The organism is Bradyrhizobium sp. UFLA06-24 (assembly GCF_054967145.1).
Map to the genome: position 1 here is coordinate 1 of NZ_JADFUE010000046.1, position 50,363 is coordinate 50,363.

The 50,363-nt window shown below is 61.5% G+C and carries 36 protein-coding genes and 7 pseudogenes; 24 read left to right on the top strand and 19 right to left on the bottom strand.

Annotated elements, in window-relative coordinates:
* Window positions 1-543: 543 nt before the first annotated feature.
* Window positions 544-1,764 carry an ABC transporter substrate-binding protein gene (locus IF809_RS28075; RefSeq protein ID WP_462839143.1) on the bottom strand — a complete coding sequence of 407 codons (1,221 nt, stop codon included), beginning with the start codon at window positions 1,762-1,764 and terminating at the stop codon, window positions 544-546.
* 2,386 nt (window positions 1,765-4,150) lie between these two features.
* On the opposite strand from IF809_RS28075, the pseudogene IF809_RS28080 reads away from it, so the two are divergent.
* A pseudogene (locus IF809_RS28080) lies at window positions 4,151-4,555 on the top strand (hypothetical protein).
* A 251-nt stretch (window positions 4,556-4,806) separates the two neighbouring features.
* A complete protein-coding gene (locus tag IF809_RS28085; protein ID WP_462839144.1) occupies window positions 4,807-7,878 on the top strand; it encodes an EAL domain-containing protein in 3,072 nt (1,023 codons plus the stop codon).
* Window positions 7,879-8,861: 983 nt separating this feature from the next.
* On the opposite strand, the pseudogene IF809_RS28090 reads toward IF809_RS28085, so the two are convergent.
* Window positions 8,862-8,966 (bottom strand): annotated as a pseudogene (locus IF809_RS28090) (PEP-CTERM sorting domain-containing protein); the annotation flags it as partial.
* Window positions 8,967-10,726: 1,760 nt separating this feature from the next.
* On the opposite strand from IF809_RS28090, the gene IF809_RS28095 reads away from it, so the two are divergent.
* Window positions 10,727-10,954, top strand: coding sequence for a hypothetical protein (locus tag IF809_RS28095; protein ID WP_462839145.1), 228 nt, complete (start codon window positions 10,727-10,729; stop codon window positions 10,952-10,954).
* Window positions 10,955-11,590: 636 nt separating this feature from the next.
* On the opposite strand, the pseudogene IF809_RS28100 reads toward IF809_RS28095, so the two are convergent.
* Window positions 11,591-13,196: pseudogene (locus tag IF809_RS28100) on the bottom strand (long-chain-fatty-acid--CoA ligase).
* Between IF809_RS28100 and IF809_RS28105 the strand changes: the two are divergent.
* A complete protein-coding gene (locus IF809_RS28105) occupies window positions 13,114-13,296 on the top strand; it encodes a hypothetical protein (RefSeq protein WP_462839172.1) in 183 nt (60 codons plus the stop codon). The pseudogene IF809_RS28100 and the gene IF809_RS28105 overlap by 83 nt on opposite strands.
* Before the next feature lie 280 nt (window positions 13,297-13,576).
* On the opposite strand, the gene IF809_RS28110 is transcribed toward IF809_RS28105, so the two are convergent.
* The 5 genes from IF809_RS28110 to IF809_RS28130 are packed head-to-tail and all read right to left on the bottom strand — an operon-like array spanning window position 13,577 to window position 18,130.
* A complete protein-coding gene (locus IF809_RS28110; RefSeq protein WP_462839146.1) occupies window positions 13,577-14,287 on the bottom strand; it encodes an ABC transporter ATP-binding protein in 711 nt (236 codons plus the stop codon).
* A complete protein-coding gene (locus IF809_RS28115; protein WP_462839147.1) occupies window positions 14,284-15,036 on the bottom strand; it encodes an ABC transporter ATP-binding protein in 753 nt (250 codons plus the stop codon). The genes IF809_RS28110 and IF809_RS28115 overlap by 4 nt, the downstream gene beginning before the upstream one ends.
* Window positions 15,033-15,992, bottom strand: a complete 960-nt coding sequence (locus tag IF809_RS28120) for a branched-chain amino acid ABC transporter permease (RefSeq protein WP_462839148.1) — start codon at window positions 15,990-15,992, stop codon at window positions 15,033-15,035. Before IF809_RS28120 ends, IF809_RS28115 begins: the two co-directional genes overlap by 4 nt.
* A complete protein-coding gene (locus IF809_RS28125; protein WP_462839149.1) occupies window positions 15,989-16,888 on the bottom strand; it encodes a branched-chain amino acid ABC transporter permease in 900 nt (299 codons plus the stop codon). The genes IF809_RS28120 and IF809_RS28125 overlap by 4 nt, the downstream gene beginning before the upstream one ends.
* 6 nt (window positions 16,889-16,894) lie before the next feature.
* Window positions 16,895-18,130: an ABC transporter substrate-binding protein gene (locus IF809_RS28130; RefSeq protein ID WP_453996273.1), complete on the bottom strand. Its 1,236-nt coding sequence runs from the start codon at window positions 18,128-18,130 to the stop codon at window positions 16,895-16,897.
* Between the two features lie 390 nt (window positions 18,131-18,520).
* Between IF809_RS28130 and IF809_RS28135 the strand changes: the two genes are divergently transcribed.
* The 9 genes and pseudogenes from IF809_RS28135 to IF809_RS28175 all read left to right on the top strand — a co-directional run.
* Window positions 18,521-19,480, top strand: a complete 960-nt coding sequence (locus tag IF809_RS28135; RefSeq protein WP_453982587.1) for an N-acyl homoserine lactonase family protein — start codon at window positions 18,521-18,523, stop codon at window positions 19,478-19,480.
* Window positions 19,481-19,588: 108 nt separating this feature from the next.
* A complete protein-coding gene (locus tag IF809_RS28140) occupies window positions 19,589-20,527 on the top strand; it encodes an ABC transporter ATP-binding protein (RefSeq protein WP_462839150.1) in 939 nt (312 codons plus the stop codon).
* Complete coding sequence (locus tag IF809_RS28145) at window positions 20,524-21,225, top strand: ABC transporter permease (RefSeq protein WP_462839151.1); 702 nt, start codon at window positions 20,524-20,526, stop codon at window positions 21,223-21,225. Before IF809_RS28140 ends, IF809_RS28145 begins: the two co-directional genes overlap by 4 nt.
* Window positions 21,222-22,826 (top strand): Gldg family protein, encoded by a 1,605-nt coding sequence (locus IF809_RS28150; RefSeq protein ID WP_462839152.1) that lies wholly within the window; start codon window positions 21,222-21,224, stop codon window positions 22,824-22,826. The genes IF809_RS28145 and IF809_RS28150 overlap by 4 nt, the downstream gene beginning before the upstream one ends.
* 35 nt (window positions 22,827-22,861) lie before the next feature.
* A complete protein-coding gene (locus tag IF809_RS28155; RefSeq protein ID WP_462839153.1) occupies window positions 22,862-23,878 on the top strand; it encodes a hypothetical protein in 1,017 nt (338 codons plus the stop codon).
* The gene (locus IF809_RS28160; RefSeq protein WP_462839154.1) at window positions 23,875-24,972 is read left to right on the top strand and encodes a HupE/UreJ family protein; all 1,098 of its coding nucleotides are present in this window, start codon (window positions 23,875-23,877) and stop codon (window positions 24,970-24,972) included. Before IF809_RS28155 ends, IF809_RS28160 begins: the two co-directional genes overlap by 4 nt.
* Window positions 24,973-25,412: 440 nt before the next feature.
* On the top strand, window positions 25,413-27,020 hold the full coding sequence (locus IF809_RS28165) for a flavin-containing monooxygenase (protein ID WP_462839155.1): 1,608 nt from the start codon (window positions 25,413-25,415) through the stop codon (window positions 27,018-27,020).
* Between the two features lie 426 nt (window positions 27,021-27,446).
* A complete protein-coding gene (locus tag IF809_RS28170; protein WP_462839156.1) occupies window positions 27,447-28,208 on the top strand; it encodes a molybdate ABC transporter substrate-binding protein in 762 nt (253 codons plus the stop codon).
* 138 nt (window positions 28,209-28,346) lie between these two features.
* Window positions 28,347-28,726 (top strand): annotated as a pseudogene (locus IF809_RS28175) (IS5 family transposase); the annotation flags it as partial.
* Window positions 28,727-29,296: 570 nt separating this feature from the next.
* On the opposite strand, the pseudogene IF809_RS28180 reads toward IF809_RS28175, so the two are convergent.
* A pseudogene (locus IF809_RS28180) lies at window positions 29,297-29,533 on the bottom strand (hypothetical protein).
* 374 nt (window positions 29,534-29,907) lie between these two features.
* Between IF809_RS28180 and IF809_RS28185 the strand changes: the two are divergent.
* The 4 genes from IF809_RS28185 (at window position 29,908) to IF809_RS28200 (ending at window position 33,928) form a co-directional block, all read left to right on the top strand.
* Window positions 29,908-30,315, top strand: a complete 408-nt coding sequence (locus IF809_RS28185; RefSeq protein WP_462839157.1) for a hypothetical protein — start codon at window positions 29,908-29,910, stop codon at window positions 30,313-30,315.
* 154 nt (window positions 30,316-30,469) lie between these two features.
* Window positions 30,470-31,933, top strand: a complete 1,464-nt coding sequence (locus tag IF809_RS28190) for a GH1 family beta-glucosidase (RefSeq protein WP_462839158.1) — start codon at window positions 30,470-30,472, stop codon at window positions 31,931-31,933.
* Window positions 31,934-32,050: 117 nt separating this feature from the next.
* Window positions 32,051-33,283 carry an acetyl-CoA C-acetyltransferase gene (locus tag IF809_RS28195; protein ID WP_462839159.1) on the top strand — a complete coding sequence of 411 codons (1,233 nt, stop codon included), beginning with the start codon at window positions 32,051-32,053 and terminating at the stop codon, window positions 33,281-33,283.
* A gap of 342 nt (window positions 33,284-33,625) precedes the next feature.
* On the top strand, window positions 33,626-33,928 hold the full coding sequence (locus IF809_RS28200) for an HU family DNA-binding protein (protein ID WP_128964917.1): 303 nt from the start codon (window positions 33,626-33,628) through the stop codon (window positions 33,926-33,928).
* A 71-nt stretch (window positions 33,929-33,999) separates the two neighbouring features.
* On the opposite strand, the gene IF809_RS28205 is transcribed toward IF809_RS28200, so the two are convergent.
* From IF809_RS28205 to IF809_RS28240, 8 genes and pseudogenes are all read right to left on the bottom strand, one after another.
* Window positions 34,000-34,155, bottom strand: a complete 156-nt coding sequence (locus tag IF809_RS28205) for a hypothetical protein (RefSeq protein WP_462839160.1) — start codon at window positions 34,153-34,155, stop codon at window positions 34,000-34,002.
* A gap of 5 nt (window positions 34,156-34,160) precedes the next feature.
* The gene (gene lon, locus IF809_RS28210) at window positions 34,161-36,554 is read right to left on the bottom strand and encodes an endopeptidase La (protein WP_462839161.1); all 2,394 of its coding nucleotides are present in this window, start codon (window positions 36,552-36,554) and stop codon (window positions 34,161-34,163) included.
* 8 nt (window positions 36,555-36,562) lie between these two features.
* Window positions 36,563-36,943: an Hsp20/alpha crystallin family protein gene (locus IF809_RS28215; RefSeq protein ID WP_453996297.1), complete on the bottom strand. Its 381-nt coding sequence runs from the start codon at window positions 36,941-36,943 to the stop codon at window positions 36,563-36,565.
* A 184-nt stretch (window positions 36,944-37,127) separates the two neighbouring features.
* Window positions 37,128-37,700 (bottom strand): YciE/YciF ferroxidase family protein, encoded by a 573-nt coding sequence (locus IF809_RS28220; RefSeq protein WP_462839162.1) that lies wholly within the window; start codon window positions 37,698-37,700, stop codon window positions 37,128-37,130.
* A gap of 102 nt (window positions 37,701-37,802) precedes the next feature.
* Window positions 37,803-38,009, bottom strand: a complete 207-nt coding sequence (locus IF809_RS28225; RefSeq protein ID WP_462839163.1) for a hypothetical protein — start codon at window positions 38,007-38,009, stop codon at window positions 37,803-37,805.
* Window positions 38,010-38,097: 88 nt separating this feature from the next.
* On the bottom strand, window positions 38,098-39,285 hold the full coding sequence (locus tag IF809_RS28230) for a carboxylate-amine ligase (RefSeq protein ID WP_462839164.1): 1,188 nt from the start codon (window positions 39,283-39,285) through the stop codon (window positions 38,098-38,100).
* A gap of 3 nt (window positions 39,286-39,288) precedes the next feature.
* On the bottom strand, window positions 39,289-40,107 hold the full coding sequence (locus IF809_RS28235) for a gamma-glutamyl-gamma-aminobutyrate hydrolase family protein (protein WP_462839171.1): 819 nt from the start codon (window positions 40,105-40,107) through the stop codon (window positions 39,289-39,291).
* Window positions 40,108-40,113: 6 nt separating this feature from the next.
* Window positions 40,114-40,236 (bottom strand): annotated as a pseudogene (locus IF809_RS28240) (DUF3606 domain-containing protein); the annotation flags it as partial.
* A gap of 145 nt (window positions 40,237-40,381) precedes the next feature.
* On the opposite strand from IF809_RS28240, the gene IF809_RS28245 reads away from it, so the two are divergent.
* The 6 genes from IF809_RS28245 (at window position 40,382) to IF809_RS28270 (ending at window position 46,389) form a co-directional block, all read left to right on the top strand.
* Entirely contained in the window at window positions 40,382-41,008 is a 627-nt protein-coding gene (locus IF809_RS28245; protein ID WP_462839165.1) for a MarC family protein, read from the top strand.
* Between the two features lie 171 nt (window positions 41,009-41,179).
* Window positions 41,180-41,833 (top strand): L-fuculose-phosphate aldolase, encoded by a 654-nt coding sequence (locus tag IF809_RS28250; RefSeq protein WP_462839166.1) that lies wholly within the window; start codon window positions 41,180-41,182, stop codon window positions 41,831-41,833.
* Between the two features lie 7 nt (window positions 41,834-41,840).
* Window positions 41,841-43,628 carry a chloride channel protein gene (locus IF809_RS28255; protein ID WP_128964926.1) on the top strand — a complete coding sequence of 596 codons (1,788 nt, stop codon included), beginning with the start codon at window positions 41,841-41,843 and terminating at the stop codon, window positions 43,626-43,628.
* Window positions 43,629-43,777: 149 nt separating this feature from the next.
* On the top strand, window positions 43,778-45,073 hold the full coding sequence (locus IF809_RS28260; RefSeq protein ID WP_462839167.1) for an alpha/beta hydrolase: 1,296 nt from the start codon (window positions 43,778-43,780) through the stop codon (window positions 45,071-45,073).
* Between the two features lie 239 nt (window positions 45,074-45,312).
* The gene (locus tag IF809_RS28265) at window positions 45,313-45,693 is read left to right on the top strand and encodes a hypothetical protein (protein WP_462839168.1); all 381 of its coding nucleotides are present in this window, start codon (window positions 45,313-45,315) and stop codon (window positions 45,691-45,693) included.
* A 522-nt stretch (window positions 45,694-46,215) separates the two neighbouring features.
* A complete protein-coding gene (locus IF809_RS28270; protein ID WP_453982604.1) occupies window positions 46,216-46,389 on the top strand; it encodes a hypothetical protein in 174 nt (57 codons plus the stop codon).
* A gap of 80 nt (window positions 46,390-46,469) precedes the next feature.
* On the opposite strand, the pseudogene IF809_RS28275 reads toward IF809_RS28270, so the two are convergent.
* Both IF809_RS28275 and cax read right to left on the bottom strand, forming a co-directional pair.
* Window positions 46,470-46,545, bottom strand: a pseudogene (locus IF809_RS28275) (carbonate dehydratase); the annotation flags it as partial.
* Window positions 46,546-46,740: 195 nt separating this feature from the next.
* A complete protein-coding gene (gene cax, locus IF809_RS28280; protein WP_462839169.1) occupies window positions 46,741-47,844 on the bottom strand; it encodes a calcium/proton exchanger in 1,104 nt (367 codons plus the stop codon).
* Between the two features lie 1,637 nt (window positions 47,845-49,481).
* Here cax and IF809_RS28285 point away from each other — a divergent pair.
* The gene (locus IF809_RS28285; protein ID WP_462839170.1) at window positions 49,482-50,246 is read left to right on the top strand and encodes an outer membrane protein; all 765 of its coding nucleotides are present in this window, start codon (window positions 49,482-49,484) and stop codon (window positions 50,244-50,246) included.
* Window positions 50,247-50,363: the final 117 nt, after the last annotated feature.

Below are 50,363 nucleotides of genomic sequence, written 5' to 3' on the forward strand. Positions count from 1 at the left end.
TCCAGAAGATGACTCTTCTAACGGTGCTCTCATGACTCCGCACAAACAATCCAAAGGGCCTCGGCGCCACGCTTACAAGCAAACAAGCTCAAGGTGCGAGATGTTCATCCTTTCAAATTGAGAAAGGCCGCAACAACTATCGCTTCGTGGTGCGAGGAAAATCAGGCGAGCGGGATGCGATCGTTAGGTCGGTTGCCGTCAAGCGGTTAGACAAACTCTCGACAAAACGACGGGCCGAAGATCCCGCAGGTATACTATTCGCCATGCCAGACGGATCAAAGATAAACACCCTCGTTGACCAACTCAAACGTAGCGGTCCGAGATGCTGGAATCGAACGAAGCACCTTTGGCGAGAAGTATACGGTGTACAGCTTGCGACACTTCTACGCCGTGAATGCGCTGCGGAATGGAGTGGGGTGTTCGAGGTCGCTCGCAACATGGGCACGTCGGTCGAAATCATTCAGGAGTATTACGGTAAGCAGGCAACGGCAGCCACCTTTGCAACGAGGCTGGCGGATTAAACTATTAAGCCGCCGCCTTGTCTCATGAGACCTTGTCTCCGCTGAGGATAGGTCCGAACCGTTCCCATCGATGCCCGGTAAATCGCATCATTTGTAGCTGCTTGATCGGTGCAAAATCAGTGGGACTGGTCTTGATGCGAATGCCGGGAATAAGAAGACCAACCTCAAAATCGAGGTTTGCGGCCTGACGCATTACGTTCTCACGTGTGAGATCGTCACCGCATTGACGGAGCGTCTGCTCGAGGCCTTTCGCCAGCATAAAGCCGCTTCTAGTGAAGCTGTCGTCTTGGTCGCCGTCTGGATACCATTGAGTCATAAAGCTTCGCCACTCCCTCACGCCCGGATCATCCTTCAATTCCGGATCGTCGACGTCTTTGGTGGCCGCAGCGGACAGTATGCCCTGACTGTATTCAAGTCCTGCTGGCTTTAAGACTGCGCCGATCGAGTTTGAGACACTGGGAAGAATGTGGATCGGATTCCATTTCAGCTCACCGATCTTTCGGATCGCCTGCGCCGAAAATTTCGGAGTAGTAAAGTTGATGAATATGTCAGGGTTGGCGTCCCTGATCCGTACGACCTGCGACTCTACCGTTGGGGCCGAGATGTCGTACGACACCTCAGCTTTGATTAAAGAGTGAGCCTGCTCGCCAAGTCCGTCGTGCAAACCGGTGAGATAGTCCTTGCCGTAGTCATCATTTTGATAGAGCACACCTATGGTTTTGCCGGGATAGTTCTTCAAGATGTAGGAGGCGTAGATGCGTGCTTCGGCTTGATAGCTAACTCCGAAACCCATCGTCCAAGGGAATCTCTTTGGATCATTCCATTTGGTTGCATTAGTCGCAACAAACAGCTGAGGTGCTTTTCTAGAATTCATATATTGCTGAATTGCGCTGTTCGTGGCCGTACCAAGAGCGCTGAAGATCAGCAGTACCTCGTCGCTTTCTACAAGTTTGCGGGCCTGCTCAACCGTTTTGGCTGGATTGTAAGCGTCGTCGTAGGAGATGAAATTTATCTTGCGGCCGTTGATGCCGCCCTCGGCGTTGACTTTCTTGAAGTACGCCGCTTCGGTCCGGCCATATACGCCAAACGCCGATGCTGGTCCGCTATAGGGCACAATGTTGCCGATTTTGATCTCGTTATCACTTGCGCCAGGATCGTACTTCTTTTGAGCATGTGCGACGCTGCCACCGAAACTGAGAGAAATACAAAATGCAAAAAGGACAGATCGAACTGCGAAGGACATGCGGTTCTCCCGACGCAATGTGTGAAGTATCTGTACCCCAAGAATGCGCTATGCCGGCAAGATAGTACTGTCCGCAGCTAGATGTCGAGATCAGCGGTATTGAAAGCTCCATCTACGTCAATGCGACTGACCTGCTTTCGGGGTTCATGCATCACGGGCTGGCTTAACGCATGAGCGGCAACTAACAACTAGAGCGCCCGTCCAAGCGCCACCAGCGTTTCCGAACCTCTCCAATTCGATCGATTGGGGTGGAGGCAATTGGTGGTTTGATCGCTGGTTTGTCCATTCGCTGCTCAGGTCAGCTAGAGGGCGGCGCATGAGCCTCTCTTTGGAACCGCGACGAGCCCTCGCATTTGTCGTAACGCAAGGAGGGTCCCACCATGAGAGTTCGGCTTGGACTGTTCGCATTGGTGTTAAGCGCAGTCAGCACCTTCGTCTACGCTCAAAGCAGCGGGGGCGGAAGCTCGAGCGGCGGTGCTTCATCTAGCGGAGGAGCCGGTTCAGGTGGTACTGCGGCCGGATCGATGTCGAGCAGCGGCACGGTGAATGGCACCGGCGGATCGCCAGGGCCCAACACGAGCAACGCCCTAAGTCATGGAACGACAGGAAGTCGGCTCGGCAATCCTTCAAACGGGCAGACAAGTTCTGGCTCGTCATCGGCTGCCAGTGGCTTTGTCAACGATAGTACAATGAACAATGCGGTCCAGGATTTGGGGAATTCAAAAACCGGCATCATGCCTGGCCACTGATTAGCTTCAGCTTGCGATTTTTATGCAGTGCATGCGCTGCGATGGCCTAGGGGTCTTCGAGGTCGCCCGCGACATGGACGTCTCAAGCGGGTGAGTTTCTAACCCTCGACACTAGCAGTGATTACTGCGGGAGCGTCTTCAGAGTTGATCTTAGGACGGATCGTCAGACGGAATTTTGAACGGTTCAATGAGCTACGCTCCTACGGGGTCTCTGGCTCCGTTCTTATACGACGTATGTTTCCAACGGGTAGATGGGTGGGCGCGGGATTGCTCAACGTAAAGTGAAGCACCCATTACATATCTTGGCGCTCTGAGAACGAATAGATCGTGTTGGAAATCGGGACGAGCAAAGAATGGTGGCAGGGGAGTGCCTTCGCACGTCTCATAGCAAAGATGGCAGTCGTCGTATTTGTCCCTTGCACTTACGTACCGCACTTTCATGAAACCATCTGAAAGGTCCCGCAATGTTCGAGCTGAGCCCGATATTTCAGCGCGAACTGCCCCAGGTCCAGCGGTTGCAAGGTGGAAGTGAGGATCATATCTCGCATCAAAAGTCGAGCTGCCACGTGAAACCGATCTATGCCACGAAAACGCATTATCGTGGCGGTGGTTCAGATCTCAGAGGAGACAAGAGCCCGCATTCACGATCACAAGGTAAGGCTTCGATTTGGGAAGGATCGTTACCTGCCTCTGAGGCGAACCGCAGCGCAAAGGATCGTCAAGACGGCGAGACCGACGAACACAAATAGGCTGCACCTAGTGGAGTGACCCGACATATTCCTATCCAGCAGCGCTCAAGGCGGGCAAAGATGTCCCGCAGCTTCTGATCAGCGTGGCCCAATCATTTCCTCGTCAGAGCACGAGGCAAAGAATCGGCTTCCCCGTCGGCGAAGTATCTTGGTGCCGCTAGAATATCGTTCGGCTGTCTCATAACCATACGGTCCGACCGGTTTTAGCGGGTCTGCTGCTCGGATGAGGCTTTGATCAGTTGTGCCCCTCTGGCCGACCTTTTTGCGCCAGGCGATGCGCTCGTTGAGAGCACGAAGCTCCGGGTGCGTGAACTGTGCGCCCGAAAAGTCGGTGCGGCTAACAGGAACAGGGCTCAGCCTCCCTAGGACTGGGCCTTGATACATTTCTGCAAGAGCGGCACCCCCGAACCAGCAGCCGCAGACTAGAACGACCATTCCGGTAAAACTATTAAACTATTCCGGCTGAGAGCAGAACGATTTCGCCGCGTCCAAGCTCTTTTTAGTCGATTCACGGGCCAACTCTCCCAGCGGGAGCCGGCCGAGTACGGCGGCTGCAAGGTGATGAAACTAGAATCTTGCGCTCGCTTCTAATCTCCGCCCTTGTTGCAGCTGGAGCTGCCGCAGGCGAAGGTCGGGCTCGAAGCAAAAACGGGTGCCGCGAATCCCAGCATCCCAATCAACAGCAGAACGTACCTCATGCTCGTCTTTTCCTTTTCAAATGGCTTGGCACCGGCTGATCAGCCGGCTATGCCCGCGATCCTCGGTTGCCTTCACCGGGAAGGAAGCGCAAGATCAAGGGCTCTTTCAACCGCAACCTTTTCATGACCAATCCGAAGTCTAAGCTGGCTCTTCAGATCGGCTCCCTACGGCGTGGCGCGGGGGCCTTGCATGAATTTCCAGGTTACGGTGCTGAAGATTTTGGTGGCCTACCCCGACGGCTTCGCCGCCATGGACGATCTGAAGCGCGACATGGCGATCCTGGCGACCAGCGGGCGCGATTGGGCCGAACGCACGAAGCGATTTGCCGCGCGGGTTCCGGATCTCGACATCTTCTCGCAAGGTCTCGTCGAGCGCGGACAGGGCGGCTGGAAGATTACCGACAAGGGACGGGCCTTATTGGAATTCAGGGAGGCGCGCCCCGCCGTTCAAGAACGGATCGCCCCGAGCCCTGTCGAGTAGCCGCGCACGTCGGCGCCCCCGCTGCGACAGCCGCCTGACCGAGCTATGCGCCGAAGTGAACGCCGCCAACGCCGCCGGGCGGCTCGCGAGCGGGTCCGGGCGACCGCATCCTGAATTCTATAGAGGACGCTCAGGATGACCTCCTGCTCCGCCGCGCGCCAGCGGTCGCCAGACATGGCAGATGTGGGCCGTAGAAAAGCCCGACCGACACCTTGAAAGGGGGGCAGCGTTCGCGAGCGTTAAGCCTTGAGTCACCAAACCATCACCTCGCGGCCGAAGGCTTCACCACTTTTACGTGTCGTTCGACACTCGGCCTCTAGCTTGTTGATCGGCTGGGGGTTTCTTCGATGGACATACTCTCGCGAATGCGCGCCACCTTCTCTGTGGGCAGCACGACCGATCCGCTCGGTCGTTCGCTGCTCGTGGAGCAATTCCGCGTGCTGCGGAAGCAGGTGCCGGTTCTCTACGCGGTCCTGCTGATCGACAGCATCAGCGTCGGACTGGTGCTGCCCGCTAGTGTTTCGCCTTGGCTTCGGTTTGCGGTCCCGGCCGGACTTCTCGCGATTTGCCTGGTGCGGTTGGTGCAGTGGGTCCGCCTGGACGGCGCCGAATTCACTCCCGAGGACGCCTACCGCCAATTGGTCAGAACCCGCCTCGTCGCGATCGTCCTCAACACGGGCTTCGTGCTCTGGATTCTCGCGCTGTTCGGGGGCGTGGATCCCGGCCTTCGCGCCCCGGTGGCACTGCTTGTGTTCATGGGCTGCGTCGGCACGGCGTATTGCCTCGGCAGTTTTCCGCCGGCCTCCCTGCTGACCATGGTGATCGCGGGTCCTCCGATCGCAACCGCGCTGCTGCTCTCCGGGGATGGAATGATGATCTCGCTCGGGGTCAATCTGCTGCTGCTGCTCGTCCTGCTCGGACGGATGATCAGCACCAACTTCCGCTCCTTCGTCCAATTGGTCGAGACGCACAGCCGATTGACCCAGGAAGGCGAGCGAGCACGCGTCGCGGAGCAGACCGCAACAGCCGTGGCGGAACGCTTCGACAGAGCGCTCAACAACATGTCCCAGGGACTCTGCTTCTTCGACGAGGACCAGCGGCTGATCGTATGCAACCGGCAGTATCTCGAGGTCTACGATCTCGACCCCGAGCTCGTCCGGCCGGGCATGAAACTGAACGACATCGTCGATCTCCGATATGCCGTAGGCAGCGCACCCAAGATGTCCAAGCAGGACTATCTGGTCTGGCGCAACAGTTCTCCCGTGATCGCCGAAGGTTCGGACACCACGGTCGAACTGAACAATGGGCGCATGGTGCGCATCCGGCATCGGCCCATGCCGGGCAAGGGGTGGGTGGCCACTCACGAGGACATCACGGAGCGGCACCGCACCGAGACGGCGCTTGCGGACGCAAAGATAGCTGCGGAGCAGGCGGAAGCAAGCGCGAGAGCCGCTCACACCCACCTCACCGAGGCGCTCGACGTCGTTCCCGAGGCGCTCGCCATCTTCGATAAGGACGATCGGCTGGTTCTTTGGAATCGGCGGTACGCGGAGCTCTATGCTGTCAGCCGCAGCGCGCTTACCGCCGGTATGCCGTTCGAAAGGATCATCCGGGCCGGCTTGGACGCGGGGCAGTATCCCGATGCCATAGGCCGGGAGGAGGAGTGGCTCACCGAGCGGCTGGCCCGGCATGCACTTCCCCAACACTCCCACGAGCAGCATCTGCCCGGCGATCGATGGGTTCGGGTCGAGGAACGGCGCACCGAAGACGGCGGGAGCATCGGCGTCCGGATCGACATCACCGATCTGAAGCGCCGCGAAGCGTCCTTTCGACTGCTCTTGGAGGAGAATCCGCTTCCGATGTGGGTTGCGGAAGCGAATACGCGGCGACTGATCGCCGTGAACGGCGCGATGTGCCGCCACTATGGCTATCCGCGAGAAGCTCTTCTGGACATGTCCGAGCCGCAGCTCGAGTGCGGGCGTCAACCCGATGCCGAGGCGCGTGACTGCGAACTCCACATCACGTCCAGCGGCGAGGTGATCCACGTGGTGATCGAGTGCCGACCGCTCGTCTACGCCGACCGGCCGGCGCACGTTTGCGTCGCCTTCGACGTGACGGACAGGAATCGGACGCAAGAAAAGATCAGCTATCTGGCCTCCCACGACGCTCTGACGGAATTGCCCAACAGGACGGCGCTCGATCGGCACCTGGAATCTGCGATCGAACGCGCGCAGATCACGGGTGCCCCATTCGCCGTGCTCTGCATCGATCTCGATCATTTCAAGGAGATCAACGACCTGTTCGGCCACGCCATCGGGGATGCCGTGCTGCGCGAGACCTCAAGACGCCTCGAGGAAGCCGCACAAGGGGCATACGTCGCGCGGGTCGGCGGCGACGAATTCATCGCCATCATCGATCAACAGCCCTTGCCCGCGGCGGCAGAACTGCTGGCCACGCGCATGCGTGTCCAGTTCGAAAGGGCCATCGAGGTCGACGGACACGCGCTGCAGATCGATTTGTGCGTGGGTGTCGCGCTCTATCCGCGAGATGCCGAGGACCCGGTCTCGCTGCTCGCCAACGCCGATGCCGCCCTCTATCGTGCGAAGCACGAGGGCAGAGGGGCCATCCGCCTGTTCACGAGCGCCATGGACCAGCAGTTGCGGGACCGCCGCGCGCTGGAGCACGATCTGCGTGTCGCCGTCGAGCGGGACGAACTCTTTCTGGAATATCAACCGCAGCAGCACCGCGATGGCACGCTGAAAGCCTACGAGGCGCTGGTACGCTGGCGCCATCCGGTTCGCGGCATCGTTCCGCCCGGAGAGTTCATTCCGGTGGCGGAGCAGAGCGGGGCGATCGCGCAGATCGACGACTGGGTGCTGATGGAAGCCTGCAGGGAAGCGACTTCCTGGGACCAGCCTCTCAGGGTGGCCGTCAACGTCTCGGCCGCGCAGTTCCGCCGAGAGAACCTCGATGCGCATGTGCGCAAGGCGCTTCGAGAGAGCGGGCTGCCGGCCTCGCGACTCGAACTCGAAATCACGGAGGGCGTGCTGATCGAGGACATCAAGCGCGCCAAGAGGACAATGCAGTCGCTCAAGGCGCTTGGCGTTCACATCGCTCTGGACGACTTCGGAACTGGATATTCTTCGCTGTCGTACCTGGAGGCCTTCCCCCTGGACCGGATCAAAATCGATCGGTCGTTCGTGATGGCGCTGGGCCAAAGCGAGCGGTCGCTTGCCATCGTGCGGGCCGTGATCGGCCTTGCCCACGGGCTCGGCGTGCCGGTGCTCGCGGAGGGGATCGAGACCGATGCCCAGATGTCCCTACTGCTACAGGAGGGCTGCGACGAATTGCAGGGCTACCTCATCGGACGTCCACGGCGGCTTGCGGCAGCCGACCAGCCCGCAGCCCTTGAATCACCTATGCGAGAAGCTTCCTAGGTGTCGCAGGCGGCAGACCGGTATAGCAACGCCGGCTGCTCGCACTCCGTGTGTCTCCTGGCAGGCGCGTGGGCGTGTGTCGCGGCTCCGAATATTGACCCCTTTCGGGTTCCAACATTCACCCCGGCTCACGACCCCAATTTGAAATGAATCCAAGCGCTTCTCATATCAAGCGCGGTCAATGTGGGGGCCCGATCGGGTCGAAAGCCGCGCCGATCCACACTGGCGGCGCTGAAGCTATTGACGGCGCCGACGGTTGGTCCGGCATCAGCATCGCCGGCACAAAGGCCGCCTGAGGTTCTTCGCTCGTCCGCCTCCCAAACGATCGTCGCCAAATCAACACGAGCGAGCGCGATATGCCGTATTGCCGTGCTGTCGACGAGACTGCACGCGGTGCCTGCAAAGAGGCTCTTCAAGTCATGGGTGTTCGGGACGAGGCCGGTCTCGATGCAAAGCAACGTCTGAGATACAGATCGCTTGCGAATACTGACAAAACCATTGCCGGATGCGCAACAATACTGATGAGCCTTTCATCCGCCCGCGCCCCAGGCTGCGGCGCTTCGGACCGGATCAACATATCATACCGTTTATCGAGGCCCGCCGCGTGCGCGTAAATCTTGAGTGGCTCAAGATTCGCGATCTGCTTCGGCTTCATTTCCGATCGCGGCCTGCTTCGGCGTTGCCACCACTCGGTGCGTTCGGCTCTGGCTTGACGTAGACCTTGCCAAGGCCCTCGCAATGCGGACACTCGCCGCGCACGAAATTGTTGCTGCCGCGGCATTCCGGGCAATCCTGTTCGCCTTCATCGCCGTCCCTCATGCGCATGGACGCGGTGGTGGGTGTCAGATTTTATCTGGTGACGCCTGACAAGGGATTATTGCCACACTTTATTACGCCCCTCCCGCATCGGTTGAGTGGTTGAGTCGATCTGCGGCGCAACAAGAAAAGACCGCCCGAAGGCGGTCTCCGATTATGGGCTGTGATCAGGCTGCGGCTAGAACTGCGGTCCTTCGCCGATATCCCATGAAGCCAAGGCCGACGAAGCCAAGGATCATCATCGCCCACGTGGACGGTTCCGGAACAGCACCGGTGATTGGCGTCATCGTGCCTGTAAAATTCCCGGCGCCTGTAAAAGTTAGCGAAGTGACAAAGGCAACTGGATTGTTCGGATCGACACCGGGATTGATGCCGAGCACTTCAAACTCATTGACGCCGCTGCCGCCAAAGTTAAACAACTGACCGCCAGCAAGATTCGTATCAAACACCCAATTGGTGCCGTTCCACAGAAGGAGCTCGTATAGACCTAAGTTCCCTGTCGGCAGCGTTACGCTGGCAAAATTTGGATTACCAAGGCCGGTTTGAAAAATGTAACCGATCGCGCTCTGGGGGTCGATATTGTACGTTACTCCCGGAGCAACCGTCAGGTTAAACCCGTACGTTACCTGACCATTCTGAACAGTGGTGGTCGGAAGGTTGATCGGGCCAACTGAGTTAGGCAAGATCTCAAAATTCGAATAGACGCGAGACATTGCGGCCACATTGCTGTTGTTCAACACGGTTGTGGAGCCGTCCCTGGTTTGAAGCGCACTTATTTCGATTGTGTACTGCGTGTTGGCAGCGAGAGCGACTCCGTGGATGAAATCCGCAGCGGTCACGGTGTAAGAGGTGACGTTAGGTCCAACGTTCCGAGAGGTCACTTGGCCAAAATCGATTACCTGATGGTTCGAATTAAAGGTCTCCAGATTGTTCTGATAAATGTTGATCCTATATCCGTCGACGGTCGTTCCCGGCGGGGGAGTCCAGCTGAACGTTGGAGCTTGGGCTGTGCCCGAAAGGGTTACGCTCTGCACGAACGGAATCTCGCCCGAACCTGCCAACGTCTGCTGAACAGTCGCTCTATCTGTACCGTTGGCAAAGTGAAGCGTGAACGGGTTGACGAGAGTAGCAGGATTTATAGTTGCAATATTAAATAGTCCAGTGAAGAAATTCGGCGTTGCCGGACTGGTTTGGCCGATCATCCCCAAGTGTAGCGTCGTACCGCCGGTGGTGTTGACGGTGGCAGTACCAGTCGTGCCGCCCGTTACGCCATTGGGTACCACGCTGGTCGCTCCGTAGCGAATAAGTTCGCCAGACCGAAAAAACATATTGTTCGGTCCGATATTATACCATTGAACGTACGGGTCGGTGATGGTGATCGGATCAGCAACGGCTGGGCCGCAGCACGTACTCGCAAGCAGAAACGCTGTCAAAGCTGTTGGAGAAAAATTCGCGCGGCTTGCCTTGTTAATGAAACCTAACTTCATTTTGTCGACCCCTTATTTTGCAATGAGATCGAGCGGCGCTCCGCGAGGGCCATTTAAACTTTCGCCGCCCCTTCATCCCCTCGTTTAACATTCGTTAAAATCAATTTAAATTGGAGGGAGTATGAGGCCGCAGTAATTCTGTGTCAATATTCCGTAGAAATTCCTCACCTAAATTGCACGTGGCGGCTGAGGTTCAGTTACGCAGAGCTGGGTGACGAGGTGAAGGTGTTTGCGGCATTAAAGCAATTGCCGGCGACGGTGTCCGGACCATCATCGTGGAGACGGCCACCCGCTTCGCCCGCAACCTGATCATCCAGGAGAGTGGCTTCCAGCGTCTCCAAGCCGACGGCATGACCTGATCGCTGCCCACAAGCTCGACTCTTCCCTCGACGACGCGCCCACCGCTGACTTGGTCCGCCAGATCCTTGGCGCCGTGGCACAGTTCGGTAAAGCCATTGATGGTTGCTAAGCCGCGGGGTGCTCGCGAGGGCAGCGTCGCACTGGCATCAAGGTTGAGAGCCGCGTATGCCGATCGGTTGCGCTCCTTGGTCACGGCCGAACCTGAAAAGGGGCCCGTCGCCTGGCTGCTGCGCAAGATCGCGGCGGGCGAGGGCTGGCCGAACGATATCGTCAACGCCCTGTTCGGCACGTCGGGCAAAGGCGCCGGCGCCTTGTCGGTCCCGCTCGCGCAAAAGCTCAAAGCGACGCAGGCCGGCGAGGGAAAGCCGAGCTCGAGGCGCAGGCACTCTCACAGCGGCGACATGAGTTTTTGAACGAAAGCGGCTCGCAGCTCGCGAGGCGCTCTATTCGCCGCAGGAACTCGACCTCATGCGCAAGCCGGCGTCCGTCTATGCCAAATAATTTCGGTCAAAGGCACCACGAACCGGTCAGGCACCGCGCCGATGCTGGCGCGGACGGCCGGCGGCCTGCGCTCGACGCTGCTCCCGCTGCTCAGTCCGGACGCATGGCGGTTTGCCTGCGCGGAGATGGGCGCGGTGCTCGACAAGGCGTGACGGCGGCGCGCGCAACGCCGAGGATGCGCGCCAAGCGGTCGAATTATTTTCTGGGCCGCGGGCAAAGCGGCTCCTTGAGCCATCGCACGGCGGCCCTTCGGAAGACGGAAGGTAATCAACCGCAATTTCTCCCGGTGGTGGCGAAGCGCATGATGCGGCCATGCAGCGCGAGATCATTTTCAAATGTGCGCGAACGTCCACCATCGGCTGGACGATGACGGGTCGGCGGCAGCGCAGGGCAACGTCCACGTGTCGGTGTGATGTCCCCGATGCGTGGGAGTGCACTTCGTCAACAGGACCGGTAAGCTGCTAGGGGGGACCGAAGCGGCAGCGATGTCGACTGCGAAGTTACGCAGAAGCAGGTCCTCCTGGCGCGGTTCGGCAGTCTCAAGCCGTTTACGTACGCTCAATAGTCGGCAGAGCGTGGTTACCGTAAAGTTCGCGCAGTTTCGTCTTGAGCAGCTTGCCAGTCGCGCCGTGCGGCAGCTCCTCGACGAACAGCACGTCGTCCGGCATCCACCATTTTGCGATCTTGCCCTCGTAAAACGCAAGAAGCTCACTACGCGTGAGCTGCGAGCCTTTGCGCCGCACTGCGATCACGATTGGACGCTCGTCCCATTTCGGATGGGACACGCCGATGACTGCCGCTTCGGCAATGTCCGGGTGCGCCATTGCGAGATTCTCGAGCTCGATTGAGCTGATCCACTCTCCGCCGGACTTGATCACGTCCTTGGAACGGTCGGTGATCTGCATATAGCCTTCCTCGTCGATAGTCGCGACGTCGCCCGTGAAGAACCATCCGTCGGGGCGCTCGCTGTCCGGCATTTTATAGTAGGACTGTGCAATCCAGGGCCCGCGAATGACGAGGTCGCCGAACGCCTTTCCATCATGGGGGAGCTCGTTGTTGTCGCCGTCGCGAATCCCGATCTCGACGCCAAACACGGCGCGTCCCTGTTTGACCAGCCTGTCGCGGCGTTCGCCAGGGGATAAGGCTTTGTGCTTGGGCAGCGTCTTCGATATCATCGCCACAGGGCTGGTCTCGGTCATCCCCCAGACGTGGAGCACCTCGATGCCATAATCGTCCTGCAGCGTCTGCATGAGCGAGCGCGGGCACGCGGTGCCGCCGATCAGCACCCGGTTGAGGCTTGTAGGTCTTTGGCCGGTGCTCTGCAGATATTGGGCATACCCCAGCCAGACCGTGGGAACGCCGTTGGCAAACGTGACGCCGTGCACTTCGAACAGCCGGTGAAGGCTTTCGCCATCGACTTTCTGCCCGGGCGTCACGAGCTTCGATCCCATGGCGGGTGCGCAGTAGGGCATGCCCCAGGACATTGCGTGGAACATCGGCGAGATGAAGGCCACGGTGTCGTTCAGCGAGATGCGGCAGGCATCGGGAAGTGCCGCTGCAAACGAATGCAGCACCGCGCTCCGGTGAGTATAGAGAACCCCCTTGGGATTCCCGGTCGTACCCGACGTATAGCAGAGCCCTGAGGCGGTATTCTCGTCGAGCTGGGGCCATTCGTATGTTTCAGGCTGACCGGCCAACATGTCCTCGTAAGCCGGAAAGCCGGCGGCGCCCATGGACTTGGCACCGGCGGGGCCGCCCAGGTAAATCCACTTCTCGACGCTCGGACATTTCGGCATCAAGGTTTTCACGAGATCCACGAAGGCAAGATCGAAGAACACCATCCGGTCTTCGGCATGATTGATGATGTATACGATCTGCTCGACGAACGGTGTGGCAGACGGCGCCCATCCCGGAAATCCCGTAATACAGTTCAAGGTGCCGGTAGCCGTTCCAGGCAAGCGTTGCGACACGGTCGCCTTCCTTGATCCTGGTCGCGCTCAGGGCGTTGGCGAGCTGTGAGCTCCGGCCAAGCAAGCCCGCATAGTTAGTAACATGATCGGGATGGTCGGGGGTGCGCGAGATGATCTCGACGTCGCCGAATGATCGCGCTGCATGCGTCAGGATCGACGACAGCAGCAGCGGGGTTTTCATCATCAAGCCGAACATTAAGGCATCCTCTAAAATCCACGGGCACGTGGGGCCGGCGGCGTATGTCCGCGCCCATGCGGACACAAAAGAGAATCAGGTGAAATAGTTGGCTCCCCGGTCTGTGCCGCGACGATTAGGTGCGGATCGCTCCTCACAATCGTTCGCAGCGGCCCAGGGGTAACAAGAACGAGCTTAGCACAACCACTCAGTCCGAAAAGGTTGATTATTACGGGGCCAGGCAGCCGCGAAGGATCGTCACTCTGCACCAAAGTGCCGCTCCACGTATCAGGTGACTCGAGAGTGCGGCTGCCGAAGAGCAGGGATGTCGGGCCTCGCCGAGGAGTAGCAGGCGTCGTGCGATTTTTGCCGGTCCCCAAACACGACCGCTACATGGCAAGATAACGCCGGCGGATATCCTCATTCCTGGCGAGACCGACCGTGTCCTGTTGGTGCACCACTTTGCCTTTATCGATGACTACGGCCTCCTCTGCAATTCGCAGGCAAAAATGCATGTTCTGTTCAGCAAGCAGGATGGTAGCGCCGCTTGCTCCCAGTTCGCGTAGCATCCTGCTGATGGTGGCGACCACCATGGGAGCAAGGCCTTCGCTTGGCTCATCGAGCAAGAGAACCAAGGGATTGCCCATCAGAGCCCGCGCGATCACCAGCAACTGTTGCTCGCCGCCGGACAGGCGGCCTGCCTCGCGGGCGCGAAGATTTTCGAGCAGCGGGAAGGTGTCCCAAATGCGCGGCAGCGTCCAGCCGCGCCGTCCATCGGGACCGCTCTTGGCTGCAATTAGGAGATTGTCTTCCACGCTGTGCTCGGGGAACACTTGGCGATCCTCGGGCACATAGGCGAGACCGAGCCTAGCGCGCGCATGCGGCGGCATGCGGGTGATGTCTCGGCCGGCGAAGATGATGCGGCCGCTCCTGGCCGGCACGATCCCGGCAAGCGTCTTCATGGTCGTGCTCTTGCCCGCGCCATTGCGGCCGAGTAGCGCCAGCGTGCGCTTCTCTTGGAGCACGAGGTTGACATCGAACAGTATCCGGCTGGGACCGTAAAAGGCGCTCAATCCTTCGGCGCGCAGGAGCTCCGTCATGGGTCATGTTCCTCCTTGCCGAGATACGCGTCGATCACCGCCTGGTTGTTGCGGATCTCGTCCGGCGTGCCCTCCGCTAGAACGCGGCCGTAGCACAGCACGCGAATGGTGCTCGCGACCCGGAAGACGATGTCCATATCGTGCTCGATGAACACCAGCGTCAGCTTCTGCTGGTCCCATAAGCCTCGGACCCGCTCGATCATGCCCCAGCGCTCGTCGGGGCCCATGCCGGCCGTCGGCTCATCGAGCAGGAGCACCTTCGGTTCGAGCGCAAGCGCAATGGCGATATCGAGTAGCTTCTGGTCGCCGTGGGAAAGGATGGCGGCCTCGACATTGGCTATGTGGCTCAGACCTACCAACTCCATCACCTCTCGAGCGCGCTCTCGCGCGCCGGGCAGCGGAAAGCGGCGGGCGAGATTGCCCCACTGACCGAGATGGGCGGTAACGGCGGCCATTAAGTTTTCCGCCACTGTCATGCTCGGAAAGCAGCTCGCCACCTGAAACGCCCGCCCGATGCCAAGTTGCATGCGCTCAGCCTTTGAGCGACGGACGACGTCCTCGCCATCGAGCAGCACCTCCCCGCTATCGGGGGCGAATGCGCCGCTGATCAGGTTGAAAAAGGTGCTCTTGCCGGCGCCGTTCGGTCCGATCACCGCCGAAAGCGAGCCTGAAGGAAAGGCCAGCGACACATCGTCAATCGCTCGCACGCCACCGAACGTCTTAGTGAGATGTCTGACCTCAAGTTTCATCGTAAGCTGCTCGGCCATGCACGTCGGAGAAAATCCAGCACGCCGCGGCGCAAACCAACGGCGAAGATGAGGACCACGATTCCCAGCACCAGGCCCTGATACTCGGTGGTGCGGGCCAGCAGGTCATTCAGCGCAAGCAGGATCGCCGCACCGAGCAAAGGTCCGAGGAAGCTGTTGATGCCGCCCAGCATGACGGCAAAGATCGCTTGACCAGAATTCGGCCAATCGGCGAGTTCCGGATAGGCGCCCGAGACGAACAGTGCGGCCAATACGCCGCCGAGCCCTGCGAAGCTGCCGGCGATGGTGAATGCCCACAGCCGGGCGCGCCACAGCACCACGCCAAGAAAGCTCGTGCGGCTCTCGTTGTCTCGGATCATGCGCAGCGTTTGGCCAAAGGGGCTTGCGGAAATGTGGCGCAGCGCCAGCAAGCCAATTACCGCGACGACCGCGCAGAACTGGTAAAGATGAAGCTGCGAGGCGAGCTCGAAGCCGAAGATCTCGCGTCGCGGCAGGCCGCCGCGCAGGCCCTGGTCGCCGCCGGTGAGGCTCTGCCAGGAGATGATGACACTGTAGATCAGCATCTGAAACGCCAGGGTGATGAAGGCGAAATAGTCCGTGTTGAGGCGGACGCAGATCGCGCCGACGCAGAGCGCGGCTACGGCCGTGAACAGCACCGCGAGCACGGCCGCGACGGGCAGCGAGAGCTCCGTCATCTGCATCATCAAGGCGAAAGCGTAGGCGCCCAGCCCATAGAACAGGCCATGGCCGAATGAGACCATGCCGGTGTTGCCGACCAGCAGGTTGAGCGAGGTCGCAAACAGCGCCATTGCACTCAATCGGATGACGAAATCCTCGAACGCAGGGCTGCGATGGACGAACGGGATTGCGAGCACGACAATCAAGGCTAGTGCGGCAATCGCCGCCTCGCGCATGGCCGGGCGGCGATTCTCTTTCATAGACGGCGACCGAATAGGCCCTGCGGCCGGAGCAGCAGGATGGCAATCATCACGATGTAAATCAGGCCGTCGGTGAACTGGGGGAAGCCGATCGTGCCGAAGCCGCGGACCAGCCCTATCAACAGCGCTGAAACCAGAGCGCCCGGGATCGAGCCCATACCGCCGATTACGGTGACAATGAAGCTCTCGATCAAGACCGAAAAGCCCATGCCCGGCGACAGCGAACGCACCGGCGCCGCGAGCGCGCCCGCGAGTCCGGCGAGCCCCCCGCCGATGGCGAAGACGATCGTAAACAGCAGTGTGGTGTTGACGCCGAGCGCAGACACCATCTGCGGGTTGATCGCGGCGGCGCGCACCGTCTTGCCGAGCCGCGTCATCGACAGGCCGAGGCCGAGAATGACCGCGATCAGCGCAGCGATTCCGATCAGCACGGCGTAAAATGGGGGCACCACTCCACCCGCGATGAACAGCGGCGGCACCTGGAAGGCCGGCGGCATACCCATGGCGTGGAATTCCGGTCCCCAGATGATCTTGACGAGATCGTCGAAGATCAACACCACGGCGTAGCAGATCAGAAGCTGCATGAGGACATTGGAGCCATAGACGCGACTAATCAGCGCACGCTCGAACGCAACGCCAAACGCCGCCATTGACAGTGCGCCCGCCAGCACCGCAACAGCATAGCTGCCGGTTACGCCGAGCGCCGTATAGGCGACGTAACCGCCTAGCATGTAGAAGGTGCCGTGGGCGAAATTCACGACTTTCAGCACGCCGAAGATCAGCGTCACGCCTGCGGCGACCAGGAACAGGAGCATGCCCACGATCAGCCCGCTGGTGGTTTGGGTCACCACACAGGCCGATGTTGCGAAGCAGGCGCCGAGTGCGTTGAGGTCCATCTGAGCTCAGATGTACTTCTGCTGCTTCTTCCACTCCGTCTCGAGCTCGATGATCTTACCCCAGTCGGCGGCCTTCACGTCGACAATGAACGGCTCGTTCGGTATGGTCTGGCCCCAGCCGATGGCATAGCCGATCGTGGTGTGGTCGTCGCGCATGGTGATCGTGCCGTCGACGCCGAACGGCGTGTTGATCTTCATGCCGGTGAGCGCGTCGGCCAGCGCCTTGCCGTCCAGGGCATTGGCCTTCTTGATGGCCTGCTCATAGAACTGCATTGCCACCGTGTTCTGCCACGACCAGTTGGTCGGCCGCTCGTTCCACTTCTTGAAGTAGGCCTGGCCCCATTCCTTGTTGGCGGGCGTATCCGGGAAGGTTTCGAGATAGCGGGTAGCCGACTGGATGCCGGCCGGCAGGTTCTTGATCGCAGCCAGCACCGGATAATCGACGTTGGGGGTCGCCACGGCCATCTGCGAGAACAGCGCATAGATGTTGCCCTGGTTCACGAAGGCCGAGAGGTCGCCGGCATAAAGCAACGTGAACAGCGCCTGCGGCTTGGCCTGGATCAGCTTAGTGATGACTTCCGTGAAGTCTGGCTGCCCGAGCTTGGGCCAGGCCTCGGTGATCACCTCGAGGTCCGGCTTGAACTGCTTGAAGAATTGCAGGTATTGGGCGGTGGTGTCGCGGCCGTAGGCGTAGTCAGGCGAACAGGTCGCCCATTTGTTGAGCTTCTTGGCGTTGGCGTATCCGGAGAGATAAATGCTGCCGGCGACAGCGTCGTGCACGCCTTGCCGCGCGACTCGGAACGCGGTGGGCGCACGAATCTTGGGATCCGCAGTCAGCGAGGACGTTTCGCTGTTGGTGTGGATGCAGGGAACGCCGAGACTGCGCACCACTTCCTGGACCGCAAAGGAGGCGGACGATGCCTCGGCATCGATCAAGAGCTCACAACCCGAGCTGTTCACCAGCTCTCGCGCGATGCGGGCGGCCTCCTGCGGCTGGCCCTTTGAGTCGCGGTACACGATTTCGATCTGTCGGCCGAGGAAGCCCCCGGCCGCGTTGATGCGATCCTGTTCCATCATCAGCGCATTACGCGACGAGGTGCCGAGCAGTGCGATCGGCCCGGACAGGATGCTTTGCATTCCAATCCGTAAGGTGTTGCTCTGGGCCCTGGCCACCCAGGGAGCGGCCAGCAGGCTGGCGGTACCACCCGCCAGTACAATGCGACGCGTGATGACTGCGCTCATCGAACCGCACCTCCCATGAACCTGTTCTTTTGGCCGGTCTTGAAAACAACCGGCTCTTTCTGTTCAGGAGGCCCACTGTAGATCGGCCACAGCTGTGTGATCAACCGACATTTGCGAGTGGCGGGTCGCGCCGCGACATTGCGACGGTTACGTGGAGCGATGGCCATGATCGACAGCGGCTGGATCGCTTACGCCGAAGTATCAGGGCGAGGAAGGCGGACGACGAAGGTGCGGCAATATCTCGCCGCGTGAAATAAGCCCCGTCGGGGAATCGACCAGACTGCGGCGGCTCATGCCGCGCCGCAAAACCGCTCTCAATTTCGTTGTGGGGGTGGGCCAGGAGCTGCACAACCGACAGTTTTTGTGCTATGAAGCTGACGTCCGACAGACATGGAAAGACGGAACGGAAAAGACAAAGACAAGAGACGAAACAAAATACGTCAAAACCGGGAGGACGACATGCTGATGCGCTGTGCTCGAGTCCTTGGCTTGGTATTTGGAGGATTGGTTTGGACAGCCGCCGGGGCGACGGCGGCGGAGCCGCCGAAAGAGATGAAGCTCTACGTGTTCTCCTCGGGGGCGCTTAATCTTGACAAGTCCATCATTCAAAACGGCTCCAGCGGCAAGGTCCAGATTCCCGTCGGTTTTTTCCTGATCCGCCATCCCAAAGGTGATGTGCTGTTCGACTGCGGCAACAATGATCGTATCATCAAGGATCCGGATTATTGGGGACCGTTCGTGAAAGCGCTCGACCCAGGCCGCGATCCCGACATCGCCATCGACGCCCAGCTTTCCAAGATTAACGTCAAGCCCTCCGACATCAAATATGTCGTACTCGGCCACTTCCACGTCGACCACGCCGGCAACATCGGCAAGTTCCTGGATTCGACATTCGTGTTCCAGCGCGACGAGATCAGGAACGCGTTCTGGCCGGCGCCCGGCTACGCGACGTTTTTCATCTCGGAAGATTTCTCCATGCTGCGGAACAGCATCGGCGGGGGCATGCCCGCCAAGTACAAGACCATCGAACTCGACGGGGACCTCGACCTGTTCGGTGACAACAGTGTCTTCATCCACCGCAGCGTCTCGCACACGCCGGGAAGCCAGATCCTTGTCGTGCGGCTGCCGAAGACCGGCACAGTGGTGCTGACCTCCGACGCTGTCTATCTGCAGGAGAACCTCGATAAGAACATCCTGCCGAGCATCGGCAGTGTCTACGATCCGGTCGGCATGCTAGACGCCTACGCTTGGGTGAAACGGGTCCGCGACACCGAGGGCGCCGACATCATCTATGCCCATGACCCTGATACGTTCAAGGCACACAAGCACTCGCCCGAATTCTACGAGTGATTAGCTAGCGACCTCAGTCGTCTTCGCGCATCATCATCCCGGGCCTGATGCCCGGGATTCTGTTCGGTGCAGTCGGCGGACCGCCGCCAGAGAAGTGTTCGGATTGCCATGCCTCCGGTCGTTCTGGCGCAGCATGTGACGAAATGGTACGGGTCGCGGCGCGCCGTTGCTGACGTGTCCTTTGCGATCGAGCCGGGTGAAATCGTCGGCCTGCTCGGGCCCAACGGATCCGGCAAGAGTACGATTTTCCGCATGCTCACGGGCTACCTCGTGCCGACTTCAGGGCGGATCGAGGTGGCAGGCTGCGACGTGGTGTCGGATTCCCTCGGCGTCCGACGTGCCATCAGCTACGTGCCTGAGGATGCGCCGCTCTACGACCACATGCGGGTTGGCGAATTCCTGCATTTCATGGCGGGCCTCAAGGGGCTGCACGGCGCTGGAGCGCGCGCGGCGGTGGATGAAGCCGCCGAGCGGCTTGAGTTGACGGCGGTGATGACGCTGCCGGCTGGAAAACTGTCGCGCGGCTTCCGCCAGCGCGTCTCGATCGCGCAGGCGCTTCTGGCGAGCCCAAAGGTGCTCGTGCTCGATGAGCCGACCAGCGGGCTCGACCCGCATCAGGTGATCGCCGTGCGCGATCTCATCCGGTCGCTGGCCGGCCGCCACACCGTGTTGATGGCCTCGCACATCCTGCCCGAGATAGAGAAGATCGCCTCGCGCGTGATGATCCTGCTCGATGGCCGGCTGCTGACATCAGACGCGCTGAAGGAGATGACGCAGCATCTGGCGCTGCGGCTGTCATCATCGTCCCCTTATGCTCTGATCGTTCTTGCGGCCCAAGGCGTCTCCGGCGTGCGCGAGGTAGCGCCCGATGCGGATGCCGGCACGGGCCATTATCTCGTTCGTGCCGAACGGCGCGCGTCGCTTCCGGCCGATCTCATCGCGGCGCTCGTGGCGGCCGATGTCGCCGTGTCGGAGCTTACGGAGGTGCGTCCCGATCTCGAGCGGGTGTTTCTCGATCTCACCAAGCGCCTCGGTGAGGCCGCATGAGAAGTTTTGCGGTGCTGCTCCAAAAAGAAGAGGCGGCGCTGCTTTCCGCGCCGATCGCCTACGTCCTGATGACTGTGTTCCTCCTGATCATGGGCTACAGCTTCACGCTCACGCTGTTCCTTAGCCATCAGCCCAGCATGGTGCACATCTTCTTCCAGATGTTCGTGCTGTTCGGGCTCACCGCTCCGCTGATCACCATGCGCCTGTTCGCGGAGGAGCGGAAACTGAAGACGCTGGAGGTTCTCCTGACCGCCCCGGTGTCGGAGGTCGCGATCGTCTTGGCAAAATACGTCGCTGCGATGAGCCTAGTTGTGGTCATGCTGCTGCTCTCGACGGCCTACGCCGCTGCGCTCGCCTGGTTCGGCGATCCCGACTTCGGCCCGATCTACTCTGGCTATCTCGGCCTGCTGTTGTTCGGCTCCGCGCTGGTCAGCACCGGGCTCCTGGCCTCGGCGCTGACGTCGAACCAGGTCATCGCGGCGCTGATCACGCTCAGCGTGTTCCTGCTGCTCTGGATCATCGATAATTTCGGCTGGCTGCTTCCGAGTCCCGCCGACACGATGGTGGTGAACCTCTCGCTTTCCGTGCACTTTCGTCCGTTCGCCGTCGGGTCGATCTATCTGTCAGACGTCGGTTTTTTCGTCAGCGTCACGCTGTTGACGCTGGTGCTCTCCGTGCGGGCGCTGGCGCGACGATGATGGCGCGCTTTGCCCGAACCGACTTCGGCCTAGCCGCGCTTGTGGCCGGTGCCGTCGCGACCGGCCTGCTCGGCTTTGCCGGACTTGGCGAGACGGTGTCGAACGGCCTACTGTTCGCAGCCTGTCTCCTCGTGCTGCTCGCGCTGTTCGTGCTCGCGGTCCGTCTTCCGCTGCGCGGCGGTGGATCGCGCACCTCGGAGTGGGCTATGAATGCGGCCATAGTCTGTGGCGCCGTCGCCATCGTGGTCGGCGCCAACGTCGCGCTCTATCGCCACGACGTACATCTCGACGTCAGCCGAGAGGGGGCGAACACGCCGCCGCGCCAGCTCACCGACGTCATCGCGCAATTGCGCGAGCCGCTCGCGCTCACCTATTTCTACAACGCTGGTGATCCCCACGCGGTGGGCCTTCGCGACCTCGTGCAGATTGCCGCGCGCAACCATCCGCTGTTCGCCTTTCGCGCCGTCGACCTTGACAAGGAGCCCGGCACGGCGCGCGACCTCGGCGTGCGCGTCTACAACACGGCGGTGCTGCAGGCTGAGGATCGCAAGGTGCTGGTCGAGAACGTGATCGATCCCGCGCGGCTCGGATTCGCCGCGCTGCGCGTCCTGCGCAAGCATACCGAGACCGTCTGCTTCGTTACCGGTCACGGCGAGACCTTCCGTCCGATGCCGTCACACTTCCATTACAGCCATGTCGAGACGCTGAAGGGCCATGAGACGCCCGGCGCCGGCGACGTGCTGGAGGCCGCACCCGAGCAGCTCGACAGGCTGGAGCTTGCGCTCAATCAGATCGGCTTCGAGATGCGCGAGCTCGTTACCGCGACTAGCGCGGCGATACCGCCGGACTGCTCCGTGATTGCGGAGATTGGACCGCGCAGTGCGCTCGTCGCAGACGAGGTGCAGCTGTTCGGTAAATACCTCAAAGGGGGCGGGCGGCTCCTCTTGCTGCTCGATCCGCTGTCGGAGATATCCGGCGATTTCGAGCGGCTTGTGCTCAAGCCCGTGGGGCTGTCTAGTGCGGCGGCGATCATTGTCGATCCCCTAAATCATTTCCGTACCGATTCGGACAAAGTAGCGGTTCCTTATTATCCTTCCCATCCGATCACGAAGCGCCTCGCGTTGACTATATTCCCGCACGCGCGGCCAATCTCGGTGGGGCAGCCTCCGTCAGGCGTCGCTGTCGTCGTGCTGGCGGCGAGCAGCCAGGACAGCTATCTGAAATCCCCCCAGGCAACGGTCGCCGTGGCAGGCGGCGAAGCGCCGAGTGCTAACCGCGCCGCGCAAACGCTCGCCGTGGCTCTCGAGGGTACCTGGCCCGGCGCAGCCGACGATAAACATTTCCGCCTTGTGGTCGCCGGCACCAGCAAGTTTGCTAGCAACGAATACTTTCCTTACGTCTCTAACGGCGAGCTCTCGCTGTCAATGCTGCGCTGGCTCGCCGAGGATGATGCAAGCCCGAGCGTGCCACCACAGCTGCTAAAGCTGCCGGAGATCGTGATGACGAGCCGCCAGATGCGCGACAGTTTCATTGTGCTGGAGGTCCTGTTGCCGCTGAGCACCGCGCTGTTCGGAATGCTGATGTGGTGGAGGCGGCGGTGAGGGCGGCGGCTGCAAGCACGACCGGACGATGGCGAATGCCGCTATTGGCCGCGTTGCTGCTGGCGCTGCTCGCCGCACTTGTGATCAGCGGGCAGTGGCCGGAGTTGCGTAGCAAGGTCGCGTTCGCGCCAAAGGGCCTGGTGGCGATTGCGCCGGCCGACGTGCGTCGCGTCGCGATCCGCTCTGGGGGCAACAGTATCGTGCTCATCCACGGGGCGAGCGGTTGGAGTATCGAAGCTGTCGATGGCGCGGTGCCGCCCGAACTCGGCAAGCATCTTGATACGGCGCTGCGGCTGATCAATGTCAGTGATGTCGTGCGCGAGATTCCAGCGAGCGAGCTCACCGTCGCAAGCTTCGCCGAGTTTGGGCTCGATCCGCCAGTCATCGTCGCTGCAATCGAAGCCAACGGCACTGCTGCGACCATCAATTTCGGCGTGCTCAATCCGGCGAGCACCTCGCACTATGTCCGGCTCGCCGGCCGGCCCGCGGTCGCTTTGATGCCGCGTCATGTCGCCGAGGAGTGGCGTGTGGCCTTCGACATCGCACGCCGCTTCCGGGATCAGGCCGGTGCTAGCGCGTCTAGACGCGGCAAGGACTTGCTACTGCCCGTGTCGATGGAGCAGGTCTGGGCGATCGAGATCGTCTTTGCGGGCAAGCTCACCCGGTTCGAGCGCGACATCGACGGCAAGTGGTTCCGCCATAAGGGCCAGCATAGCCACGCTGGCGGCGATATCACCCACGTCGCCGATCCCGAGCAGGCGGGCATCATTGATACGGCGCTGCGCGCATTCGATGCGAGTGCCGTCGAGACGCGCATCGGTCCGGCCGATCCGTCGCAGCTCGCGCGCTACGGCCTCAACCTGCCGCACCTGATCTTGCTGGCGTTCGCGCGGGACTCGTCTGCGCCGCTGGCGCGGCTCGAATTCGGCGTGTCAGCCGATCCCCTCGACCGCTACGCGCGGCTCGCGCCTGACGGTGCCGTAGTCACCGTCGCCGAGTTCGAGATGCGCCGGCTCACCGAGCTGTTGCGTGCGGTCGGAGCGGGCTCGTGAGGTATCCGCTACTCTGCGCGATCCTGCTTGCCGCCTTCCCGCAGAGTTTGGCGCCGCCGGCAGCGGCGCACCAGATCAACTTCTTGACGACGCGCCTTGCTCTCTCCGGCGATCGCACGGTCACCGTCGAGATGGGGCTCAAGGGCAGCGACGTCGACCGTCTGATCGGCACCAGGCTCTATGATGCAAAGGAGGACGCGGTCGATCCCGCCGCCGTCGCCGCTGCCACACCAGCAATCCTTGCTTATCTGAATGCGAATCTCGGCATATCAAACAATAGCGGTGTTGCGTGCGCCGCGAGCGAGGGGGGGATCTTCGCCGACGGTGACGGTGTCATCTTCCGCAATACGTATTCCTGCGCCACTGTTCCCGGCGACATCCTCTATCGCTCCACGGTTCTGACCGAGAACGACCCGACCGCGCGGCAGGTCGTCCTCATCGTGCAAGGCGGGCAAGAGGCGCAGGCGCTGCTCGATGCCGACAAAGCGACCGTGACGCTGTCGGCGCCGCCACCCTCGCTCGCCTCGACGATGCACAGCTATCTGATCGCCGGCATCGAGCACATCTTTCTCGGCTATGACCATATCGCCTTTCTAGTCGCCGTCGTGCTGTGGGCCACACGGATCATGCCGGTCATCAAGATCGTGACGGCGTTCACGATTGCGCATTCGATTACGCTCTCGCTGGCCGCGCTCGGCATCGTCGTCATCCCAAGCCGGATCGTCGAGCCGGCGATTGCGGCGTCGATCGTATTCGTTGCGATCGAGAATTTCTTCTCGCGGGACCTCGACCGGCGCTGGCGAGTGACCTTCATGTTTGGGCTGATTCACGGTTTCGGTTTTGCCAGCGTTCTGAAGGAGATCGGCGTCCCGCCACATGCGATCGTGCCGGCACTTGCCGCGTTCAACATTGGCGTCGAGATCGGCCAAGTCGCGATCGTTGCAATCGTGATTCCGGTGCTGATCGCCCTTGAGCAACTCGCGGCGATTGACAGAGCCAAGCCGGCACGGCGCGCAGCTTTGGTTTATGCGCTGTCGGCTGTGATTACAGTGCTCGGCAGCTATTGGTTCTTCACGCGCGTGCTCGATGCATAACAACCGAACCGATCGGATCAGCTAAAAAAAACTTCTCTGCGATCCATTCGATACCACCCGAGCCCGCGCCGGTCGGGGAGCAGCAAGCGGCACGGCCGCGCATTGCGCCGGCTTTCATGGCGAGCGACTTTGCGCCTTGTCGCCACCGAAATTGACTTCTCGCGGCGGCAGGTCCGAGAATTTGGTTCCCGCCCGCCGTTCATAAGAGGAGTTGCAGCAGCAATGTTCACATCTGGCCGGCTCGGTCTTTGAAGGAGTGCATTCGAGAGTTTGGAGGGTGACGCCCGGCAGCGAGCTGCATTGAGCAGAGAGGCGAGCTTGAGCGCACGTACCGGGACGGTTATGTTAATCGAAATCACCATGGCGCAGCGCACCATCACCTTGTGGCGCTGCCGGAATACCTAGCCTTATATAGGGCGGCGTAGTGAGCGAGTGCAGCAATGTCGAACAAACCAATTGAGCTGGACGCGCTGGTTGTTGGCGCGGGTTTTTCTGGTCTCTACCAGCTGCTTCGGCTTCGGGATAATCTTGGCTTGAAAGTCAAAGCTGTAGAAGCGGCTCATGGGGTTGGGGGCACGTGGTTCTGGAATCGCTACCCTGGAGCTCGGTGCGACTCTGAAAGCCATGTTTATTGGTACACGTTTTCCCCTGACTTGATGCAACAATGGGAGTGGTCCGAGCGCTATCCTGGCCAAGCAGAAATTCTGCGCTATCTGAATTTCGTTGCCGACAAGCTTGACCTGAAACGCGACATTCAATTCGGTACTCGGGTCGCGGCGGCGCATTATCAGCAAGCCACCAATCGCTGGCACATCCGTGCAGAAACGGGCGAGACCTTTATCGCGAAGTTTCTCATTACTGCAGTCGGCTGCCTGTCCGCTGCCAACGTGCCCGACATACCCGGGCTGAAGACGTTCAAGGGTGAGTGGTACCACACCGGGCAGTGGCCGCACCAAGGCGTCGAGTTTGCGGGTAAGCGGGTGGGAATAATCGGCACCGGATCGACCGCCATCCAGGCGATTCCGGTGATTGCCGATCAAGCGAAGCATCTGACGGTGTTTCAGCGTACCGCGAACTATTCAGTCCCAGCGCGCAATGCGCCGCTGACGGCGGACTTCAAGCAGTACGTTAAAGATAATGCTCGCGAAATACGCGCGACCACACATCAAACTTACAACGGCATGGGGTTCAAGGTCGCGGAACGCAAAGCGGTCGACACGCCGCCAGAGGAGCGCGAGAGGATCTATGAGGAGGCCTGGGAGCGCGGGGGGCTGCAGTTCCGCGCATCCTTTGAGGACATGCTCATTTCTAAGGAAGCAAACGACACGGCCACCGAGTTCATAAAGAGGAAAATCCGCTCGGTTGTGAAGGATCCCAACACCGCAGCAGTCCTCGCTGACATCGATCATCCGTATGCGGCCAAGCGACCGCCGATCGATACCGACTATTTTGAGACCTACAATCGGCCGAATGTCACGCTCGTGGACGTCAAAGCTGCGCCAATCCGGCAGATCTCTGAGACTGGAATTCGCACGGACGAGGCCGAGTACCCCCTGGATATCATAGTTTTCGCGACAGGGTTCGATGCGATGACGGGACCGCTACTCAAGATGGATATCCGCGGGCGCGACGGGATCGCACTGAAGGATGTGTGGGCGGCCGGACCACGCAACTACCTGGGTTTGCAGGTCGCTGGTTTTCCAAACATGTTCACGATCACGGGGCCGGGCAGTCCATCAGTTTTGTGCAATATGCCCGTCGCCATCGAGCAACATGTCGACTGGATCACCGATTGCATCGCTCACATGCGGACTAACGGACTGGAGCGCATCGAGGCACGGGCAGACGCCGTGGATACATGGGTAAGCGAAGTCAACGAGGCTGCTGCCCGAACACTGCTGCCGCAGGCAAAGCATTCCTGGTATCTCGGGGCCAATATTCCGGGCAAGCCGCAGGTGTTCATGCCGTATGCTGGCGGATTGGTCCGTTATCGCCAGATCTGCCAGAACGTCGTTACTCGCGGCTACGAAGGTTTCGCTCTATCGTAAGCATTTGCTACCGAATTCCGGGCCACCACCTCTCACCGGCCCAAGCGTGCCCCGGAAAGTCGCCGCCGCAGGTGCAAATCCTGGTTGACGCCTAGGCCGCTGTGCTCCTGTCGCGGGATACGCGGGGCACTTGAACAACAAAGGCGACATTCGAGGCCGGGAATACGATTCCCGATTGCTACCTAACACTTTAGCCCTGATTGGGAGGCAGCGGCATCAACCAGGCCGGGTACCCATAAACCCAGCGGCGTGATGCAACGAAGGCAATGTCGGCTTCGCGCCAACAGCGGCTGAGTTCGTGTGGCGGCGCAATATGTCGCGATAGGCCATTTTCGGACCCCCGGGCGATTCGCCGCTTGCAGGCAGGTAAACATGGCGCTGAGCAGTCGAACTGCTAAGCTGTGTGAATCCAGTGTGGAGCACATCATGAAAGCGCTGAGTTTTGCGCGCCCGGCATTCCTCGCCTCGGTGTTTGTTACATTTCTGGTCGAGAACGGACACGCAGCCGAGCTGCGGGTTCTGGCGGGCGGCGCGATGACCGCGGTGTGGGCTGAGGTGAAACCGAAGTTCGAGCAAGTCTCCGGACACCAGCTCGACATCTTCTTCGGCACCACGCCAAATTTGATCAAGGAGGCGACGTCGGGAAAGTCGTTTGACGTCGGCGTCGTGCCGGTCGAGGTGATGCAGGACGCAGCAGCACGTGCAAAGTTCACCGCCGGCACGACATCCGATGTAGCGCGCGTTGGCCTAGGTGTTGCGGTGCGAGCTGGCGCTCCAAAGCCCGACATCGGCACACCTGACGCATTTAAGGCTGCGCTGCTCAAAGCACAGTCGATTGCGACACTGCCAGCAAGTGCTGCAGGTGCGCAAGTGATGAAAGCATTCGAACGACTTGGTGTCGCCGACGCAATCAAGGGCAAGCTTCAGGCAAAAGCGGCACCAGCCGAGATCGTTGCGGCGGTTGCAAAGGGCGAAGCGGAGCTAGGCGTGTTCTTGCTGAATGTGCTCACCGCCCCTGGCCTAGACGTCGTCGGCCCATTCCCTGCGGACCTGCAGCAAGAAGTCGTCTTTACGGGCGCGGTTGCCGCGGACACAAAGCAAGGAGATGCCGCAAAAGCGCTGCTCGGGTACCTCAAGTCGCCGGAAGCAAGAGCCATCATCAAGGCGAAGGGAATGGCGCCGGGCTGAGGCAACCGGGGGTCATTTTCGACGGTTTCAACAGGATTGTCGGCGGGTTGCCCGTAAGCGTCCAACCGCCGCCTGCCTCGAAGCGTTGCGGCGGACCAGGTCGCTGTGATTCAAGCTTCCAAACTGGGGGTTCGAATCATGCGCTACGAACTCGCCGATCATGAATGGATTGCCATCCAACCCATGCTGCCGAACAAGCCGCGTGGCGTTCCTCGGGTGAACGACCGTAGTGTCCTCCATGGCATCTTCTGGGTCCTGCGATCCGAGCACCTTGGCGCGATTTGCCTGATCATTTTGGCCCTTACACGACCTGCTGTAACCGTTTCGTCCGCTGGCAGCGGGCTGGCGTCTGGGGCCGCATCATCGACGCGCTTGCCGCTGCCCATGACGCCGCTGTTCAGATGATAGACACCTCCATTGCCCGCGTGCATCAGCATGGAGCCTGCATCACGCGAAACCAGCGCCAGTCGATGGGAAGGTCACGCGGTGGCCTAACGAGCAAAATTCATGCGGTTGTACGGCTGGCGCAGGGTTCCGGAAGTCGCCGCGTGGCTTCGCTGTGCACTAACGAAGATCGATGTCGTCGCTGCAGCACGCAAACGAAAATCGGCCCCGACAGCCGAATTGCTGTCAGGGCCGATCGAGCTCTCAAACCGTCAAATGCTTTCAACCTCCAACCCGCAGTCTCGGGATTCGTTCCGTCGAACTTGCCCGCGGGTCGCTCTCGGAGCCGACGCCGTATCTGCGGTCGTAACGAGGGAGCGGAGCCCGGAGTGCCTAGGAGTCCGGATCTCCGCAACCGTAATGCACCGGAGCGCGCGCTCATGCCGCTCGGTACGTTGTCAACTCTACGCCTCATGGGCAGGTTCGCTTTGAGCCAGCTCAACTTCGCGTGGCTGCAGCACCCTTCCGTTTCCGTAGTTCCTCCCGCTGGCGACGGAGATCATCCACCTTCGCCCGCATGCGTGTGAGCAGGAGTTCGGCCGATGTGGTCGCCACTCCGGTCCGCTGCAGCATTCTGACCTCCCGCTCCTGGCCGCGGATCTGTCCCCGCATGCGGGTGATCTCGTTGCGGATCCAGTCGAGCTTCACAACACGCTCAGATCGTCGGGCACGTCGCCGAATTTGCGGATCAGCTTTGGCGTCGGAGAAGTCGCCGCTCGATGTGTCTCCGCTGCGCGAGAACGCGATGGCACCGACGTGACTCAGCTTGCAGGGCAAGGCTTCGGCCTTCATCACCGCGGCGTCCGGATTGAAGCATTCCACCGCTTCCCGTCGTCGGTGAGGACGAACGGCAGCGCCACGTAGTAGGTCACCTCCGACATCGGTCGCTCCTTGCGGTCACGCTAGGCGACGTGCTGCCCGCTGCACCGAACCTGGCACCCTGAGTCCGCGATGAAGTAATCTGTACAGCTTGGGCAAACGAGCCAGACTGCTTCCGGATCGATTCAATCCACTTGACCTCGGGACTGAACACCTAGGGCGAGGACAGGCCAAGAACGGCAATTTCACATCGCGCGCTAGTTGCACCTGCGGGAAGTCGCTTTCCACTTGCGGTGGACCTGCTCCACGGCATTATCGAGCACTCGCAGCCGGCTTGCGACGAGATTCTCCGGATTGGCACGGTGTGCCGGATTAAGGCTTTGTTAGTGCTCCTCGTGCGGATGATCGGAAGGGAATACCAGGGGAGGTTGCTCCCATGCTGAAGGACGGCACCTACACGGCGTGGTACAAGACCCCGCTCGACCAGGGCACCGGGATCGTCCATGTCGCGGACGGCCAGATCTGGGGCCGCGACAGCCTGATGACGTATCACGGCTCCTGCAAGATCGATGGCGATCGGTTCACGGCAACCGTGTCGACGAAGCGTCATACGGAGGGACGCGACACGGTCTTCGGTACCTATGATGATCTCACGCTGGACATCGAGGGGACCTGTCCCGACAAGATCGCAACCTACACGGCGACAGCAGGGCAGGCACGGGGAGTGGTCCTTCAGGGAACGCTCATTCTGACGGAACCTTCGGCGGCTCGGCCTGAACGAACCGGGCCGATCCCGGCCTTTAGTCCCGGCAGGCTGCCAAAGCTGCCGAAACGATCGCGCTGAGCGCAGGCGCCGTCGCGGCTTGCTGCATCGCCTGCTGCGACATGTCGCCCGGAAGCAGAGCGATTCTGTATCCTCAAATTTTGGTGTCGGCGCTTCTCAAATCGCCTGCGTCCCGTCATTGTGCCGCCGCGTCAATCATCTCGGGGCAGCATCAATGTCGGACCAGGTCTCGCGTCGCCAGTTCGCGAAAATCGCGGGAGTATCGGCAGCTGCAATGACGGGCCCGCTTGAGGCCGCCGACGCCAGGCCAGCGACCGAGTCGCGCAACGCGCAGACCTTCCCGGCGGGCTTCGTCTGGGGTACGGCGACCTCGTCCTATCAGGTTGAGGGCGCGGTCAACGAAGACGGGAGAGGGGCTTCGATCTGGGACAAGTTCGTCCGTATCCCCGGCAAGATCGAGGACGGCACGACCGGGGATCGCGCCGCTGAGCATTATCACCGCTACAAGGCCGACATCGCGCTTATCAAGGAACTCGGCTGCAAGGCCTATCGCTTCTCGGTGGCGTGGCCGCGGGTGTTCCCGGACGGTGACGGCAAGCCCAATCCGAGAGGGCTTGATTTCTACAATCGCGTGGTCGACGAACTCCTGAAGAACGGGATTGAGCCGTGGCTGACGCTCTATCATTGGGACATGCCGCAATCGCTGCAGGACCGTTTCGGCGGCTGGCGCTCGACCGAGACCTGCAAGATCTTCGGCGATTACGCGGCCTATATCGCCGAGCACCTGACCGATCGCGTCAAGAACGTGTTCACGCTGAATGAGAGCGGTCGCTTCGTCTATTTCGGCTATGGCATCGGCATCGATGCGCCGGGCCTCACCTTGCCGCAGGCCGACGTGAACCAGATCCGGCACAACACCGCGCTCGCGCATGGGCTCGCGGTGCAAGCGGTGCGCGCCCATGGCCGCTCCGGCACGCGTGTCGGCCCGGCCGAGAACGTTGATGCCTGCATTCCGGCGATCGATACGCCGGAGAACGTGCGTGCCACCGAGATTGCGCTGCGTGAGCTGAATGCCGGTTATCTCAACGTCATCATGACCGGCGGCTACACCGAGGCGTTCCTCAAATATGCCGGCGCGGCCGCGCCGAGATACACCGACGCGGAATTGAAGATCATCTCCTCGCCGGTCGACTTCCTCGGCCTCAACATCTACGCGCCGCAGCACTACATCGTCGCGGCCGACCAGGGCGCGGGCTACATGCCGCTGCCGATCCCGAAATCGTTCCCGCACATGAATTCGGACTGGCTGCGCGTCGGCCCCGAAACGATCTACTGGGTGCCGAAGCTGGCCGCCAATATCTGGAAGACGAACGCGATCTATATCAGCGAGAACGGCACCTCCGGCGAGGACCAGGTGACGCAAGACGGCAAGATCTACGACACCGATCGCATTATGTACCTGCGCAATTATCTCGCCCAGCTCCAGCGCGCCACCGCCGAGGGCGTACCGGTACGGGGCTATTTCCTATGGAGTCTGATCGACAATTTTGAATGGGTGTTCGGACTCAGCAAGCGCTTTGGGCTCTATCACGTCAATTTCGACACCCAGGTGCGGACGCCAAAGCTGAGCGCGAGCTTCTATCGCAATGTGATTGCAAAGAACGCGGCGGGAGCGTGATGGTGGATTTTACGCGCAGCGGAAAATCCCGGCGAGAGGCCGTAGACGCCGCGCATTGACTCCGCTGTGCCCCTGATTCAAAACCACCCCCAACACTGATAACAAGAGGACACACCCATGAGCGACGCGCTGATCATCGATGCCTGCCGCACCCCGCGCGGCATCGGCAAGGCGGGCAAGGGAGCCCTCTCCGGCATTCATCCGCAGCAATTAGGTGCCACCGTGCTGCGCGCGCTCGCCGATCGGACGGGCATCGACACGGCAGATGTCGATGACATCGTCTGGGGCTGCAGCGCGCAGGTTGCGACGCAAAGTGGGGATCTCGGCCGCATGTCGGCGCTCGATGCCGGCTATGACGTACGCGCCAGCGCCGTGACGCTGGATCGCTTCTGCGGTTCTGGCATCACCAGCGTCAACATGGCCGCAAGCTCGATCATGGCAGGGGCGGAAGACCTCGTTATCGCCGGCGGCTGCGAGATGATGTCGATGGAAGGGCGCCGCGGCGGCGGTCCGATGATGATGGACGCCGGCAATTTGCGGCTTCGCGCCCGGCACCCGCAGTCGCATCAGGGCGTCTGTGCCGATGCCATCGCGACGCTCGAAGGCATCACACGGCATGACGTCGACGCGCTCGGGCTGGAGAGCCAGAAGCGCGCCGCGCAAGCGATGGCAGGAGGCCACTTCAAGAAGAGCCTCATACCGGTTCATCGCGAGGATGGCAGCCTCGCACTTGACCACGAAGAATATCCGCGGCCGCAGACCACGATGGAGGGGCTCGCCGCGCTGAAGCCGGCGTTTCCCGCGATCGCCGACTATGCGCTGGACGACAAGGGAACGACCTATCGCGGCCTGATCCTGCAGAAATATCCCGATCTCGACATCGACTTCGTGCACCATGCCGGCAATTCCTCCGGCGTCGTCGACGGCGCTGCTGCGATCCTGCTGGCGTCACCGTCTTACGCGAGGGCGCATGGCCTTAAAGCCCGCGCCCGCGTGGTTGCGATGGCGAATATGGGGGACTCGCCGACCCTGATGCTGAACGCGCCCGTCCCGGCCACGCGCAAGGTGCTGGCGAAGGCCGGGCTCTCCATCGACGACATCGACCTGTTCGAGATCAACGAGGCCTTCGCGGTCGTTGCGGAAAAATACATCCGCGATCTCAAGCTCGACCGCGCCAAGGTCAACGTTAATGGCGGTTCAATCGCGCTCGGCCATCCCATCGGCGCGACCGGCTCGATCCTGATCGGCACCGTGCTCGATGAGCTCGAAAGGCGCGACCTCAAGCGCGGTCTCGTCACCATGTGCGCCGCCGGCGGCATGGCGCCGGCCATCATCATCGAACGCGTCTAGCCGATCGCCCGTCGGTTTCTCCCTGTTTTTACGGGGAGGAAGACCGGCGACATGCGATCCGACCCTTATTTTTCAGGGTGAAACATGCGCCTCCTTTCACAAAGAGGCCGGTCTTCGCTTGTCGAAAGCGGCGAATCAGTTCTAGCAAGATGTCGTGCGGGCCTTTGAAACAAGGCAAAATCCGCTGCTCAAGGCTCCTTCCACCTTGGAAGTGGCTAAAATGCAGGGTTTTTTGCTACAGCGGGGCAAAAAGCCCGTAAAATCGCGACAAAACTGTGCAGAAGGCTATAGGCCTTCGCCGGTTGGTCTAATATGCAGCCGTCACGAATCAGAGGAGACACGATGGCAACCCAAATGTCCAAATCGCAGTTGATCGAAAAGATTGCGACCGCCACAGAGCTTTCCAAGCGCGACGTCAAGAGCGTCATGGAGACGCTGACCGACGTCGGCCACAAGGAGCTCAAGAAGAACGGCCTGTTCCTGGTGCCGGGCTTCGCCAAGTTCGTGGTCATCAAGAAGCCCGCGACCAAGGCGCGCAAGGGCACCAACCCGTTCACGGGTGAAGAGATGATGTTCAAGGCCAAGCCGGCCCGGAAGATCGTCCGCGCCCGCCCGGTCAAGGCCGCCAAGGACGCCGTGGCCTGATAACGCAAAGGCCCCCTCGTATGGAGGGGGCCTTTTGTTTGGGGCAGCCGCGAGGGCCTGAGACGGAGGGCTCAACCCTTGCGGCGCTTCACCCGGACCGGGATCGGTTGAAGCCGCGGCTCCGGTCCTGCGAGCGCATCGCGCACCCCGTCGATGGCACGATCGAGCAGCCGGCGCAGCCGCTGCGCCTTCCGCGATCTTCTCGCGTCTTCCAGCAGTTTCTTCATCGTATTCACTCCGCCGCTTCGACCTTGGCTTCCGCAGGCTCGAGCGCTGCGGCGATGGCCTCGTCGACGCGCTCCAGCCAGATGAATTCGAGATTGTCCCGCGCGCTTTTCGGGATGTCGTCGTAGTCCCGCTTGTTGCGCGCCGGCAGCATCACCCGCTTCAATCCGGCGGCGGCCGCAGCCACCACCTTCTCCTTGATGCCGCCGACCGGCAGCACCAGTCCGCGCAGCGAGATCTCGCCGGTCATCGCCGTGTCGCTGCGCACCGTGCGATTGGTGAGCAGCGACGTCAGCGCCGTAAACATCGCCACGCCCGCGCTCGGCCCGTCCTTCGGGGTTGCGCCCGCGGGGACGTGAACATGGATGTCGCTCTTCTCGAACGCTTGCGGATCGATGCCGAGCTGCGAGGCCCTGCTCTTGACCAGCGTCATTGCCGCCTGGACGCTCTCGCGCATGACGTCGCCGAGCTGGCCGGTCAGGATCATCCCGCCCTTGCCCGGCACCCGCGAGGCTTCGATGAACAGGATGTCGCCGCCGACCGGCGTCCAGGCAAGACCCGTGGCGACGCCCGGAATGCTGGTGCGCTGTGCGATCTCGCCTTCGAAGCGCGGCTGGCCCAGTACGGTGGCGATATCCTTCGTCGTCACCACGACCTTGGCAGCCGTGCCCTCGGCAACCTGCACCGCCGCATGGCGGAACAGCTTGCCAATCTCGCGCTCAAGGTTACGCACGCCGGCTTCGCGGGTATAACCCTTGACCACCAGCTTCAGCGCCTCGGGCTCGATCTCGGCCTGCTCGGCGGTGAGGCCGTTGGCCTCCAGCTGCCGCCGCACCAGGTAGCGCCGCGCGATCTCCAGCTTCTCGTCCTCGGTGTAGCCGGCGAGGCTGATCAGCTCCATGCGGTCCAGCAGCGGCCCCGGAATCTGGTCCAGCATGTTGGCGGTCGCGATGAAGACCACGCGCGACAGGTCGAACGGCACGCCCAGGTAATTGTCCCGGAACGTCCCGTTCTGCTCGGGGTCGAGCACCTCCAGCATGGCGGCGGAGGGATCGCCCTGCACGCCACGGCCCATCTTGTCGATCTCGTCCAGCATCATCACGCAGTTGCGGGCACCCGCCTTCTTGATGCCCTGGATGATGTTACCGGGCAGCGCGCCGATATAGGTGCGGCGGTGGCCGCGGATCTCGGCCTCGTCGTGCACGCCGCCCAGGCTGACGCGCACGAAGGGGCGCCCCATCGCGCGTGCGATGGACTGGCCGAGCGAGGTCTTGCCGACCCCGGGCGGCCCGACAAAGCACAGGATCGGAGCCTTGCCCTGTGGCGCCAGCTTGCGCACGGCCAGATATTCGATGATCCGGCTCTTGATCTTCTCCAGGCCGAAATGGTCGGCGTCCAGAATGGCGCGCGCCTCCTTGATGTCGATCGGCTTCTCCTCGGGCAGCGCCCAAGGCAATTCGATCAGCCAGTCCAGATAGGTGCGGACCATGCCGGCTTCACCGGCGGCTTCTGGCATGCGCTCGTAGCGGCGCAGCTCCTTTTTGGCGTGCGCGTCCGCTTCCGGCGGCATGTTGGCCTTGGCGATGGCAGCCGTCAGTTCGGCGACCTCGGCGGCCTTGCCGTCGCCTTCGCCCAGCTGACGCTGGATGGTCGCCATCTGCTCGCGCAAGATCGCCTCACGCTGCCGCTCGTCGAAGCTGGCGCGGGTCTTCTGGCCGATTTCGTTGCTGATGCGCAGCACCTCCAGCCGCTCGGCGAGGTGCTTCGACACCTTCTCGACGCGCAGGGCGAGGTCGATGGTCTCCAAGACCTCCTGCTTGTCCTGCGGCTTGATGTCCATGAACGACGTCGCCAGGTCCGCCAGCGCGCCGGGCGCGGTCGTGCTCTGGAACATCGCGACCAACTCGGGTGGCGCCTGCGGCAGCAGCTCGATCGCCTCGATCGCCTGCCGCTGCAGGTTCAGGGCACGCGCCTCGATCTCGGGCGAATTCGTGGTCGGCTCGGGGATCTGCTGGATCCGCGCGGCCGGGAACGGCGTCCCCGGCAGGAAGTCGAGAATGCGCGCGCGCTGCACGCCCTGGCAGACGATATGATGCGTGCCGTCGGGCGCGGTAATATAGCGCACGATGTTGGCGATGGTCGCGACCCGATACAGGTCGTCGGGGCCGGGCTCGTTGATCTCGGGGCTGCGTTGCAGGACGATGCCGATCGGCCGCTGCTCGCGCAGCGCCTGCTGCGCGGCGGCAACCGACTTCGGCCGCGCGATCGCGATCGGCGCGATGGCGCCGGGAAACAGCACCATCTCCCGCACGGGGATGATGATCAGTGCGTCTTCGGGAATCTTCACGTCGGAACCGTTCTCGGAATTGGTCTGTGCGGTATTCATCTGTTCGGTGGCCATGATCGACCTCAGGATTTGGCGAGGCGCAGTGCGACGCAGCCGTCCATCACGAAGCGGCTGATGGCGTAGCGACCAAGGGGCAATGCAATGCGGCGCTCAAAACGCCCCTGCGGCAGTTCGAGCCGGTGGATCCGGGCTTTGCGAAGCTCCGGCGGCAATGTGCGCTGTCCGGAAATGACCAGCACGCCGTCATGGATGACAGTCTCGACATTGTCCGGATTGACGCCGGGAAGCGCGACCAGGATCAGGAGTTCGTGCTCGGTCTCGAGCACGTCGATCGGCGGCTCCCAGCAGGCTTCCTGCCGGCCGAACTGCTGGCGCATGCGTTCGCCGCGGGTCAGCTGGTCCAGGGCTTCGGACAGCATCCAGTCGAAGGGATTTTTGGGCATGGCTAAACTCGGGGAAGGCGCTGCGGTTGGAAAACGAGGATATGGGGATGGTTCCCGCAAATTCCAGCATCGCGCGTTTGCAGCATGCCTGGCCCCCGAAGGCGAGGAGCCACTTGCGCTCAGACGCACCGACGCCGCGGAGATGTTCCGCGGCGTCGGAGGCAACAATTGGACGAACCTGATGTCAGGCGGCGGCCCGGTAGTCTTCTTCCGCCTCGAGATTGATGACGGAGGTGGCGAGTTCGCTCAGCGTATGGTCGGTCGCCTCTTCCTCGTCCAGCGTCTCCTGGAGCAGCCTTGCAGCGTCCTGCATGCCGAGCTCCTCGGCCCAGGTACGCAGGGTGCCGTAACGGGAGATTTCGTAATGCTCGACCGCCTGCGCCGCGGCGAGCAGGCCGGCGTCGAGGGCAGGGGCGTTCTTGAAATCCTTCATGATCTCGGCGCCCTCGTCAGTAATGCCGTTGATCGCTTCGCAGGGCTTGCCGCGGGCCGGCTTGCCCAGCATCTTGAAGATCTGGTCGAGACGTTTGACCTGGCCTTGCGTCTCGCGCAGATGCTTGTTGAAGGCGGCCGCGAGGTCCTTCGAGTTGGCCGCCTTGGCCATCTTGGGCAGGGTCTTGATGATCTTGTTCTCGGCGAAATAGATATCCTTCAGCGTTTCCAGAAACAGGTCGCTCAGTGTTTTCTGGGGCTGGCGCGACCGCGTGCTTCGCGTCGATGATTTCTTGCTTGTGCGTTTCTTTGCTTTTTTGGCCATAAATCCTCCTGTCGAGGTGAACGGGAAGGCACCCCCTTCCTCTATCCTCGCGCGATCAAGACGCGGCGAGGTCAAAGGTTCCCATTCGGGCGCATAAGCCCGCTAGCCGGTCCGCTTGTAGGGGTCTTCCTGACGCTGTCGCTCCTCGGTCGCGCGGTCGAGGCGCGCGCGCTCGCTGCGACGCAGATGGCCGGCCTTCATCACCCCGTAGACGAGGACGCCGCCGAGCACGAACGCGCCGATGAACATCAGCCAAACCATCTGGGCCGAGGCGTGGCCCAGCAGCATGCCAACTCCGCTGTCGCTCATGGATGATCTCCACCTTATTTCATTTCTTGCGGTTCAATTGAGCTAAAGCGGCGCCCCGAAGGTCGTTCCTAGTTGCGAACGCGACGCGTCAGACCAGATCGGCCAAAGGCTGCCGGGCCGGAGGGCCCTTCGGTTCGCCGCCCCGGGCGGTGAAGTCGCCGGCCTCGGTGGACGTGCGCAGCCATTTCGTGACGTCGCCGATTGCTTCCCGCGGCGAGCGGCCGAACTTCCGCAGGCCGCGGAAATATTCGAGCTGAAGATGCGCCGACGTGCCGCGCTTGGGGATCGACCTGAGATGCTGGATGTCGTCCTCGATGCCGAGATGCGCGATATCGCCCGCGAGCTTGGCGATCACGGCCTCGAGCCAGCTTCGAAACGAGATCGGCTCGAAGGAGGCCAGATCAATATAGGTGCCGTCGGTTCCGTAGCGCTGGGCCCGCCATCGATTTTCCTCGATTAGCGCGCGGTGCACGGCCGAATGGGTCGCGTTGAGATCGGGATGATGGACGGCGTGCCTGACCAGGGCGCGAAACAAGGCCGCGATCGCCACCGAGTCCGCGATCGCCGTGCAGCAGTCGGTGATGCGAAGCTCCAGGGTGGGGTGCTGCAGAGAGGGTCGCAGCGCCCACCAGACATAGGTCGCGTTGGGGACGATGCCGGCGTCGACCAATGTCTTCACATAAGTCTCGTATTCGGCGAGGTTGCGGAACATCTCGGGAAAGCCCGTCCGGGGCAGGGCGTCATTGGCGGCATTGCGGTAGCCCAGCAATCCCGTGGGGTAGCCGCACCAGAACGGTGAGGACGTCGACAGCGCCAGCAGCAGCGGCAGGAACGGCACCAGTCGGTGCATGATCTCGACACGCAAGTCCGGATCGGGCACCTCGACATGGACGTGCAGCCCGCTGATGGGGTTGCCGAGGCCGACCATTCCGAGATCGTTGATGACCTTGCTGTAGCGGCGCTTGCGCGTCATGCGCTGCTGTTGCGGCTGCGCCAGCGGATGCGTTCCGGCTGCCAGGATGCCGACGCCGTGGTTCTTGCCGACTTCGGCAAGGACCGCGCGATAGCGCGCAAGCTCGGCTATCGCATCGGCTGAATTCGCCAGCGGGGGCGTCGCGACCTCGATCTGCGATTGCAGGATCTCGGTGGTCAGACGTTCACCGAGGCGTTTCTGCGCCGCCGCCATGTAGGGCTTGGGCAACTCGGAGCGCGGCGCGGCCGATTGGCGGTTGACTAGAAAATATTCTTCCTCAATCCCGAAGCGGTAGCGGTGCATGGCCTATGCGGTCTCCCGCGCTGTCGCATGCTGGCGAACCGCGTCTCCAAATGCCGAGATGATGCGCGCCGAGGTGTGGTCGGTGCTCGCCCAATAATCGGGATGAAAGAGCGTGCCGAGCGCAAAGGTGCTGGCACCCTCCACGCTGACGGCTTCGATGGAGCCGTCCTCGGCCACTGCTTCCGCGACGAGGCCCGGCGCTAGGTCGGCGATCATGAAGCTGTGCAGCGAATTCACCGTGATAGTATCCGCGCCGCAGATCTCCTGCAGCAGGCCGTCGTTGCGCAGCGTCAGCTGTTGCCGCAGCCGGTAGCGCGCATCCTCATTGTCCGCCGCGGGGGTGCCATGGCGTTTGTCCTCGGGCAGATCGTCCGGCTCCTTCGCCAGCGTGCCGCCGAAGGCGACGTTCAGCTCCTGGATGCCGCGGCACACGAACAACGCGGGGAGGCCGCGCGCTAGCGCGCGCGGGATCAGGTGCAGCCCAACCTCGTCGCGGAATTCGTCAAACGGGCCGTCGCGCGCCTCGTCCGCCATCTGGCCATAGCGGGAGGGATGAACGTTGGTCTGCCCGCCGCCGACGAACAGGCCGTCGAGGCCATCGAGATAGGCGTCGATATCAGCCGCGGGTTCCGCCGGCAGGATCCGTGGCACGGCGCCGGCCACGAGGCCGATTGCCTTCACGCAAATCAGTGCGACCGAGGCGAGCTGTTCGCCGCGCGCAATCATGGTGTCGGAGAGAATCCCGACCTGCGGCGCACCGCCGCGGCCCTGCCACTGCCCGCGCGAGGCGCTGCGCCGCCACTGCTGGAGGCCGTAGGCCACTGCATCCGCCGCGCTCCCGAATTGATGGATCGCGGCCTTGAGTTCTCTGACATTTGTCCCTAATCGAAGCGCCCAGCGGCTGCAGGCAATGGGATCGTGCGGATCAATTCTGGAACGGGGCTCGTGCAATTGTCTCGACTGCTCTTGCTTGGATGTTGATGCCTTTTGAAACGGCAGTCGGCGCGATTGGTTGCTGGGGCATCGAGCTGCTCGATTTTTTTCCGAGCTCGAGGGTTAACTTTTGTTATGGCGCATCGCGCCGGGAGGCGCGTGCATGATCGACTTCGCCCTGTCCGCTTTCGTCACGCTGCTGCTCGTGGTCGATCCCGTTGGACTCGTGCCGGCCTTCCTGGCCGCGACCGCCGGCATGCCTGGCAAGGTCAAACGGACGATCGCGCTGCGGGCGCCGCTGATCGCGGCCTCGATCCTGGTCATGATCGCGCTGGTCGGAAACTGGCTGCTGCGCCAGCTCGGGATCGGCATTCCCGCCTTCCAGATCGCCGGCGGGCTCTTGCTGTTCGGCGTCTCCTATCAGATGATCTTCGGCGACCGGCCGCATCGCGAGGCGCGAGAGGCCGACAAGGCGACCGCGGAGCACGCCTCCGATGTGGCGGTGTTTCCGCTCGCCATTCCCATGATGTCCGGCCCCGGCGCGATCGCGACGATGCTGCTGCTGGCCGGTGATGCCGGCTATGGGGCCAAGCTCGCCATCATCATGGCCGTCGTCGTGTCCGTCTGCCTGCTCTGCATGTTCTGCTTCGTTTCAGCGCAGCTGATCGCACGGACGCTCGGGCGCACCGGCAATGCCGTGCTCTCGCGCGTGCTCGGCATGCTGCTCGCCGCCTATTCGGTGCAGTTCGTGATCAACGGCATTGCGGCCGTCCGGGCCAGCCTCGCGTAGGACTGTGACGAACTTTTAATCCATTGATTTTACAATCGATTTCTTGGTGCAATGAGAGCGCAGGCAAGGCCGCGCCCGAACGGGTCCGCTTTCGCTTGCGCTGCCACATTGCTTTGACGTACTTCCGGTCTAACAAGCGCCCATCGCCAAGAAGGTGGAGATGAGATCGAGATGTCGATGACAGTGGACGAGCTCGGCAAGAGACAGGCCATCATCGACGCCTGCCGGCGCATGAACGCGCTTGGGATCAACCAGGGGACATCGGGCAATATCAGCGTGCGGCATGGCGATGGGCTGCTGATCACGCCCACCAGCGTGCCCTACGACGCCCTGACGCCGGACCAGATCGTCTTCATGGCAATGGACGGTTCGCACGCGCCCAACCAGAAGCCGTCGAGCGAGTGGCGCTTCCATCTGGACATCCTGAAGGCGCGCGCCGATGTCAGCGCCGTCGTGCACGCCCATCCGACCTATTGCACCGTCCTGGCGATCATGGGCATGGAAATCCCGCCGGTGCATTACATGATCGCTTCCGCCGGCGGCGACAGCATCCGCTGCGCGCCCTATGCCACCTTCGGGACGGCGGAATTGTCCGAGCATGCGGTGCGCGCGCTGGAGGACCGGCTCGCCTGCCTGCTCGACCATCACGGCATGATTGCGATCGGCAAGACGCTCGACAAGGCGATGTGGCTCGCCGTCGAGGTCGAGACCTTGGCGCGGCAGTATCACGGCTGCCTCCAGATCGGTAAACCGCCGCTGCTCTCCGGCGCTGAGATCGAGCGGGTCCGCCAGCGCATGGCCGGCTACGGCCTATCGGAAGGTTAGGCGGGCAGTGTTCGCGCGGATCAGATATTTCGTCGACGGCAAGGGGACCAACCGCACCATGGTGCGGCTGCGCGCGCTGTTGCGCAGCAACGAGTTCTACCTCATCCCGCTCGCGCTGGTGATCGGTACGCTGGCCGGCGCGATCGTGACTTTGATGGCCGAGATCGCGCAGATCGCCCACGTCATCATCTACGGCATTCCCATCGACGTGCGTCTATCGGCCAACACCTATATCAGTCCCTGGGCGGCGATGCTCGCGCCGGCGCTGGGCGGCCTCTCGCTTGGTGTGATGGAATGGTGGCGGAGGCGGCTAAAGATCTCCAGCGCGGTCGACCCGATCGAGGCCAACGCGCTGCGTGGCGGCAATCTGTCGATGCGCGACAGCGTTGTGGTGTCGAGCCAGACACTGATCTCGAACGGCTGCGGCGCCTCGGTCGGTCTCGAGGCCGGCTATACCCAGATCGGCTCGGGCATCGCCTCACTGTTCGGAAAGTTCTTCAATCTTCGCCGCAACGATCTCCGCCTGGTGGTCGGTTGCGGCGCTGCGGCGGCGATCGCGGCGGCGTTCGGCGCGCCGATCACCGGCGCATTCTACGCCTGCGAGCTGATCGTCGGCGTCTATGCCGTCGGCAGCGCCGCACCGATCCTGGCGGCTTCGCTGGCGGGCGCGCTCACCGCGCAATGGCTCGGCGGCGCGCCTTATTCGCTCGAAATCCCCAAGGTTAGCGCCGTCGGCGTCGAGCAATATCTGGCCCTGATCGGGCTGGCTCTCGTCACCAGCGGCGTCGGCATCGCCGTGATGCGGTCCTCGCCGGCGTTCGAGCGACTGTTCAAATGGCTGCCGGTCTGGCTTCGTCCGGTGCTCGGCGGCCTCATCGTCGGGAGCTTCGCCCTCGTCACGCCGCAGGTGCTCGCGGCCGGCCACGGCGCCATGGTGCTCGACCTCTTTCACGAGATGACGATCGGCCTGATCGCGATTGTCATCGCGCTCAAGGTGACAGCCTGCCTGATCTCGCTGGCCTCCGGCTTCCGCGGCGGCCTGTTCTTCGCCTCGCTGTTCGTCGGCAGCCTGATCGGGAAGTTCTTCGCCGCGGTGCTGCTCCTGATCAGCCCGAGTTTCGCGATCGACCCGCTAGTGGCGATGTTGACCGGCATGGCGACGCTGGGGGTTGCCATCGTGGGCGGGCCCCTGACCATGTCGTTCCTTGTGCTCGAGATGACGCGCAATGTCGACGTCACCGCCGTGGTGCTTGCGGGGTGCATCGTCACCTCGATCTGCGTACGCTTCATGTTCGGCCATTCCTTCTCGACCTGGCGCCTGCATCTGCGCGGCGAGACGATTCGCAGCGCCAACGACGTCGGCTGGCTGCGCAACCTGACCGTCGAGCGGCTGATGCGCTCCGACGTCGGCAAGGTGCCCTCGACCACCACCATCGCCGCGACGCGCCGGGAATTCGTGCTGGGATCGCGCCCCGGCATCGTGATCGTCAACAATGCTGACGAATATGTCGGCCTCGTCCTGCTGCCCGACCTGTTTTCCAGCGACCTCGACACCATCGCCGACGACATCCAGGTCATCGAGCTTGCGCGCCTGACCGACATCGTGCTGATCCCGGAAATGAACGTGAAGAGCGCGATGGCGGTATTCGACGAGGCCGAGGCCGAGATGCTGGCGGTGGTCGATTCCACCGATAGCCGCAAAGTGGTCGGCTTCCTGACCGAAACCTTCGCCCGCCGCCGCTATGTCGAGGAAATCGACAAGGCCACGCGGGGCGTGCTGGGCGCGTTGTCGTAGGCCAAACCCGCCCCGCGGCAGGCTGCCCCTGGACGCTGAGCGGACTTGCCAGATCCTTCACAACCTCTAGGCTGGGGATGGACGGTCAGGCTACGGCCTTGGCCGCATTCAGCGACGAGGGACGTGCGATGTCGGACACGCTTCGCCTGTTGCTTGCCTTGCTCGAACTCGGGCCGCGGCTGAGCGATCTGCTGGGTGACAAATGGCCGCCTTACCGCGATGAACTGCTGGAGTTGGCTGGACGCGCCGGCCAGGGTGAAGATCCAGACAAGCTTCGCCGATCCCTGGACGTGCTGCTTGTGCGGCTGCTCGCGGAGGCGCCGGCCGTGGAGCTCGTCGAGCGCGTGATGGCAGACATAGAGACACCCGCAGCCACCGAGACCATAGCCCGGCGCGGCCACGTGCCACCGCCTGTGGTCCCGGATATCGTCCGGCCGACCACGGATGAGGCAACTGGCGTCGTCACCATTCCCGTCTTCTACGGGACCGACCGCGCTCGGGGCGGAGACACGCCTGGGAAATATTTCGGCGGCGCGCGCGGGACGTTGTCTCTGGGGATTGCGGAGGTGAGCGTGCCCACGCGCGGCCGCGCAGTTGGCGAGCTGACTGGTCCGAGCTGGTGGCACTTCGAGTTATCGGCAGATCCAGAAAAGCATGTGATCCTCAAAACCGTCGGCGCGCTCGGCCGGGACGCCTTCGTCACCACTTTGAAAGATTCGCTTGCCGCAGCTGACCTGCGTGACGTCCTGATCTTTGTGCACGGCTACAACGTGACGTTCGAGGACGCGGCACGGCGGGCCGGGCAGCTTGCAGTGGACCTGAAATTTGCCGGCCGGACGTTGCTCTATAGCTGGGCGTCGACGGCGGATACCAAGAAGTACACCGTGGATGAAAGCACGATCGATTGGTCGCGCGATCATTTCGAGGCGTTTCTCAAACTTGCGCTCTGCGAAGTCGGCGCCGGCAAGGTCCACGTCATCGCTCATAGTATGGGCAACCGCGCGGTGATCAACTCGCTCGAACAGGTCAATTCCTGGCAACTGCCTGCAGGCGCCGCCAAGCTCGGCCAGATCATCTTTGCCGCACCCGACATCGATCGTGACCGCTTCGTTCAGCTCGCGGCAAAATTCAAAGGCTGCGCCGCGCGGCTCACGCTCTACGCTTCCTCTCGTGACGTCGCACTGCTGGCCTCGAAATTCGTCCACGGCTATCCGCGCGCGGGGGAGGCCGGCGAGGCACTGACGATCGTCGACGGCGTCGATACCATCGATGCGTCGCTGGTCGACACCAGCTTGGTCGGCCTGCGTCATTCCTATTTCGGCGAGAAGCGATCGATCCTGAACGACATGTTCAACCTGATCGCGCAGCAACTCGCACCCGACCAGCGCTTCGACCTCCAGGTCGCAGGTGACGCGGTCCGGAAATACTGGAGCTACCGGCCCTGAACGCAAGCCCCAAGCGCGCGGAGCACGTCAGCACCGCCGTCCACGCCTTCTGTCGGCTGTATAGCAGAGGGCGCTAATGTTCATGAACCGCGCATGTTGAATGGATCAAGCTCGATCCGGCATTCGATTTACAATCGTTCAAGGCGCGGCAGATTGCCGCGATCGAGCAACATTTCAATGCTTTGCGGATTATGTGTTGTTTCCCTATCTCTTGTTTGGCGAGCGCAGAGGACGTCAAGATGAGCGACAGGTTCATGAATTCGAGAGTTGGCCGCACTGTGCTGGCCGCGGTCACCAGTTTCGCCCTGGTCGTGGCGTCGCTGTCGCCGTCCGCCGCCGCGTCTTCGACACCGGCCAAGGGAGCGCCCGCCGTGGCGGGGCAAGGCTCATCCAACGCAACCGATTTCAGCGCTGCCCGGCGTCACTATCGGCATTATCGGCGCGGACCGAACGCTGCCGGGCTCGCCTTTATGGGCCTCGCGGCCGGCCTGATCGGCGGCGCGATCGCCGAGAGCCGGCGCCAGGAATATTACGACAACTATTATTATGGCGGCCCGCGCTATTATGGCCCCGGCTACGGCTACTATGGCGGCCCGCGCTATTACTATGATCCCTACTGACGGGCAAAACACCTGCAGCAGGGTGTCAAGCTAGTATCGCTCATCCCTGCCTGAGCTTGCGGGGCGATCGTACGTCGTCACGTCTGCGAGCCGGAATGCGGTGGACGCGGCAGCGTCTGCACGATGGGTAGCGGGCAGGCCGAAACCGCGGGCGGACGAACGGCGTTGTCAAGTTCGTGCCGCCTGCACACTGCTGAAAGTCCATGTGGCATGGGTTGCGTCCGGACCAGGTCGCATCTTTAGTCGATCAATAACAATTTCACTCCACCTGAAACGTCGCGGCGGGACGATAGGGACATTTTTTAGCGACACCTTCGGTGTCGATCCTTCGGTTATTGAGAAATACGGCGGTTCGATGTTTCGCTGATCAACGATCTACCGCTCTCCATTGACCCGTTCTTGCTATTCAAGTGAGAGCGATGAATATCAAGCCCTGCACCGACAGATCATCGACTATCTCGTTTTTCTGAGAGAACGAGCAATCCAAGGACTGCTATCCGATGGCGATCTCACGAATTGGTATTGTTTCCTGAGGTCAAGCAGAATTGGTTCGGCTTCTCGCTAGTCGGAAGTGGAGGCAGCGGTTTGGGAGGCTTTGGCGGCCCGCCGATCGAGGGCGCGCCGCAGAATGCACTTGCCGAGCCGGTCAAGACGCCAACGACGGCCGAAGAACTGCAAGATGATATCCCATTCTGATGTTCGGCGGCGGAAATGCTCCTCGAACCCGAGCTCGATGCTGGTGACTCGAAGCGGCATCTTCGCCGCGGGCCTGAACTCAGGATGAAACGACGGTCACGTTTTTTGCACGGGCCGCGCGTTCATCGGGTAGAGCTTGGCGAAACGCGCGATGTCATCCACGCGGAGCTCGACACGATGCTTCGTCCACGCCTCGGGTGACCGGATCGCCGTCATTGGAGTGCTCCTGGTTACCGGCGGGCCAGTCCGGATGGTACGCGCCCAGAATCAGCACCCACTACGGCGCCAAATGTGCCTGAGGCAATCCTAGCCATCAGCCCGAATGGGTTTCCAAGTGCGCCCATCACCTTCTCATATCTGCGCATGAGAACCGGGTGGCACCATGTACAGCGTCATGGCGAAGATCACGTAGATGAACAGCAGCAACGCGCCGATGAACCAGGCGGAGCGGCCGCCATTGGTGATGAAGCAACATGTCACTGTAGCGATCATCACCATGGTGACGGCACCCGGCCAGAACTGTAAGTCCATCGGTTTCGGGCCAACAGCGTAACTCAACAGAACCAGAACCGGCGCAACAAACAGCGCTATTTGCGACGCGCTTCCGAGCGCGATACTCACGCTCATATCGAGGCGGTTCTTTCGTGCCGCTGAAAACGCAACCGCCATTTCCGCTGCTGCCCCGACCAGCGCAACGATGATGAAGCCAACGAAGGCCGGACTCAAACCTAGCGTCTCTCCCGCCTTCTGCACCGAGCTCACGAAGATCTCGCTCACCAGCGCAACGAGCACTGTGACCACGAGGAGTGTACCGATAGCGAGACCGATCGGCCAACCACCCCCGCCAGCATCTCCGTGCTCCTCGCTTGCAAACAGCTCCTTGTGCGTTTTGAGTGAGAACAGCAGGCTCAGAGCATACGCGCAGATCAGCAACACCGCCAAGCCCGCGCTGAGGTTTCGTGCCATCGCCTCGCCTTTTAGCAAATCAAGGTCAGCCACAGCGGCTGGAGCGAGAAGCGCAATTGTAGCCATCAACAATAGTGAGGCAGATAGTCTGCCGCCGGCGCGATTATAGTCTTGGACATGATGTCGGAGACCGCCGAGTAGAAACGACATGCCCAGCATGAACAGCGAGTTCGTGACAATGGCTCCGGCGATTGATGCCTTGACCAGCATGTACTCACCGGCCTGAAGCGCGGAGACGGCGATGATCAGCTCGGTCAGATTTCCCAACGTTGCATTGAGCAGGCCGCCGATCGCGTCTCCGGTTCTTTCCGCGACGCTCTCGGTAGCATGGCTGAGGAGTGCTGCCAGAGGCACAATGGCAAGGACTGCGAGGACGAACAGGGCAGTGTGAGCGGACGGGACTGCGTGTTCGACCACCAACACAACGGGTACGAAAATCAGCATCCATAGTAGCGGGCTAGATCTGATTTCTTTCAGTAGAGGGTTCATAGTCCTGCCCTAACTCAACGAATGCGGACGGAATTGCCACGCTGCAAACCCTCGCAGCTCGACTTTAAAGTCTTTTGACGTAAATCAAGGCAATCAAGGAGGTCGAGACGGCTCGCGCATGTCCGCAGCAAGCCAAAGGCGGCATCGGCAGCCCACCATGCCCTTGGTCGGGTCATCTCTCCAAAGCGGACATCGCCGCGCGCTCTGGGCTGAGGTTAGACACAGGTGAAGACCCCACCTCCCGCAATGCCTCGATTCTTTGCCCAAGGGCAGCAGGCCAACGGTTAGAACGACTACACTCAGTAGGGCATGCCCGCGCTCTTGTACTCCTCCATCACCATGCGGCCGAGTGGCGAGCCGCGGCGAATGGCCTCGAGCTACCGCTCAATCAGCCTGTATTCGTGGCCATCATAGCGAAAGATGCCAGTGCGCCGCGAACGCTCTCGTACATCATGGTGAGGTTGTCATTGGGTGAACGCGCGATGATCCATTCAAGAAAAAAGCCGCCGCGGGGTTAAGATCGGCGTCAGCAAGAAGGTGTGACTTTTCTGGAAGAGTTTCTACCAGCCGAGATCGATGATCAACGAGCAGTTAATGGCAATTTAAGCTTCTACGAGTGAGGCGGGACATTTGAGGGCCAAGACTGAGCCCTGGGATGCACCAGAAGACAATTGCCCGTGCCCACGTGATCTACGTTGCTGGCTGGGCGCAAAGGGTCCGCGCCTCCGCGCGATGACGGTCCCGCCCCCAATCTCAGCCCCCCAAGTCCGGACCGTCGTTTTGGATATCGAATTTGGTCAATCGGATCGTCAACCGCGCATGGGCCTTTGCCAATTCCACGCTCGCCACCCTTGTAGGTGGACGTGCAGCACTGGCTTGAGTGAGCAAGGTCGCGCGCGAGAACGTCAAGCGCCGACGATCTCTACAACGCAAACAGACGTGCTAGCGGTGCTGCAAGGGCAGCTACATGCGCTGGCGGCTGCAAGGATTGTGCGGGCGAGGCTCCGGGCCGCCTATAATTTTAGAGGCTTAAGGCGGCAGGGAGAATAGGACGGTTCGAAAAAACGTCTAACCCTACGATGCTGCCTTGAAGATGATGTCCACCATCACGGCACCCCATATTGGGCCGTCAAACGGTAGCAGATTATGGGCTCGGGGGGATGTGCAGTTTGTGCCAGTGCAGCTGCGTACCCTACCCCGGAGATGATCCCACCAGCTGCTGCCCCAAAAAGAAGGCCGCTGGCCTTGGGGAGCCAGCGGCCTTGGGGTTGGGTCTCATTCGTAGTTTGGGGTCTACGAGGCTTAATGCAGCCGCACTGCGGCCTTGCCAACGTTGATCTAGATCAAAGTTGTTTGCTGTTGCCGGAGCTGGAGCAGCCGCTGCATTCCTCGGTCTCTCTTCAATGCTGACCTTTTGATTTCGAGGTGCACCATCAGAGACGGGGTCGCCGGGTTGAGCTCGCCCTGCGTATGCACGATGCAGTGCATAACATCTTAATCGAAATTAGGAATTTGCGCCGCATAAATAAGCGCAGTGTTGCTCCGTAACTACATCAACCAGCAGGCGAAAAGTCTAACATTCATTTGGCAGGTGGGTATTCGTGTCGGATTTGAAATTCGTGGGGAGATTGCTTGCAATGAAGAAGCTTCTGATCATCGCGGCCGGGGTGATGGCCGTATCTGCGCCCGCATCGGCGGCCGATTTGGCAGCGCGTCCGTACACCAAGGCGCCGCCCATGCCGGTCGCAGCGGTCTACGACTGGACAGGTTTCTACATCGGCGCCAACGGCGGATGGGGCCAGAGCCGTGGTTGCGTCGATTTCGTGACGCCGGTCGCAACAGTTGCCGGTGGCTGCGCGACGCGCGATGGCGGCCTGGTCGGCGGACAGATCGGCTATCGCTGGCAGAGCAGCCAGTTCGTGTTCGGATTGGAGGCGCAGGGCGACTGGGCCGACATCAAGAATACGCGCGTCACCCTGATCGATCCGGCGATTTCGACCACAGGCAAGACTGACGGTATCGGGCTCTTCACGGCTCAACTCGGTTGGGCATGGAACGCGTCGCTGCTCTATGTGAAGGGTGGTGCGGCGGTAACTCACAATCGCTTTGATGTCTTCAGCAACATCACGGGCGTCGGCTTGGATTCGGCAGGCCACACGCGCTGGGGCGGCACTCTGGGCGTGGGCTGGGAATATGGCTTCTCGCCGAATTGGTCGTTCGGTGTTGAATATGACCATCTCTGGATGGGGAATGACAATCGCACCTTCGCCGGCGCAGGCTTTGTCACCCCCGGCGGCGTCACTCTTCTCGGCGACCGTGTTAGCCAGGACGTCGATATGGTCACTGTGCGGTTGAACTACCGCTTCGGCGGCTACGGAGCTCCGATCGCGGCTCGCTACTAGTCGCTACGATCTACAAAGAAAGCCCCGGCTCGCCGGGGCTTTCAGACCGCTGACAAAGTCCTCGCCATTGGCGGGGACTTTTGATTCATTGAGGGATGCTTCGCAAACCCTCGCCGC

Bases quoted from the DNA above. Each gene is read 5' to 3' on its own strand.
- IF809_RS28075 (WP_462839143.1), bottom strand. From the start codon at position 1,764: ATGTCCTTCGCAGTTCGATCTGTCCTTTTTGCATTTTGTATTTCTCTC.
- IF809_RS28085 (WP_462839144.1), top strand. From the start codon at position 4,807: ATGCGCGCCACCTTCTCTGTGGGCAGCACGACCGATCCGCTCGGTCGT.
- IF809_RS28110 (WP_462839146.1), bottom strand. From the start codon at position 14,287: ATGACGGAGCTCCTGCGCGCCGAAGGATTGAGCGCCTTTTACGGTCCC.
- IF809_RS28115 (WP_462839147.1), bottom strand. From the start codon at position 15,036: ATGAAACTTGAGGTCAGACATCTCACTAAGACGTTCGGTGGCGTGCGA.
- IF809_RS28120 (WP_462839148.1), bottom strand. From the start codon at position 15,992: ATGAAAGAGAATCGCCGCCCGGCCATGCGCGAGGCGGCGATTGCCGCA.
- IF809_RS28125 (WP_462839149.1), bottom strand. From the start codon at position 16,888: ATGGACCTCAACGCACTCGGCGCCTGCTTCGCAACATCGGCCTGTGTG.
- IF809_RS28130 (WP_453996273.1), bottom strand. From the start codon at position 18,130: ATGAGCGCAGTCATCACGCGTCGCATTGTACTGGCGGGTGGTACCGCC.
- IF809_RS28135 (WP_453982587.1), top strand. From the start codon at position 18,521: ATGGAAAGACGGAACGGAAAAGACAAAGACAAGAGACGAAACAAAATA.
- IF809_RS28140 (WP_462839150.1), top strand. From the start codon at position 19,589: ATGCCTCCGGTCGTTCTGGCGCAGCATGTGACGAAATGGTACGGGTCG.
- IF809_RS28145 (WP_462839151.1), top strand. From the start codon at position 20,524: ATGAGAAGTTTTGCGGTGCTGCTCCAAAAAGAAGAGGCGGCGCTGCTT.
- IF809_RS28150 (WP_462839152.1), top strand. From the start codon at position 21,222: ATGATGGCGCGCTTTGCCCGAACCGACTTCGGCCTAGCCGCGCTTGTG.
- IF809_RS28155 (WP_462839153.1), top strand. From the start codon at position 22,862: ATGCCGCTATTGGCCGCGTTGCTGCTGGCGCTGCTCGCCGCACTTGTG.
- IF809_RS28165 (WP_462839155.1), top strand. From the start codon at position 25,413: ATGTCGAACAAACCAATTGAGCTGGACGCGCTGGTTGTTGGCGCGGGT.
- IF809_RS28170 (WP_462839156.1), top strand. From the start codon at position 27,447: ATGAAAGCGCTGAGTTTTGCGCGCCCGGCATTCCTCGCCTCGGTGTTT.
- IF809_RS28185 (WP_462839157.1), top strand. From the start codon at position 29,908: ATGCTGAAGGACGGCACCTACACGGCGTGGTACAAGACCCCGCTCGAC.
- IF809_RS28190 (WP_462839158.1), top strand. From the start codon at position 30,470: ATGTCGGACCAGGTCTCGCGTCGCCAGTTCGCGAAAATCGCGGGAGTA.
- IF809_RS28195 (WP_462839159.1), top strand. From the start codon at position 32,051: ATGAGCGACGCGCTGATCATCGATGCCTGCCGCACCCCGCGCGGCATC.
- IF809_RS28200 (WP_128964917.1), top strand. From the start codon at position 33,626: ATGGCAACCCAAATGTCCAAATCGCAGTTGATCGAAAAGATTGCGACC.
- IF809_RS28205 (WP_462839160.1), bottom strand. From the start codon at position 34,155: ATGAAGAAACTGCTGGAAGACGCGAGAAGATCGCGGAAGGCGCAGCGG.
- lon (WP_462839161.1), bottom strand. From the start codon at position 36,554: ATGGCCACCGAACAGATGAATACCGCACAGACCAATTCCGAGAACGGT.
- IF809_RS28215 (WP_453996297.1), bottom strand. From the start codon at position 36,943: ATGCCCAAAAATCCCTTCGACTGGATGCTGTCCGAAGCCCTGGACCAG.
- IF809_RS28220 (WP_462839162.1), bottom strand. From the start codon at position 37,700: ATGGCCAAAAAAGCAAAGAAACGCACAAGCAAGAAATCATCGACGCGA.
- IF809_RS28225 (WP_462839163.1), bottom strand. From the start codon at position 38,009: ATGAGCGACAGCGGAGTTGGCATGCTGCTGGGCCACGCCTCGGCCCAG.
- IF809_RS28230 (WP_462839164.1), bottom strand. From the start codon at position 39,285: ATGCACCGCTACCGCTTCGGGATTGAGGAAGAATATTTTCTAGTCAAC.
- IF809_RS28245 (WP_462839165.1), top strand. From the start codon at position 40,382: ATGATCGACTTCGCCCTGTCCGCTTTCGTCACGCTGCTGCTCGTGGTC.
- IF809_RS28250 (WP_462839166.1), top strand. From the start codon at position 41,180: ATGTCGATGACAGTGGACGAGCTCGGCAAGAGACAGGCCATCATCGAC.
- IF809_RS28265 (WP_462839168.1), top strand. From the start codon at position 45,313: ATGAGCGACAGGTTCATGAATTCGAGAGTTGGCCGCACTGTGCTGGCC.
- cax (WP_462839169.1), bottom strand. From the start codon at position 47,844: ATGAACCCTCTACTGAAAGAAATCAGATCTAGCCCGCTACTATGGATG.
- IF809_RS28285 (WP_462839170.1), top strand. From the start codon at position 49,482: ATGAAGAAGCTTCTGATCATCGCGGCCGGGGTGATGGCCGTATCTGCG.